At 61.3% G+C, this 57,671-nt stretch carries 51 protein-coding genes (2 of these 51 cut by a window edge); 23 read left to right on the top strand and 28 right to left on the bottom strand.

Annotated elements, in window-relative coordinates:
* From AC07VF_RS12400 to AC07VF_RS12390, 3 genes are all read right to left on the bottom strand, one after another.
* Window positions 1–2,495, bottom strand: the 5' portion of a protein-coding gene (locus tag AC07VF_RS12400; RefSeq protein WP_495009449.1) for a putative bifunctional diguanylate cyclase/phosphodiesterase. 424 nt of this gene lie to the left of the window's left edge; only the first 2,495 of its 2,919 coding nucleotides appear in the window; its start codon is at window positions 2,493–2,495; its stop codon lies beyond the left edge, outside the window.
* 31 nt (window positions 2,496–2,526) lie between these two features.
* Complete coding sequence (locus AC07VF_RS12395) at window positions 2,527–3,375, bottom strand: phosphate/phosphite/phosphonate ABC transporter substrate-binding protein (protein ID WP_495009450.1); 849 nt, start codon at window positions 3,373–3,375, stop codon at window positions 2,527–2,529.
* Between the two features lie 451 nt (window positions 3,376–3,826).
* Window positions 3,827–4,285 (bottom strand): hypothetical protein, encoded by a 459-nt coding sequence (locus AC07VF_RS12390; RefSeq protein ID WP_346625744.1) that lies wholly within the window; start codon window positions 4,283–4,285, stop codon window positions 3,827–3,829.
* 333 nt (window positions 4,286–4,618) lie between these two features.
* On the opposite strand from AC07VF_RS12390, the gene AC07VF_RS12385 reads away from it, so the two are divergent.
* The gene (locus AC07VF_RS12385) at window positions 4,619–5,299 is read left to right on the top strand and encodes a GntR family transcriptional regulator (RefSeq protein WP_495009451.1); all 681 of its coding nucleotides are present in this window, start codon (window positions 4,619–4,621) and stop codon (window positions 5,297–5,299) included.
* Window positions 5,300–5,519: 220 nt separating this feature from the next.
* On the opposite strand, the gene AC07VF_RS12380 is transcribed toward AC07VF_RS12385, so the two are convergent.
* On the bottom strand, window positions 5,520–5,846 hold the full coding sequence (locus tag AC07VF_RS12380; RefSeq protein WP_192172555.1) for an NIPSNAP family protein: 327 nt from the start codon (window positions 5,844–5,846) through the stop codon (window positions 5,520–5,522).
* Window positions 5,847–6,038: 192 nt separating this feature from the next.
* On the opposite strand from AC07VF_RS12380, the gene AC07VF_RS12375 reads away from it, so the two are divergent.
* The 11 genes from AC07VF_RS12375 (at window position 6,039) to AC07VF_RS12325 (ending at window position 16,484) form a co-directional block, all read left to right on the top strand.
* Window positions 6,039–6,920 carry an NAD(P)-dependent oxidoreductase gene (locus AC07VF_RS12375; protein ID WP_495009452.1) on the top strand — a complete coding sequence of 294 codons (882 nt, stop codon included), beginning with the start codon at window positions 6,039–6,041 and terminating at the stop codon, window positions 6,918–6,920.
* 14 nt (window positions 6,921–6,934) lie between these two features.
* Window positions 6,935–8,362 (top strand): aldehyde dehydrogenase family protein, encoded by a 1,428-nt coding sequence (locus tag AC07VF_RS12370; RefSeq protein WP_495009453.1) that lies wholly within the window; start codon window positions 6,935–6,937, stop codon window positions 8,360–8,362.
* A 92-nt stretch (window positions 8,363–8,454) separates the two neighbouring features.
* Window positions 8,455–8,859: a carboxymuconolactone decarboxylase family protein gene (locus AC07VF_RS12365; RefSeq protein WP_463584210.1), complete on the top strand. Its 405-nt coding sequence runs from the start codon at window positions 8,455–8,457 to the stop codon at window positions 8,857–8,859.
* Window positions 8,860–8,908: 49 nt separating this feature from the next.
* On the top strand, window positions 8,909–10,249 hold the full coding sequence (locus AC07VF_RS12360) for an MFS transporter (protein WP_346625748.1): 1,341 nt from the start codon (window positions 8,909–8,911) through the stop codon (window positions 10,247–10,249).
* Between the two features lie 27 nt (window positions 10,250–10,276).
* A complete protein-coding gene (locus AC07VF_RS12355) occupies window positions 10,277–11,200 on the top strand; it encodes an NAD(P)-dependent oxidoreductase (protein ID WP_423574289.1) in 924 nt (307 codons plus the stop codon).
* Window positions 11,197–11,586 carry a cupin domain-containing protein gene (locus AC07VF_RS12350; protein WP_423574290.1) on the top strand — a complete coding sequence of 130 codons (390 nt, stop codon included), beginning with the start codon at window positions 11,197–11,199 and terminating at the stop codon, window positions 11,584–11,586. The genes AC07VF_RS12355 and AC07VF_RS12350 overlap by 4 nt, the downstream gene beginning before the upstream one ends.
* A gap of 148 nt (window positions 11,587–11,734) precedes the next feature.
* On the top strand, window positions 11,735–12,499 hold the full coding sequence (locus tag AC07VF_RS12345; RefSeq protein ID WP_192172562.1) for a carboxymuconolactone decarboxylase family protein: 765 nt from the start codon (window positions 11,735–11,737) through the stop codon (window positions 12,497–12,499).
* 80 nt (window positions 12,500–12,579) lie between these two features.
* Entirely contained in the window at window positions 12,580–13,419 is an 840-nt protein-coding gene (locus AC07VF_RS12340; protein WP_495009454.1) for an N-acyl homoserine lactonase family protein, read from the top strand.
* Window positions 13,416–14,183 (top strand): SDR family NAD(P)-dependent oxidoreductase, encoded by a 768-nt coding sequence (locus AC07VF_RS12335; RefSeq protein WP_495009455.1) that lies wholly within the window; start codon window positions 13,416–13,418, stop codon window positions 14,181–14,183. The genes AC07VF_RS12340 and AC07VF_RS12335 overlap by 4 nt, the downstream gene beginning before the upstream one ends.
* Window positions 14,184–14,244: 61 nt before the next feature.
* The gene (locus AC07VF_RS12330; RefSeq protein WP_192172565.1) at window positions 14,245–15,585 is read left to right on the top strand and encodes an MmgE/PrpD family protein; all 1,341 of its coding nucleotides are present in this window, start codon (window positions 14,245–14,247) and stop codon (window positions 15,583–15,585) included.
* Between the two features lie 17 nt (window positions 15,586–15,602).
* Complete coding sequence (locus AC07VF_RS12325; protein WP_423574294.1) at window positions 15,603–16,484, top strand: NAD(P)-dependent oxidoreductase; 882 nt, start codon at window positions 15,603–15,605, stop codon at window positions 16,482–16,484.
* 218 nt (window positions 16,485–16,702) lie between these two features.
* Here the strand turns inward: AC07VF_RS12325 and AC07VF_RS12320 are convergent, their stop codons facing one another.
* From AC07VF_RS12320 to AC07VF_RS12305, 4 genes are read right to left on the bottom strand one after another with little or no spacing between them, the layout of a single operon-like run.
* Window positions 16,703–16,873: a DUF1289 domain-containing protein gene (locus tag AC07VF_RS12320; RefSeq protein WP_346625750.1), complete on the bottom strand. Its 171-nt coding sequence runs from the start codon at window positions 16,871–16,873 to the stop codon at window positions 16,703–16,705.
* A 2-nt stretch (window positions 16,874–16,875) separates the two neighbouring features.
* Window positions 16,876–17,232, bottom strand: a complete 357-nt coding sequence (locus AC07VF_RS12315; protein ID WP_495009509.1) for a hypothetical protein — start codon at window positions 17,230–17,232, stop codon at window positions 16,876–16,878.
* A gap of 36 nt (window positions 17,233–17,268) precedes the next feature.
* The gene (gene dmeF / locus AC07VF_RS12310) at window positions 17,269–18,198 is read right to left on the bottom strand and encodes a CDF family Co(II)/Ni(II) efflux transporter DmeF (protein WP_495009456.1); all 930 of its coding nucleotides are present in this window, start codon (window positions 18,196–18,198) and stop codon (window positions 17,269–17,271) included.
* 20 nt (window positions 18,199–18,218) lie between these two features.
* Entirely contained in the window at window positions 18,219–18,494 is a 276-nt protein-coding gene (locus AC07VF_RS12305) for a metal/formaldehyde-sensitive transcriptional repressor (RefSeq protein ID WP_495009510.1), read from the bottom strand.
* Window positions 18,495–18,763: 269 nt separating this feature from the next.
* Between AC07VF_RS12305 and AC07VF_RS12300 the strand changes: the two genes are divergently transcribed.
* From AC07VF_RS12300 to AC07VF_RS12285, 4 genes are all read left to right on the top strand, one after another.
* The gene (locus AC07VF_RS12300) at window positions 18,764–19,657 is read left to right on the top strand and encodes an SH3 domain-containing protein (protein ID WP_346629012.1); all 894 of its coding nucleotides are present in this window, start codon (window positions 18,764–18,766) and stop codon (window positions 19,655–19,657) included.
* A complete protein-coding gene (locus AC07VF_RS12295) occupies window positions 19,657–21,570 on the top strand; it encodes a hypothetical protein (protein WP_495009457.1) in 1,914 nt (637 codons plus the stop codon). The genes AC07VF_RS12300 and AC07VF_RS12295 overlap by 1 nt, the downstream gene beginning before the upstream one ends.
* A complete protein-coding gene (locus tag AC07VF_RS12290) occupies window positions 21,567–22,604 on the top strand; it encodes a hypothetical protein (RefSeq protein ID WP_495009458.1) in 1,038 nt (345 codons plus the stop codon). The genes AC07VF_RS12295 and AC07VF_RS12290 overlap by 4 nt, the downstream gene beginning before the upstream one ends.
* A 95-nt stretch (window positions 22,605–22,699) precedes the next feature.
* Complete coding sequence (locus AC07VF_RS12285; RefSeq protein WP_495009459.1) at window positions 22,700–23,014, top strand: DUF6966 domain-containing protein; 315 nt, start codon at window positions 22,700–22,702, stop codon at window positions 23,012–23,014.
* Between the two features lie 99 nt (window positions 23,015–23,113).
* Here AC07VF_RS12285 and AC07VF_RS12280 read toward each other — a convergent pair whose 3' ends face one another.
* The 10 genes from AC07VF_RS12280 to AC07VF_RS12235 form a co-directional block, all read right to left on the bottom strand.
* Window positions 23,114–23,875 carry a YoaK family protein gene (locus AC07VF_RS12280; RefSeq protein ID WP_495009460.1) on the bottom strand — a complete coding sequence of 254 codons (762 nt, stop codon included), beginning with the start codon at window positions 23,873–23,875 and terminating at the stop codon, window positions 23,114–23,116.
* A gap of 99 nt (window positions 23,876–23,974) precedes the next feature.
* Entirely contained in the window at window positions 23,975–24,694 is a 720-nt protein-coding gene (locus AC07VF_RS12275; protein WP_495009461.1) for a Crp/Fnr family transcriptional regulator, read from the bottom strand.
* Between the two features lie 64 nt (window positions 24,695–24,758).
* On the bottom strand, window positions 24,759–33,404 hold the full coding sequence (locus AC07VF_RS12270; protein WP_495009462.1) for a glycoside hydrolase family 94 protein: 8,646 nt from the start codon (window positions 33,402–33,404) through the stop codon (window positions 24,759–24,761).
* Window positions 33,405–33,531: 127 nt separating this feature from the next.
* Complete coding sequence (locus AC07VF_RS12265; RefSeq protein ID WP_282368419.1) at window positions 33,532–34,908, bottom strand: ATP-binding protein; 1,377 nt, start codon at window positions 34,906–34,908, stop codon at window positions 33,532–33,534.
* Window positions 34,905–35,567: a response regulator gene (locus tag AC07VF_RS12260; protein ID WP_133770422.1), complete on the bottom strand. Its 663-nt coding sequence runs from the start codon at window positions 35,565–35,567 to the stop codon at window positions 34,905–34,907. The genes AC07VF_RS12265 and AC07VF_RS12260 overlap by 4 nt, the downstream gene beginning before the upstream one ends.
* 10 nt (window positions 35,568–35,577) lie before the next feature.
* Window positions 35,578–36,219, bottom strand: coding sequence for a tetratricopeptide repeat protein (locus AC07VF_RS12255; RefSeq protein ID WP_346629019.1), 642 nt, complete (start codon window positions 36,217–36,219; stop codon window positions 35,578–35,580).
* Window positions 36,216–37,025 (bottom strand): SDR family oxidoreductase, encoded by an 810-nt coding sequence (locus AC07VF_RS12250; RefSeq protein WP_282368413.1) that lies wholly within the window; start codon window positions 37,023–37,025, stop codon window positions 36,216–36,218. Before AC07VF_RS12250 ends, AC07VF_RS12255 begins: the two co-directional genes overlap by 4 nt.
* Entirely contained in the window at window positions 37,012–37,701 is a 690-nt protein-coding gene (locus AC07VF_RS12245) for an iron-containing redox enzyme family protein (RefSeq protein ID WP_495009463.1), read from the bottom strand. The genes AC07VF_RS12250 and AC07VF_RS12245 overlap by 14 nt, the downstream gene beginning before the upstream one ends.
* A complete protein-coding gene (locus AC07VF_RS12240) occupies window positions 37,698–39,179 on the bottom strand; it encodes an AMP-binding protein (protein ID WP_495009464.1) in 1,482 nt (493 codons plus the stop codon). The genes AC07VF_RS12245 and AC07VF_RS12240 overlap by 4 nt, the downstream gene beginning before the upstream one ends.
* The gene (locus AC07VF_RS12235; RefSeq protein WP_495009465.1) at window positions 39,169–39,891 is read right to left on the bottom strand and encodes a thermostable hemolysin; all 723 of its coding nucleotides are present in this window, start codon (window positions 39,889–39,891) and stop codon (window positions 39,169–39,171) included. The genes AC07VF_RS12240 and AC07VF_RS12235 overlap by 11 nt, the downstream gene beginning before the upstream one ends.
* A gap of 190 nt (window positions 39,892–40,081) precedes the next feature.
* Between AC07VF_RS12235 and AC07VF_RS12230 the strand changes: the two genes are divergently transcribed.
* Window positions 40,082–40,633, top strand: coding sequence for a cytochrome b (locus tag AC07VF_RS12230; RefSeq protein WP_495009466.1), 552 nt, complete (start codon window positions 40,082–40,084; stop codon window positions 40,631–40,633).
* Between the two features lie 16 nt (window positions 40,634–40,649).
* On the opposite strand, the gene AC07VF_RS12225 is transcribed toward AC07VF_RS12230, so the two are convergent.
* The 8 genes from AC07VF_RS12225 to AC07VF_RS12190 all read right to left on the bottom strand — a co-directional run bounded on the left by AC07VF_RS12225 (window position 40,650) and on the right by AC07VF_RS12190 (window position 50,095).
* A complete protein-coding gene (locus tag AC07VF_RS12225) occupies window positions 40,650–42,392 on the bottom strand; it encodes an ABC transporter ATP-binding protein (RefSeq protein ID WP_495009467.1) in 1,743 nt (580 codons plus the stop codon).
* Window positions 42,389–43,336: an acetamidase/formamidase family protein gene (locus tag AC07VF_RS12220; RefSeq protein ID WP_346629024.1), complete on the bottom strand. Its 948-nt coding sequence runs from the start codon at window positions 43,334–43,336 to the stop codon at window positions 42,389–42,391. Before AC07VF_RS12220 ends, AC07VF_RS12225 begins: the two co-directional genes overlap by 4 nt.
* A 78-nt stretch (window positions 43,337–43,414) precedes the next feature.
* The gene (locus AC07VF_RS12215; protein WP_495009468.1) at window positions 43,415–45,022 is read right to left on the bottom strand and encodes an ABC transporter substrate-binding protein; all 1,608 of its coding nucleotides are present in this window, start codon (window positions 45,020–45,022) and stop codon (window positions 43,415–43,417) included.
* A 26-nt stretch (window positions 45,023–45,048) separates the two neighbouring features.
* Complete coding sequence (locus AC07VF_RS12210; protein ID WP_065988863.1) at window positions 45,049–45,975, bottom strand: ABC transporter permease; 927 nt, start codon at window positions 45,973–45,975, stop codon at window positions 45,049–45,051.
* The gene (locus tag AC07VF_RS12205; protein WP_192172587.1) at window positions 45,975–46,823 is read right to left on the bottom strand and encodes an ABC transporter permease; all 849 of its coding nucleotides are present in this window, start codon (window positions 46,821–46,823) and stop codon (window positions 45,975–45,977) included. The genes AC07VF_RS12210 and AC07VF_RS12205 overlap by 1 nt, the downstream gene beginning before the upstream one ends.
* Entirely contained in the window at window positions 46,820–47,404 is a 585-nt protein-coding gene (locus tag AC07VF_RS12200) for an ANTAR domain-containing response regulator (protein ID WP_192172588.1), read from the bottom strand. The genes AC07VF_RS12205 and AC07VF_RS12200 overlap by 4 nt, the downstream gene beginning before the upstream one ends.
* Window positions 47,401–48,561: a transporter substrate-binding protein gene (locus tag AC07VF_RS12195; protein ID WP_495009469.1), complete on the bottom strand. Its 1,161-nt coding sequence runs from the start codon at window positions 48,559–48,561 to the stop codon at window positions 47,401–47,403. Before AC07VF_RS12195 ends, AC07VF_RS12200 begins: the two co-directional genes overlap by 4 nt.
* Before the next feature lie 367 nt (window positions 48,562–48,928).
* Window positions 48,929–50,095, bottom strand: a complete 1,167-nt coding sequence (locus AC07VF_RS12190; protein ID WP_495009470.1) for a DUF2314 domain-containing protein — start codon at window positions 50,093–50,095, stop codon at window positions 48,929–48,931.
* 98 nt (window positions 50,096–50,193) lie between these two features.
* Between AC07VF_RS12190 and gcvA the strand changes: the two genes are divergently transcribed.
* Together gcvA and AC07VF_RS12180 are read left to right on the top strand one after the other, a co-directional pair.
* A complete protein-coding gene (gene gcvA / locus AC07VF_RS12185; RefSeq protein WP_495009471.1) occupies window positions 50,194–51,099 on the top strand; it encodes a transcriptional regulator GcvA in 906 nt (301 codons plus the stop codon).
* Between the two features lie 75 nt (window positions 51,100–51,174).
* Entirely contained in the window at window positions 51,175–52,002 is an 828-nt protein-coding gene (locus tag AC07VF_RS12180) for an EamA family transporter (RefSeq protein WP_495009472.1), read from the top strand.
* A gap of 11 nt (window positions 52,003–52,013) precedes the next feature.
* Here AC07VF_RS12180 and AC07VF_RS12175 read toward each other — a convergent pair whose 3' ends face one another.
* Window positions 52,014–52,295, bottom strand: coding sequence for a hypothetical protein (locus AC07VF_RS12175; protein WP_495009473.1), 282 nt, complete (start codon window positions 52,293–52,295; stop codon window positions 52,014–52,016).
* Between the two features lie 177 nt (window positions 52,296–52,472).
* Window positions 52,473–52,991: an Hcp family type VI secretion system effector gene (locus tag AC07VF_RS12170; protein WP_192172598.1), complete on the bottom strand. Its 519-nt coding sequence runs from the start codon at window positions 52,989–52,991 to the stop codon at window positions 52,473–52,475.
* 679 nt (window positions 52,992–53,670) lie between these two features.
* Here AC07VF_RS12170 and tssA point away from each other — a divergent pair.
* The 4 genes in view from tssA to tssE are tightly spaced (at most 26 nt apart) and all read left to right on the top strand, a layout consistent with a single transcriptional unit that may run on beyond the window.
* Window positions 53,671–55,233, top strand: a complete 1,563-nt coding sequence (gene tssA, locus AC07VF_RS12165; protein WP_495009474.1) for a type VI secretion system protein TssA — start codon at window positions 53,671–53,673, stop codon at window positions 55,231–55,233.
* A 26-nt stretch (window positions 55,234–55,259) separates the two neighbouring features.
* Complete coding sequence (tssB, locus tag AC07VF_RS12160) at window positions 55,260–55,763, top strand: type VI secretion system contractile sheath small subunit (RefSeq protein WP_192172600.1); 504 nt, start codon at window positions 55,260–55,262, stop codon at window positions 55,761–55,763.
* Between the two features lie 25 nt (window positions 55,764–55,788).
* Window positions 55,789–57,264, top strand: a complete 1,476-nt coding sequence (gene tssC, locus AC07VF_RS12155; protein WP_282368390.1) for a type VI secretion system contractile sheath large subunit — start codon at window positions 55,789–55,791, stop codon at window positions 57,262–57,264.
* 13 nt (window positions 57,265–57,277) lie between these two features.
* Window positions 57,278–57,671 carry the 5' portion of a type VI secretion system baseplate subunit TssE gene (gene tssE, locus AC07VF_RS12150; protein ID WP_423574311.1) on the top strand. 26 nt of this gene lie beyond the right edge of the window, so the window shows 394 of its 420 coding nt (coding positions 1–394); it begins with the start codon at window positions 57,278–57,280; the stop codon falls past the right edge of the window.

Raw genomic sequence — 57,671 nt, 5'->3', positions numbered from 1 at the left:
TCGAACTCTAAAAGAGCAGGGTGGATACCGTATTCTTCCAGGATATGCCTGACGATTTTAGCCAGTCCTTTTACCTGAAGCTGCCTGGCTGAAAGGTTGATGGCGATCGGTACCACCCCGAGATTGTTATCTTCCCAACGTTTTAGGGTTTCACAGACTTTGCGGATGACCCATTCGCCCACAGGAATGATCAGGCCGGTGTCTTCAAGCATAGGGATAAAGTCAGCGGGAGACACCAGGCCGAGCTCTGGATGATTCCACCTCAGTAACGCCTCCAAACCACTGATGCTGCCGTCTGTGAGGCTGACCTTGGGCTGGAAATGCAGAATGAACTCGTCGCGATCAAGCGCGCCCCGCAATAGCGTTTCAGTTTGCAAACGCTTGACGGCACTTTCATTCATCTCGGCAGTGTAAAACTTGAAATTATTACGACCGCTCTTTTTTGCATGGTACATGGCGGTATCAGCATGCTTGAGGATGACGCCAGCGTCATCCCCGTCAAAGGGATAATTAGCAATGCCAACACTCGCTGAAACGAATATATCCTGACCGCGAAGATTAAATGGTTTCGCCAAAGCGTCGACAATACGGGTCGCCAGCGATTTTATGGAGCTCTCCGAATAAGCGGCCTGTGTGACAACAATCGAAAATTCATCGCCCCCCAGCCGCGCAACCAGACTGTCGTCATCGATATATTCTTCCAGGCGCCGACTCGCCTGGATGAGCAATTCATCCCCTACGGAATGCCCCATGGTGTCGTTCACGGTTTTGAATCTGTCCAGATCGATGAACATGACGCTTATTGCAGAGGGCGCTGATGCAGTGCGGCTGATTGCAGCGTGCAGGTAATTATTCAGGAACCAGCGATTAGGCAGTTGTGTAAGCGAATCATTTTCGGCCAGATAGGTGAGCCTTTTCTTCGCGTCATCCCGTTCAAGCGCGGCGGCCAACAGGTTTGCCAACGTTTGGAGGTAGCTAACATCTTCACGGGTAAAGGGCTGCCCCGTGGTGGCATAGACTCCGAGCACACCCTTAAAGGCATTCCCGCACGGTATATCGACCTCTATACGGCTTCCAATGCGCTCAGCTTCCACGGTGTCAATCGACAGCAACTTGTACGATGCATCAGGCGTATCGGAAATAATCTCAAGCCCGCCAGAAGAACCCATACCGCTCAAGAATTCATTCGTGTAGCCATTCCGGGCATCAACGCTGGTAAAGCCGGTCTTGGCGTTGAGGATGACTCCGTGACTCACTCGATCAACGACTAACAAAGCGGCCTTACTCATGCTCAACCCTTGCGCGGCCGTCAGTGCGGCCAGTTCACCCAGGGCGCTGACGTTTTCCTCTGTCAGTGCCTGCTGGCCAAACAGGGCGATCAGGTTTTGCCTTCTGGCGTTATCGAGAATCGCATCCTCAAACTCTTTTCGATCCGTAATATCGATGTCGATGCAGATATATTTTTCAACGCCGCCCCTGTCATCGAGAATGGGGATGATGGTGCGCTGGTGCCATTTCTCTTTACCGGCAAGACCGGTAAGCCTGACCTCACCGTTCCACACTCCGCGTTCAGGTGCCCACTGCCACGGCTGAGTGGTTGAAGACATGCCGTTCCAGACTTGATCGATCGTCAACTCTAAAAGCTCGGCCCGGGAACGCTGTGAGCTTGTGACGAATCGTTCGTTGACATAGGTGATGCGACCGGACGGCGAACATTCGCAAACGATTGAAACCTCATCCAGGGCGTTTTTATGCTGCACCAGGGTGTTCATCAACGATTCGATGCGCTGACCAAAGTGATTACGCATGTTCGCCGCAGTACGGTTTACCGCTTTGATTGCCTCCTGTATTTCAACGGGAGCATCTGCGACCAACATAGCCTCTGCTGCCACTTCGCCGGAAGCGATTTCCGCTTCATAGGAGTGAAGCTTGTCCAGCTGGGCAAGCGAACGCTTGATCACCCAGCCCATCAATAACAAACTTGTGAGCAAAAAAAGCACTGCCAGTACCGTAGCTTGCACCACCAGATTACAAAGTTCGGTCGCTATTTTCTCGGCGTTGAATGACAGACGCATCACGCCATAATCTTTCCCACCGATCGTTATCGGACGGTTGACATCGAACAATCGTGCAGCGACCTCGGACTCTATCCATGCGGGGGCTCTGCCAACCGGCGCGCTGGGCGCCTGTAGGCGAATGACGCCACCTGACAGGTCAATAAACATGGCGGATTGGAATGGCGAGCGAGCCAGGGTCTTTTCGAGGGTTCTTTTGATGGTGTCGTAATCGCCGATGACTACGCTTTCCTCCACGGCTTGCGCGGCAACCTCGATCAGCATATTGGCGGTGTCTTGGATTTCCTCGATATGTTGAAGAAGCTGATTTTTATAAAACAGACCCAGGCCGGCCGTAAGGAATACGACTATCAGAATAGACAACATTCCCAATATTTGCGACGTCAGCGATTTTGGCAGCAGGCTTTTAAAGAAAGTCATTAATAGCCTCTCCAGCTAAATGTCAGATTATTTACTTAAGGTTTGCCGGCAAGCTGCTGTAAAAATCACGATAGGAAGCGTAATCCGCTGCCGTCGCAGGAATGAAGGTAATCGGTGCCGGTGCATGAACTAACTCGGTCGCCTCATGAAGAATCTTGCTGCCGTCTTTATCGTACTGCATGTTAAAAAATGCGTTGGCTACCGCATCAAGTTCTTTTTGAGAAATACGAGGGGAGGCCATGAGGGCTAAATCATTGAACGAGGACGAACTCCACAATACGCGGAACGATTGACCTTCTCTCTCCGTGTAGCCGCTGACAAGCTGTGAGTTGACACCCATCGCCTGAGCCTTGCCGCTGAGCAGCTGGCTGAAGGCGCCGTCCATGTTTCCTGCAAATACCGTAGACGTATGTATCCCTTTTTTTACCAGTTCCGAGCTGGTGACTTTGTAAGCAATAAACGCTTCGGGGCCGGGGTACACGACCTCTTTGCCTTCCAGTTCGGAAAGGCTATGGATGGGCGAATCGGCGGGGACCACGATTTGTCCTTCGAGGGCAGGGGCGTCACGGCGGCCAAATACCTTCCAGCCCATTTTGTCGCGCTCAGGGCTGAAGAGATGATTGGTAAATGCAAAATCAACCTCTTGTGCGAGCACATAGCTGGTCGTGTCAGAGGAGGTGCGGCCTAATTTCAGCGTGAGGTTCACGCCGCTTTTTTCGGACACGTACCGTATGATCGGGTTCCAGAAAGTGGCTGAGAGATTAAGGTTGTATTGATTGACAGGCGAGAAACTATAGACTTTAAGATCTTCAGAAGCGGCGATAGTTGAAAGGCCAAACGACAGCGCAATAAGGATAGCTTTGCAGGTCAGACGTAACATTACTTGTTGGCTCAAGATGTATATCAGTTTCTGACTCAAAGGTGATGAGCGTTAATTAAACTCAGCAATCCAATATAATCGGCCGAAGAGGGGAGATCTTAAGCACCGTTTTCTTAAATAATTAGTTAACTGCACTTGGATCCACTGATCCGCTTCTTATCCCTGACCCCATTGACGAAGGCCGTTATCCCGTCCTCGTTTGGAGGGGCGTGCGAAGGTTGGCTCTCAAGGGCTTCAGCGCTGGAGTGGACCCGGTGTTCGGAGGCGTGTTTGATCTGTTCGCCGGGTGAGGCGGCCCTTGACCTTCGGCAGATGCTTGCCAGGTTCCGTACGTAGATTCGCCGAGCGGCGATCAGGCAAGGCAAGAACAGGTGAAGAACGACCTGGGTCCCGTTCGATTTGGGTCAAAGAGGCTTCATCGTCGGCTATCGCTTTTTTGGCCCAGTGCACCTTACGGCGTAGGTAATCCCAGCCGGTGTGCTTCAGCGCTCACATTCATCGGTTTGCCTTTCAGCATCGGCTTATGCCCGAGGAGGGCAATGGCTGGCTCAAGGCTGTCGTCCGAAGGAACCAGCAGGGCTTGAAGGCTTTCAGGATTGATGACTCCCCAGTTGGATAAATCATGACAACCGCTGCCGCCACAGACAGCTTGATAGATGATCCGGCTAGCGTGATTTGCATCGGTGTCGCATTCGCCGCCGATGAAATCCACATTGCTGTACCGCAAGACTGTTGAACGAGTGCCGCGTTCTACCCGGAGAATAACGTCTGCGCCTTCTGTTGATCGCAATGGCCTGGTCGCATCTACCGCAATGGTGACGGTTGCCCCGGCACACTGAAATTGCTCCTGTGCCGACGCTGGCAGAGAAAAGATGGCCGTGAAACTAAAGACGATTGCAATCCGTAGCATGGAAAGATCTCAGGTTATCAATGAGTGGATGCTAGCAGCGGGCTGAGTGCAGAGGCGAGCCGCTTTGAGTAAAAAAGGAGTGACCGCTTGTGGGCCATAACTTCAGCCGCGATGCTAAAGCGCAAGCGACCTGAATGCCTGGCCAATCTGCCGCCACGGCGCATGGCGAACCACCACCGGATCACCTGCTGATTTAAATTCCCCGTTAATTCCTGTAATACAATACGATTGCTTTCGACGGGTCGCATCATGAGGATCGGCCCGCAGGTTCAAAGTGACCCTCGTTCCAGGAGGGTCTCCATCCCGGCATTTACAGGTCATCAGGGATACAGCATGAAAGTACTACGTCAGGCATCGTCCTTGCGGCATCAAGTGCAGGATGCACTGCGCAACGAAATCATCTCGGGGCGTTTCAAACCCGGCGATCGTCTGGTCGAGCAACAGCTGTACACCGCGCTGGACGTTAGCCGCACGTCGTTGCGCGAAGCGTTGCGGCAGCTCGAAGCCGAAGGCCTGGTGGAGCAGGTGCCCCATCGCGGCGCGTATGTCGCTTCGGTGGATGCCAAAGATGCGGTGCAAATCTATGACGTGCGCGGTGCGCTGGAAGTCCTGGCCGTGCGCAACTTCGTTCGTTACGCCACCGACGAAGACGTGGGCGAATTGAGTGAAGTCTTCGACGAATTCGCCGAACAGTCGCGCACCACCAGCGTCGATGGCACCGCCTTGCTGGACATCAAACGACGCTTCTACCACGTCCTCCTCGACATCGAACAAAGCCGCGTCGTCGGCAGCATGCTCGAACAGCTCAACAACCGCGTCAGCCTTCTGCGCGCCTTGTCATTGGGCCGGGAAGGGCGCATGCCTCACACCCTCGCCGAACTCAAGGAAATCGTCCGCAACATCCAGTTGCGCGATGAAGAAAGTGCCTGCGCTGCGGCATTGCTCCACGTCGAGAACGCTTCGAAAAACGTCCTTGAACTGCTGGCAGCGACAGGGGCGCATGCGATCGAGTGACGGTTCGCCGCCGTACGTCGACAGCACGCGATGCGGTGATGTCACGAGTCGCGAGGACAGCACAGGCGCGTGTCAGACGCCTTGTCTGGCAGACCTTCGCCATTCACTGCGGTCTTGCCTCCAGCGGCGCCGACAGGTGTCGCGTCAACCCTGACTGGAGTCCGCTCACGCAGCCGTTACCGCAGCAACGGATATTCAAACGGCCTTCAGCGCTCTCCTTTCATCGCAACGCCGAATACCCCGTCGGCGCCATGAACTGCACCTCGATCCGCTCCACGATAATCGCCTGGGCTTCAGTCGCCGCGCGTTTGGCGATCCACTCGGCGTCCGCCTGAAACGCATTCCACTTCGTCTCGCGCTCGGCCAGGCTCTCCCACTGCAACAGGTACGTCAGCGACTGATTGGTCGCCCCCGTCAGGTTGGTCCAGAAGCCGACCTGCCTGATCCCGTACTTCTCGAAAAATCCCAGCGTCGTGCTGGTGAACCGGTCATGCAATGCAGGCAGACGGCCGGGAGCACAGTGATAGGTGCGCAATTCAACGATCATTTTTCTTCTCCTGTTAGGGCTGCTGACAAAAGTTGCGAGCAGGTGCCGCTGGTAAGAAAACGTAAATTATCCTATTGACCGATTGTATGACAGCCCTATAGTTTTATTTCACCTGCTGGTGAACGTCACGCAGGAAAGGCTGACGCCGCCTCGACGCCATTGACAAGAACATAAAAATCAAAGGGCACGGACATGACGCAACCGCAACGTATCGGCTTCATCGGATTGGGCATGATGGGCGCTCCCATGACGGCCTGCCTGGCCAAAGCCGGCTTTGAACTGTTTCTCGCTGACGCCGACGCCGGCCGTCTGCGTGATGTGCAGGCGACCCTGAACGCCAGCGCGCTCACCGCCGAGAACGCTAAATCCCTCGACATCCTCATCACCATGCTGCCGAACTCGGACATCGTCGAGCGTGTGTTGCTGGGCGAAGACGGCTGGGCCGCGTCCCTGGCGCCGCAGGCGGTGGTCGTCGACATGAGTTCTTCGGAACCCGCGCGTTCCCGTGAACTGGGGCAGCGTCTCAAGACACTCAACCTGCACTACCTCGACGCGCCCGTTTCGGGAGGAGTGAAGCGCGCCGTGGACGGCAGCCTGGCGATTCTGGTGGGGGGCGATGCCGAGGTCCTGCAGCGTGGCCGCCCGGTGCTCGACGCCATGGGCAAGAACATCCTGCACATCGGCGACGCCGGTTCGGGTCATGCGGCCAAGGCGCTGAACAATTTCGTGTCGGCAGCGGGCTTGATGGCCACGGTCGAGGCGCTGCATGTCGCCAAACGCTTCGGCATTGACCCCGGCGTCATGGTCGACGTGCTCAATGCCTCGAGCGGCGGCAGTAACACCTCGCTGAACAAGGCCAGGCAATTCATGCTTAGCGGCACCTTTGGCTCGGGCTTTTCGATGCAACTGATGAACAAGGACCTGAAAATCGCCAAGGGGCTTTCGGACGCGCTGGATTACCCGATGATCTTCGGCCAGAGCGCGATCAAGGTCTGGAACGACGTGGCGCAGGATGCCACGCCTGCCACGGACCACACCGAGATGTACCGCATGCTGGCCAGGGAAGGCGAGTGAAGGAGTCCGATGCCATGTCAAACGCTGACAGGTTTTACATCGACGGGCGCTGGGTCGAACCGGCGTCGCCCTCGTGGTTCGACGTCATTGATCCGGCCACCGAAACCGTGGTCGAGCGCCTGGCGTTGGGCGATGCCACCGATGTTGACCGGGCCGTGGCTGCCGCTCGCAAAGCGCTGCCGGGTTACGCCCGGACGTCCGTCGCCGAGCGCATCGCGCTGCTGCAGCGCATCGTCTCGATCTACGAGCGTCGTCAAGAAGAATTCGCTCAGGCGATGCGCGTCGAGATGGGCGCACCCATCACGTTTTCCCGCAAATTTCAGGTGCCGCGCGGTTGGCTGCACCTCAATCAACTGATCGATGTGCTGCAACGCTTTCAGTTCGAAGAAAGTCGGGGCACTACCTTGATCCGGCATGAACCCGTGGGTGTCTGCGGCCTGATCACCCCGTGGAACTGGCCGATCAACCAGATCGTGGTCAAGGTCGGACCTGCCCTTGCGGCGGGTTGCACCATGGTCCTCAAGCCCAGCGAATATTCACCGCTGAGCAGCCTGCTGTTTGCGCAAGTGCTGGACGAGGCGGGCGTGCCACCGGGTGTGTTCAATCTGGTCAACGGCGACGGGCCGGGAGTGGGCGCCGCATTGTCGGCACACCCGGACATCGACATGCTGTCGTTCACCGGCTCGACCCGCGCGGGCGTGCTGGTGGCTAGATCGGCCGCCGATACGGTCAAGCGCGTGGCGCAGGAACTGGGCGGCAAGTCGGCGAACATCCTGCTGGACGACGTTGACCTGCAGGATGCCGTGACCCGCGGTGTCGCCGCCTGTTTCACCAACAGCGGTCAGTCGTGCTCGATCCCGACGCGCATGCTGATCCCGCGCCACCTGATGGACGACGCCATCCAGATTGCCAAGGCTGCCGCCGAAGGCTATAGCGTGGGGCCCACGACGGATGAAAACACCCAGCTCGGCCCGCTGGTCAACCGGGCGCAATGGCGTCGGGTGCAAGCAATGATTCAAAGCGGTATCGACGAAGGTGCGCAATTGGTGACGGGTGGGGTTGGACTGCCGCCGGGCATTGAGAAGGGCTACTACGCCAGACCGACCGTGTTTGCCAACGTGGCGCCGGACATGACCATTGCTCAGGAAGAAATCTTCGGGCCCGTGCTGTCGATGATTACCTACGACAGCGAAGCGCACGCGCTTGCCATCGCCAACGGCACCCACTACGGCCTGGCGGCGTACGTGCAATCGGCCGATCAACAGCGTGCGCGTCAGGTTGCCCGCCAGTTACAGGCCGGCAGCGTGCATGTGAATTACCCGCCAGCCGATTTCGCCGCGCCGTTCGGGGGCGTGAAGCGCTCCGGTAATGGCCGCGAATGGGGCGAGTACGGCTTGCGCGAGTACCTGGAAGTCAAGTCTGTGGTGGGCTACGGCAACTGAGCTGGCCAACCGCTTCGCCGCACGGCTGAAAAAAATTTGCCCGTTTCAACTGTATGACAATCAGTCGATCGTACGAAAAAGGTGAGAAGAACATGAGTGACAACGCGAACCACACTGAACGCTTCAACCAGGGCTTCAATAACCGCAAGGAAGTGCTCGGCGACCGCCATGTCGAGAAATCCTGGGCGGCGGCCGACGACTTCAACCGGCCCATGCAGAAAATGGTCACGGAGGTCTGCTGGGGCGAGATCTGGGGCGACCCGACGCTCTCGTTCAAGACCCGCAGCATCATCAACATCGCGATGCTGACTGCCATGAGCCAGCACCATGAACTGGGCATTCACGTACGCGGCGCCTTGCGCAATGGTGTGACCCGGGAAGAAATCCGCGCCGTGCTGATGCAGGCGGCGGTGTACTGCGGCGCGCCACTGGGCTTGGCGGCCTTCCGTGTGGCGTCCGAGGCGATCAAGGCCTACGAGGCCGAAACCGCCAGCTGATCGTTCCACCTCCATGCTTGCGTCCGACAATAACTATAAGGAAAACGTCATGAGCACCTACGCCCCAGCCAGATCGGCGGCTGAAACCGAACAGTCGATCGAGCATAAGAGGAGGAACGCCATCAAGGGCGCGTTTTTCTCCGAATACATCGACATGTTCGACATCTACTTGCCGGTGGTGGTGTTGTCCCCGGTGTTGTTCTATTTCCAGCCCGCGCAGCTGTCGCCCGGCATGGCGGCGATTCTGGCCTCGCTGGTGTTCATCACCACGCTGCTGGGCCGCCCCATCGGCGCCTTGCTGTTCGGCATGATCGCTGACAAGACCGGGCGGCGCATGGCGTCGATCTACTCGGTATCCGGCTTCGGCGTGGTCACGCTTCTGATCGCGTTGCTGCCCGGTTATGAAAGCATCGGCATCGCGTCGTACTGGCTGCTGGTGCTGCTGCGTTTCGTCGACGGTATTTTTCTCGGCGGCGGTTACACCGGCGCGATGCCGCTGGCGATCGAGTATTCGAAAAAGCACCAACGCGGGTTCGTGGGCGGCTTGATTATCGCCGGCTTCCCGTTGGCCTACGTCACCATCAACCTAGTGGCGATGCTGATGTTCATGCTGTTCCCCCTCGATGGGCCCGGCTCGCCTTACGTGCAATGGGGCTGGCGCATTCCGTTCGTGATCGGTGCCGTGCTGGCGGGCATGTTGGCGCTGTACTACGTCTACGCGGTGTCGGAATCGGAAATCTGGGAAAGCGAAGCGGGCAACAAACCCCGCGAGAAGCTGCCGCTCACCGATCTGCTGCGGGGCAAAAGCGGGCGCAACCTGCTGCAAGTGTTGCTGATGATGACCGGCTTCTGGCTGACCCAGAACATCATCACCATCTTTCTGCCCACCGGCTTGCTGCGCAACACCTTGCACCTCTCGGGCATGGAGGTCACCGGGACGCTGCTGATCGCCTATTCGGTGCTGTTCTTCAGTTATATCGCGTCCGGCATGATCGGGCAGAAGATCGGCCGTCGGCGCTTCTTCATCATTCTCGGGCCGATCATCGCCACGCTGGGCGCCGCGATCATGTACGTCCTGGCCAACGTTCAGGGGCTCACGTTGCCGGTGATCATCACGCTGGTCTGCGTGCTCTCGGTGCTGGTGACCGCGCCATGGGGCGTGATCGTGACCTACATCAACGAGCGTTTCGTGACCGACGTGCGCGCCACCGGCTTCGGTGTCGGTTTCAGCCTGTCAGTGATCATCCCGTCGTTCTACGCCTTCTACATGGCCTGGCTGGGCGAATTCATGCCGTTCACCGTTACGCCGGCCGTGCTGCTGGTGATTGGCGGCGTGATCGCGACCATCGGCGCCTACATGGGGCCGGAAACCAAAGACGTGGATTTCTAGAATTCTCTGCACGTGAGGAGAGCTGTCGTGAATAGCAAAACCGTGGGTTTCATCGGTCTGGGCAACATGGGCGGGCGCATGACGCGCTGCCTGGTGAATGCCGGGCTGAGCGTGCTCGGGTATGACACCGACGCCGAGCGGGTCAAGGCCGCTGGCGCGCAGGTGGCCGGATCGGTCGCCGACGTGGCGGCCGAGGCCGGCGTCGTGCTGCTGTCGCTGCCAGACAGCAAGGTGGTCGAGGCCGTCGTCGAAGGGCCGAACGGACTCCTGGAGCATTGTCGCGAGGGGCAGGTGGTCGTTGATTTGAGCACTGCGGCGGCGAGTTCGACGATGCGTTTGCACGGGCTGTTTGCCGAGCGCGGCGTGCAGTACGTCGACGCCGGGATTTCCGGTGGCGCGGCAGCAGCGGAGAAGGGCGCGCTGACCTTGATGGTCGGTGGCGACAGCGCGACCGTGGACACCCTGGCGTGGGTGTTCAAGCCGATCGCCAGCAAGGTGTTCCTGATGGGCGAAAGCGGTGCCGGCCACACCACCAAACTGCTGAACAACTTCCTCAACGCCGTCAGCCTGGCGGCCACGGCGGAGGTGATGGTTGCCGGCAAGAAGGCGGGCCTCGACCTGCATCGCTTGCTCGACGTGTTGAACAGCAGCAGTGGGGTGAATTTCGCCACGCTCAACCGCTTCCCGCACATCGTCGATGGCAATTACCTTGAAGGCGGCCTGACCGGCAAATTGATGACCAAGGACGTGGTGCTGTACCTGGATCGCGTCCGCGAACTGGGGGTCGCCTCGCTCAATGCATCGGGTCCGCTGGCGAGCTTCGGCCTGCAAACGGCGCTCGGCTACGGCGACCTGATCAGCAACCGCGTGGTAGACGCCATCGGCGACCTGTCCGGTGGGGTACGCCTGCACGAATCGGCCATAGAGAACAAGAAAGGAGACAAGGCATGAAAGTTTTTCACGGCGCTGTCGAAGGCGCGATTTCCGAACAGCGTGGCGCGACGTTCACCGGCGTGGTCTGGGCCGACCCGGTCATGCCCACCACGGATGGGGTGACCATCAACAACGTTTCGTTCTACCCCGGCGCGCGCACCTACTGGCATTACCACGAACAGGGGCAGGTGCTGTACGTGACGTCGGGCAGCGGCTGGATCTGTCTGGAAGGCAGCGAGCCACAGCCCATCCGCCAGGGCGACACCGTGTGGATCGGCCCCAATGAGCGGCACTGGCACGGCGCCAATACCACGAACTTCATGGTCCACACCGCCACGTCCATCGGCAAGACCGTGTGGCAGGAATCGGTGGCAGATGTGGATTATCTGCGTGGGGCGGATTGAGCCTGAACGCCGTCATCCCCTGTCAGAGCGAATTCATTTGCGAATCGATAGGGCAGACGACAAAGGCCTGTCGGATGTTCCGGCCCATCGTGAATGAATTGGCGCCCGCAGGTCATGCAACGCTCTTCAATGTTCAGCGAGGAACACCATGAGCCTCACCGAAAAACAACAACAGGCCAAAGCCGCGTTTGAACGTCACGGGACCTGGAATGCCGGCTGGGACAGCCTGCTGCGTCTGGACCCCGGTTTTGTCGAAGCCTACGCCGGTTTCGCCTCAGTGCCCTGGCAGAAGAATCACCTGCCGCACAAGGTCAAGTCGTTCGTCGCCCTCGTCGCCAGTGCCAACGCCACACACCTGTTCCAACCCGGCATTCAGGAACACATCCATGCGGCCATTCAGCACGGCGCGACCCGCGAGGAACTGACCGAGGTGCTGGAACTGATCAGCACGGTCGGCATTCACGCCTCCAACGTCGGGGTGCCGGTGTTGCTGGAAGTGCTGGAAGAAGAGGGCATGCGCAACGGCCCGGCACCCCTGGATGCGCGCCGCGAAGCCCTCAAGGCGAGCTTCATCGAAAACCGGGGCTATTGGCATCCGTCCTGGGAGGGCCTGCTGGAACTGGACCCGGAGATGTTCGAAACCTACGTCGAATTTTCCTCGGTGCCATGGCGCACCGGCGTGCTGGAGCCCAAGGTCAAGGAGCTGATGTATTGCGCCTTCGACGCTGCCGCCACGCACCTCTATGTGCCGGGCCTCAAGCTGCACATGCGCAACGCGCTGCGTTACGGCGCGACCAGGGAAGAGATCATGGAAATGCTGGAGATCGTCAGTGTCATCGGCATCCATGGCGCGCAGCTGGCAGCGCCGTTGCTGGAGCAGGCTCTGGAGGCGGCGCCCAATAATCCTCGATAACGCTGCGTCCCGACTCCTCTAACAATAACGACGCCGCAAGCCATCAGGCCCTGAACACAGACCTTATCTGGAGTTTCCCCATGAACACGCCATCGACCGTCAGACCGGACTGGACCGACCCCGAAGTGATTGTGGTGCGGTACGGCACCCGGCAGACCACCAAAAGCGAGTGCTATTACAACTTCGGCGCTTACCGCGAACCGGACGCGGCGATGACCATGGACTATTTTTTCTGGATCTTCCGCAGCGCCGAGCAGACCATCGTCATCGACACCGGTTTCAGCCCGGAAGCAGCAATCGCCCGTAAACGGCAACCCGTGGTCGCGCCTGCAGATGCATTGGCTCGCCTCGGCATCGACCCCAAAGAGGTCAAATTGCTGGTACTGACTCACGCCCATTACGACCACGCCGGGAACCTGGGCCTGTACCCCAACGCGAAAATCGTCATGTCGCGCAAAGAGTTCGAATTCTGGGGCACCGACATGGGCAAGCGCCCGCAGTACGGCCACCACATCGACCCGCTGGACATCGAACGCATTCAGGCGCTGCATCGCGAAGGCCGCATCACACTGCTCGACACGCCGCAGAACACGCTGATTCCGGGCCTTGAGCTGTACGAACTCGGCGGCCATACGCCGGGACAGATGGCCGTGGTGGTGGAAATGCCTGAAGGCCCGGTGATCCTCGCCTCGGACGCTATTCACTATTACGACGAACTGGAGCAGGACCGGCCGTTCGCGGTGCTTGACAGCCTGGCGGACATGTACCGGGGCTACGAGCGCATTCGCGAATGGTTGCAGCGCCCCGGTGCGGTGGTGATTCCTGGCCATGACCCTGACGTGATGAATCGCTTCGCGCCCGTTGACGCGAGCGATCCCTCGTTCGCGGTGCGTATCGACGCTCACGGAGCCGGGGTATGAATGGGCGCACGGCACTGGTGACCGGGTCGTCGGACGGCCTCGGGCTGGCAATGGGCAAAGGCCTGGCCGCAGCAGGGTATGACGTGGTCCTGCACGGTCTGGCCGCGCCTGACGCGGTGCGCCAGGCCCGTGAGAATCTGATGCGCGCCCACGATGTGCAGGTGCGTTATGTGCAGGCGGACCTGTCCACGCCAGCGGGCGTCGAGGCGTTGATCGCATCGGCAGGGCGGGTTGACGTGCTGGTGAACAACGCGGTGATCCGGCATTTCGCCCCCCTGGATGAGTTTCCCCTCGCGCGCTGGGATCAGGCCTTGGCGGTGAATGTCACGGCGGCGTTTCTGGCGATTCAGCGGGTGTTGCCGGGAATGCGTGAACGGCGGTGGGGGCGGATTTTCAATCTGTCGTCGGCCTACGGATCGCGGGCCATCGCCAACCGCATCGATTACGTGACCACCAAGACCGCGCTGTTGGGCCTGACCCGCGCCGTGGCGGTGGAAACCCAGGGGCAGGGCATTACGTGCAACGCAGTGTGCCCTGGCTCGGTGCTGACACCCAACATCGAAAGCCGACTGACCGCGCTGATGGCCGAAAAACAGCTCGACCGGCAGGCCGCGACCGTGGAATTCCTGCAAGGCAAACAGGCCACCGGGCGCTTCATCGAGGCCAGTCACGTGGCCGATCTGATCGTCTACCTGTGCAGCGAATCGGCCAGCTCGATCACCGGCGCGACGTTGCCGGTGGATGATGGGTGGATGGCGGGGTGAGCCATGCACCAAAAGCACCCGCAGTGGTGACAGCGTCAGACCTTAAGAAAATGGATACCCCATGACTCAAACCCTAAGCCATCAACTCGCGCAGTTCATCGAACGCGCGACCTGGTCGGACATTCCCGCCCACGTACGACATGAAGCCCATCGCGCGCTGGTCAACTATTTCGCGGTGTCCCTCGCAGGCTGCAGCGACCCGGACGTCGTCAGGGCCGCGACACTGTTTTCGCGCTTCAACGGGGGTGGCGAAGCTCACTTGATTGGCCGCGCTGAGGTCATGGACATGCTCAGCGCGGCGTCGCTGAACGCCATGAGCGCCAACGTCTTCGACTACGACGACACGCACATTCCAACGATCCTGCACCCCACGGCGCCGGTGGCTGCGGCGCTGTTCGCTTTGGCGGAAACCCGCGTGATCAGCGGCGAGCAGCTGCTGCTGGCGTTCGTGCTGGGCGTCGACGTCGAGTGCCGCATCGCCATGGCCATTTCCCCCGAACATTACCGGCGTGGTTGGCACATCACCGCGACCTGCGGCGTCTTCGGCGCGGCCGCCGCTGTCGGCAAGGTCCTGGGCCTTGATGCCCGGCAACTGGTGTGGGCGTTTGGCAATGCCAGCGCACAGGCCAGCGGGCTGGTGGAAACCCTCGGCAGCGCCGCGAAGAGCATCGGCGTCGGCAACGCCGCGCGCAATGGCCTGCTCTCGGCCTTGCTGGCAAAAGAGGGGTTCGCCGGGCCAGACCAGCCGCTGGAGGGGGAGCGGGGGTTTCTGAACGTCTTCGGCGAGCAGCCACGGCTGGACGAAATAAGCGCAGGGCTGGGCGAGCGCTGGGCCTTGTCGGCCAACACCTACAAGCCCTATCCATGTGGCGTGGTGCTCAACCCGGTGATTCAGGCTTGTCTCGAATTGGGGCGGGATCGCAGCTGGGCGCTCGAGGACATTCAGCGCATCGAACTCACGGGGCATCCTTTATTGCGCCAACGCACGGACCGGCCCGACATACGCCTTGGCCGGGAATCCCAGGTCAGCGCGCAACATGCCGTGGCCGTCAGCCTGGCGACGGGCAGGGCGGGGCTGGCCGAATTCAGCGACGCAGCGGTCAGCGATCAACGGGTGCGCGCGCTTTACGGGCGGTTGCAGTTCGTGGATGACGCCGATTACCCGGTGGAGTCGGCACAGGTGCGCATCGTCTTCCACTCAGGCTCGGTCCTCACCCGAAACCTCGACGTTTCCCTCGGCAGCCTCGATGCGCCGCTCAGTGACCATTTTCTCGAAAACAAACTGCGCGATCTCACCGCCTATGGCCGTTCGGGGTGCGAGCCGCAACCGTTGATCGACGCGTTGTGGAAACTGGAACATTCAACCGATGCCGGTGCGCTGATGCGTCTGGCGAGTCTCTGACAGGCAGGAAATCCATCATGAGCAATCACCTACTGGGCTTCATCGGCGTCGGCGTCATGGGTCGGCCGATGGCGCGCCGGCTTCTGGAGCAGGGCCACTCGCTGGTCATCTACGACAAGGATCAAGGCGCGCTGGATGAACTCGGCGCGTTGGGTGCGCGAGTCGCGGGCAGCGTACGGGAAGTGGCCGACAGCGCCGAAATCGTCTTCACCAGCCTGCCGAGTCCGGCCATTTTCAAAGCCGTGGCGCTGGGCGCGGACGGGATCGTCGAGGGCAACAGGGTGCGCATTCTGGTGGACCTTTCCACCGTCGGTTCCCGGGCCGAGCAGGAAGTCGCCCAAGGGCTGTCGGCGAAAGGCATCGACACCGTTGACGCGCCTGTCAGCGGCGGCGCAGCGGGCGCAGAAAAGGGCACGCTGGCGCTGATGGTGGCGGGCAAACCGGCGGCAGTCGAGCGAGTGCGTGCGTTGTTCGACGTGTTCGGCAAGGTGTTCATCGTTGGCGAACAGCCCGGGCAGGGGCAGTTGCTCAAGCTGCTCAACAACATGCTCTCGACCACCGCGTTCGCCATCACCAGCGAAGCCTTCGTCGCAGGCGTGAAAGGCGGGCTGGACCCCGAAGTCATGATGGCGGTGATCAACGCGGGCAGCGGCAAGAACGGCGCGACGATGGACAAATTTCCCAAACACGTCCTGCCCGGTACGTTCGACTTTGGCTTCCCGATTTCAAGCGTGTGCAAGGACATCGGATTGGCCGTCGAGGAATGCCAGGCGCTGGGCGTGCCGATGTGGCTGGGCAACGCGGCGCGTCAACTGTGGAACGTAGCCGCGCAACAGGACGGCGGCGGACGTGACCTCACCGATCTGGTGCGCACCGTGGAAGGCTGGTCGAATCGTTGAGACCTCAGCAACCGGTATGGAGCGCCTCGGTCTGGGGCCATCAGGGTCATCGCTCCCAGGCATCGCCGGTGGCGGAGAAGGGCGATGGCCTGATTCTGCAGGACGCCTGATTTTGTTGGCTTGCTCCAGGGTAAAACCTTTTGATGGGCCGTTCATGGCCCAGCTACTTGCACGCTGGACCCACGGCGGCCATTCAGGAGGAACGACCCTCCCCATGCCTATTTCAACGCTTTCAAACGCGCGCTCGCTCTTTGCACGGCCGCCATCTTTTCAGGGCGCTTCATGCGTTTCCACTTTCTGATGTCTTCCTTGGTCCGGCCACAACTCACACACAGATCACCCCTGAGCTGGCACACAGCGATGCACGGGTTTTCGATTTCCTTCGCCATCGTCAGTGATCCTTAGCCAGTCGCTTCTGCCAGTTGCCACGGTGAGTGCGCTGGCATTCTTCCTCAGAGTCGAAGCGGACATTGCGATCTGACAGCTTCAGATCGATGCCGGCTTCATTCAACGCAATGGCCGTCAGCTCAAAAAGGCGAGCCTTCGCTTCAACCTGGGCGAGCTTGCTGTCCGCGAGCGTTTCGAACACCCAGATCACCTTCAGGGTTTCAGCCAACGCCTCCAGGTCAGCGAGGTGGGTCAGCCAGGTGAAGCCTTTAATTTCACCTTTTGCGGTTTCGCACGCGTCGGTCAGCGTCGCAATTAACCGACGTTCGATTCGCGCCTGTTCACGTTTGCCGGGTGGCATCGCAATTTCCTTTTGATGAGGGGCAGAGGTGCTCAATCAGCCCGGTCGAAATTCGACCGTCAGGTGCCTGACTTCATGGACTGGCTGGAGGCGTTCTCGAATGGTGTCGGCGTTCGCAGTGGCCGCGCCGAGGACGCTGACGATGGCCGCATGGGCTTGGGGTCCAACCCGCCACACGTGCAAGTCGGTGATGGTGGCATCCCCCGGTTCTTCAACCCGCTGGCGGATCTCCTCGGCAACGTGCGCGTCAGTCTGATCGAGCAACACGCCTGCGGTGACTTTCATCAAGGTCCATGCCCACCGCGCGATAACGATGGCGCCGACGATGCCCATGGCCGGGTCCAGCCACACCCAGCCCAGGTAGCGACCGGCGAGCAGGGCAGCGATGGCCAGCACTGAAGTCAGCGCGTCTGCGAGGACGTGGACATAGGCCGATTTCAAATTGTTGTCGTTGCCATGATGGGCATGGTTATGGCCGTGATCATCATGATGATGGTCATGATCGTGTCCGTGACTGTGCCCGTGGCCCAGCAACAGGGCGCTAACGATGTTGACCATCAACCCGGCAATCGCGATGAGGGTAGCGGTGCCGAACTGAACGTCCGTTGGCTGCAAGAGGCGCATGACGGACTCGATGCCGATCCCCAGGGAAACCATACCGAGGATCAGCGCCGACGCAAACCCGCCCAGATCTCCAACCTTTCCTGTGCCGAAGCTGTAACGCTGGCTGGAAGCGTTACGCTTGGCGTACCCATAGGCGGCCGCGGCGATGCCCAATGCACCGGCATGGGTGGCCATGTGAAAACCATCGGCCAGCAACGCCATCGAGCCCGTGACATACCCGGCGGTGATTTCACCCACCATCATCACAACGGTTAGTGCCACGACCCACAGTGTGCGCCTGGCATTTTCATCGTGGGCTGAGCCGAGGAACACGTGGTCGTGGGCGTAGTTGCTGCTGTTCATGGGTGAGCGCCGTGATGTGTTCACTTGGAATAACGACGAATGGCTTCAAGAAGCTCTTCGACACCTTTGTTGCGCTCGGCTTCGCTGAGACCCGGATCCGCAATATGCGCGCGGGCGTGGTCTTCAATGATCTCCTCCATCAAGCCGTTGATGGCCCCGCGAGTGGCGGCGACAAGGTGCAGTGTCCTGGCGCAGTCGAGATCCGACTCCAATGCCCGTTCGACGGCCTGGAGTTGTCCGGCGATGCGCTTAACACGCTTGAGAAGATCGTTTTTGTTTGCTGCGATATGACCCATCGGATTCACCCCTGCCAAGACGGAATGCAGCATAGGGGTACCCCCTATCCCTATGCAAGGCTCGTTTGGAAGCGGAGCGTTGGCTGGCTGTTGCTCCAGTCGCAGCCCGCTGTTCTTCCCCCGAACCGCCTGTCAGCCATAAAAACGGTTGTGACTCTTTTGGAATTTGTGTGTAATCCGCGCACTTCTTCAGGGATGAAGGCCAATCAACGATTTCACCGTGCTAACTCATCCCTGCATATCTCTCCTTCACCTCAGAGGACTGTGCGATGGGTTTGGCAAAAAAGGCCACTGCTGCATTGCTCGTGTTGAGCATTGGTTTTTCATCCGGTTGCGCCACGTCGGGTCCCGACTGGGCTAACAAGGAAAACATTGGCACCGTAATCGGCGGCGCCGCTGGTGTGCTGATCGGCAGCCGCATCGGCGGCGGAGGCGGGCGAACCGCAGCGATGTTGATCGGCGGCCTGGCTGGCGCATTGCTGGGCAAAACCATCGGCGCGAAAATGGATGAAACCGACCGTCTCGCCCTCGCTGCACAAACCCAGCAAGTCCTCAACAGAAACCAGGACGGCCAGGCCGCTACCTGGCAGTCCAATCACAGCGGCAGCAGCGCGCAGATCACCCCGGTGAGTACCGAAACGCAGTCGCGGCAGGTGGCGGTAAAGCGCCTGCCGAAGATTCAGCCGGTCACCGACATGACCGTGATCAATAAACCCTACCGCACCATCAAGTCGGCCAACCTGCGCAGCGCGCCGGACAGCAGCGCCGACAAAGTGGGTGGGTTACCCCCGAGTTCGACGTTCACCGCCTTGGGCCGCACCCACAATGACTGGATCATGGTCGGCCGCCGTGGCGTCACCGTAGGCTATGTGTATGCCCCTCTGGTGGAGGCCGTTGCGCCCAAACCCATGGCGGTTGCCAGCAGTGCTGCCACACAAGGCTCCGCCGACAACGCCACTGACCTGGACAACCTCGACGTTGCCAGCGCTGCCAAGCAAGGCGTGGACCTTGACGCCATCGATGCCAAACCGGTGGAAGACAAACTGACCGCGCAGACGACGTGCCGCACGATTACCTACGACGTCAAAGCCAAGGACAGTCAGGCTGAGAAGCAAACCGTCAAGGCCTGCCAGGCGGGTGACGGCGCTTGGGAACTGATTTGATGAACAGCGTAAGCAAACTGTTGCCACTGACCCTGTTGGCGCTTGCCGTGTGCCCGAATGCCCATGCTGCTGCCTACCGGCTGGCCTTTTCCAAAGGCGAGAACGTCGAAGTCTTCGTGGACCATGCCGACAATCAGCCGTGGTGCACGAACCCGCTGGCGCTGCGTTTTGCCTTCGCCGGCAAGCCGGACAACGATGCCGTCGCGCGCCTGCTGCCCAAACTCGGCGGCCTGCTGGCCAGCCAGTGCCCAAGTGCTGCCACGGTGAACTGGAAAAGCTACAACGCCCAAGGCCAGATCGTTGCCAATGGGGTGGCTGCCAAGGCGGAAGAATGGTCCAGCCATGTCGTCGTGGCTGACATGCCGGCCGCGCCAGCAGCCGAGGTTGCCGCTGCGCCTGTCTCCGAGCCAAACCCGGCCCCGGTGCCGCCCGTTCCTGCACCCGTTGCTGCTGTGGCCCCAGTCCAGCGGCCAGTTCCTGCACCGGCTCTGACGGAAGATCGAGTTCCATCCCCGGCTCCTGCACCCGTTGTGGCTGCAGATCCAGTCCCACCGCCTGTGCCCGCCGCCGCAGCTCCACAACCGTCTGAATCGGCGCCGGTTCCGCCGTCCCCTGCGCCCAAAGCCATCATTCCCGTGACGCCGGCTTTTGCGGTATCCGGCTGGACGCCGCCTTCCGAGGCCGACGCGATCAAGGCTGCCACCTTTTTCCTGGAACTCAAAGACCAGAACGGTTGCCTGTTTCGTACCACCTACAAGCCAGACGGTGACACCCGCTTCGTGAGTGCAAAATCCACCGGTGTCACCTGCGGTTCCGATGGCTACGCTGCAGGTGAGGGGGCAGTGGTGGTGCTACGGGCAGACGGGGTGAAGCTGAAGGAATATGAAGGCAGTTTTCATCGAGGCATCCCGTTCAACAAACAAGCGCCGCAGCTTCCTATCGTAGGCTTTGATGACCAGAAAAACGCCCTGATGCTGCTCACCAGTGACCCGGCCAGTGGCATACATTATCTGCTGCGAGCGTCTTACAGCTGGAGTGGCTATTGGGATACGCGCAGTCCGGCGCTGGTGGCCGTGACCGAAAACCAGGAGCTTTTCCGCCAGCTTGAAACCATTAAGACCACGGTATTCACCGCCCTGAGCGCTCTGGACCAAGTCCAGCCGAAAACTCCGAACGTCAACTTCATCGCCGTTCGAGACGTGCCGCAGGGCCTTGTGAAGAATGACCGTGACAGCTGGCTGTATGAATCCAATATCAACCGGAACTGGGGCACCAAAAGCTGGCAGTTCAACCCGCAAAGTGCCAACAACTATCTGTTTATGCATGAAGCGCAGGTCGCCGAGCAGAAGCGTGCTGCCGACCGTCAGCGCCAGTACGAAGAGCAGAACAAACGTGAGCAGGCCGGCTACCAGGCCCAGACCCAGCTCCAGCAGTTTGCCCAGCTGAAAACCGAAAGCAGCAACGCTAAATACATCCAGTCTCGCCTGCTGACCGACGTCAGCTATGCGCCCACTTCCGGGGGCGGCTATGCGCGGCTGGTGGCCGGGGGCAAAGCTGCTTATAGCCAGATCGTGCACATTGTCGGCAAGACGGATGGACGCTGGGAAACCGATTACCCCTATGAGTCGCAACTGGATGTGGTCGGCCCCAACCTTAAGCCTGAGAAGGGCTGGTTCCTGGCCAAAGGCGAGGTCACTCTGGACCCGGTCAAGCGAGACAGCGAAGACCTGCCGCTGACCTTGGTAGCGGTGACTTACCTGCAAGCCTGCGCCGAAGACGGCTGCACCGATTTACGTGATCCGCTGAAAATCATGCGCATGCAGTTGGGCGACGACAGCTGGACGCCCGACGCGGCGCGCCAGGTATTCAAACAGGCCTGGCCTGACCGGAACATTCAGGGGGATGTGCAATGATCCAGAAAAAACTGCTTGTCCCTGCTGCGGCTGTGGCGATACTCGCTGCGGGCTACTTTGGCTTGTGTGCCTATGCCGGCAAACAGGCCCAGAAGCGCCTCGATGACTTTGTGTATGACAACCATCTCAATGGGACTGTCAGTTGGGCCTCGGTGAGCTCCTCGCCCCTTGGCGGCAAGGTCGTGATCAAAGGCGTCGAGTTTGGCGAGGGCAAGGCGGGCGGTCTGCGCGCCGATAAAGTCATCGTGACCGACCGGATCAACAACGACAGCCGAAGTCGTGTGCGCATCGAAGCCAGCGGCATACAGGCTTCCAGCAGCTCGCTGCAAAGTCTGCAGGACCTGGGCGGAATGGCTGGCTTGATAGGGATGGGCGGTGGCTCAAGGGGCATGAATAATTTTGGCCCGTTATTAAGCAGCGGCCGCAACGAGCTCAAACCGTTCGACCTCACGCTGTTTCTGGACCTGGATGACGACGCCACCCGCGCTACGGGTGAGACCTTTGTGGACATGCCAGACCTGTTCACCTTCAGTGCCAGCTACCGCATGGATAACGTCAAGGACCTTCACCGTACGATCAATGACTTGCAGCGCGGCGGCGAGATGGCCGTCTACGGGTTGCTCGGCGGTGCAGCGCAAGGCGTGCAAGCCGCATTCGCCCGAGCTGAATTAAGCGAATTGAACGTCAGTTTCAAGGACAAGGGCATGGTCAAACGCAGCGCATTGCTCGAACAACGCTACGCCACGCCCTTGGACCCGACTGCCGGCAGTGCCGACAAACAGCGCCAGGCCTGGTTCGAGAAAAGCCTCGATAACTGGCAGAAAAGTTGTGAAAGCGGGATGCGGGAAAAAGCCCCGATGCTCAGTGATGGCTGCGAGCTGATGGTCAAACTGTTCAAAGGCAAAAACGACGGGATCCAGCTGAGCGTCGACCCCAAAGACCCGGTCCGGGTCATGGACCTGATGAGTCTGTTTGGCGGCGGCAATAGCAGGCAGGTGCTGGAGCGGCTGAATCCGGAGGTGAGCTCGCTGTAGGTTCGGCGGGACTGACACTATTTTATTTAGTCAGGATGAGGAGGCGTACTCCGCCCACTTCCCGAAACTTGTTAAAAACTTGGGTGCCGGGCCAAATGGGACAGCAAACAGAAGAGCTGATCGAGGTACTTGAGCAACTGATCGAGCTACTTGAAAGCGACGGAGATAAGCATTGGAGCCGGTGGATGCGTAAGGCACGAGCCATGCTCATCGACTCCGATTATTCCGGGATTGCCTACCTGCGGTCGGCCTATGGAGGCATGGGTTCGTTCAACGATCTGATGCTTGGACAGAAGGTTGACGGGGTTGGTTATTCCTGGACACCACGGCATGTGGAGATGAACGATAAACTTGAAGCGTTGCGCAACAGAGCGGCCCAGCTCGCCATTGAAATAAAGCGGTCTTTGTAGAGTCTGTTATCAACCGTTCGAGTGGGGCGAGATCAGCCTACCCGTCCCTATTGAGTACCCCGCGCAGCATCGCTATTGCTGTTCCGGCCAAAACCAGAATCATGCGCGCAACGCACGGCGGACATACCGACGCACATCGTCCAGCGCAGGCACAATGGCCAGCGTTCCGAGGACCAGCGAGAGCGGCACGGTCGCGATGTACCCGACGTGTTTAAACCCGTACGCACCCGCCACCCCGCCGGCGAAAAAGCTCAAGGCCAAGACGGTCAATATGTTCAGGCGCGCACGATTGGCCAGCACGCGCGGTTGCCCGGGCGGTGTGGCGCCATTCCAGTAAAAGAGTTTGCCCAGCTCAATGCCGATGTCGGTGACGATGCCGGTGATGTGCGTGGTTCTGATTTCGGCTTTGGAAACCTTGGTGATGAGGGCATTTTGCAGGCCCATGATGAAGCACAGCAGCATCACGGTCAGCGACACGATCATGCCGTCCAGCGCCGACAGCGTGGCGCCCAGAAAGCCGAAGCAGATCAGCAAAAAAGCTTCTAACAGCAGCGGTAGCGCAAACGCGCTGTGCAGGCGTTTGCGACGGGAGTAGTTGACCATGATGGCTGAACAGGCCGCCCCTGCCATGAAGGACAGCAGGGCGCTGCCCCCGCGCACGACCAGTTCGTACGCACCCAACACCGCGTTGTCGGCCATGGACGAGACGATCCCGGTCATGTGTGAGGTGTACTGCTGAACCGCCAGAAAGCCCCCGGCATTGATGGCCCCGGCCACAAAAGCCAGGGCGAAGCCAAGGTGCCGGTTAGCGGCGGGGGTGCGTCTTCTGCCGGTCAGGCTGCGGATGTATCTGATCGCCATCAAAGGGTCCCGTGGATGCTGAAGTTCCTGAGGCCGTTTTTATCCGATCTGTGCAATCACCGTATCGAGCCTTCAAGACCCTAATGATGACCCGATCACTCACGTTTGTCGGGTGTAGCTCAGCAAGCGGTCGGACTCGGCCTTCACCACTGAATAACATTCGCAGCTCAACTGTTCCAGTCGCGAGCGGTCAAGGACCTTGATCTGGCCCCGGCTGTATTCGATGATGCCTTGGCGCTGCAGTTTGCCCGCTGCCTCGGTCACGCCTTCTCTGCGAACACCCAGCATGTTGGCCATGAGTTCCTGGGTCATGGTCAGCTGATTGCCTGCCAGCCGATCCAGCGACAACAGCAACCAGCGGCACAACTGCTGATCGATCGAATGGTGCCGATTGCACAAGCCGGTCTGTGACATTTGCGCAATCAAGGCCTGGGTGTAGCGCAGCATGAGCAGCAACAGGTCGCCGTGACGATCGAACTCTTCCTTGAGTTTATGGCCGGCCAGCCGGAACGCTCCCCCGGCGCTCTGAACAACCGCGCGGCTGGACGTGCTCTCGCCGCCCATGAACACCGCGATCCCGACAAGCCCTTCGTTGCCGACCACGGCGATCTCTGCCGAGGCGCCGCTTTCGGTGACCTGCAGCAGGGACACGATCGAGTCGGTGGGAAAGTACACATGACGCAAGGTGTCGCCGGGCTCATACAACACCTCGCCCAATACCAGATCCACCCATTCCATGTGCGGCGCCAGCCGACTGAATTCTTCATCGGCCAGCGCAGCCAGCAAGTGATTGTCGATCGGCTGCGGCGCGGTGCACATACGGGAACTCCGGAAGAGGGGACGACCAACAGAGAGTACTCCAGCGCGGCGCCGGCACTGGAGGTCAATCATCGGCCGCCTTCGCGAATTCCACTGCCGCTGACGCTGCGGGCCGCGAGCCGCCGCACTCAATGCGCACCCGGCGTTCCACGCCATCATTCACCAGCGTCAGTGTGTCCCCCTCGACCGGCTCGCCATCCAGAGTCATCGAGTTGCCCTGGGCATCGCCGCGGACCACCTCGAAGTGATACTGCGTGCCTGCAAAGCGATAACTCAGGGAAAACCCGGGCCAGTCCGCCGGCATCAGAGGGTTCAGCTGCAGCAGATTGCCGGTGCGTTGAAGCCCCAGCAGCGACTCGACGCCCAATCGGTACATCCAGCCAGCGGAGCCGGTGTACCACGTCCAGCCGCCCCGTCCTGCATGGGGCGCAACGCCGTAGACATCGGCAGCCATCACATAGGGTTCGACTTTATAGGTGTCGATCCTGGCGCTGTTGAGAGGGTCGGCCGGGTTGATCATGTGCAACAGCTCCCAGGCTTTGGTCGTGTCGCCCAGCTGTGCAAAGGCCATTGCCGCCCAGACTGCCGCGTGGGTGTACTGCCCACCGTTCTCGCGCACGCCCGGCACGTAGCCTTTGATGTAGCCCGGGTCTTGCAGGCCTTTGTCGAACGGGGGATCAAGCAGCAGGACCGCGCGGATGTCCGGTTTGACCAGATACTGATCCACCGCCTGCATCGCCTGATGCTGGCGGGCGGGTGATCCGGCGCCGGACAACACCGACCAGCTCTGGGCGATGGAATCCAGCCGACACTCATCGTTGACGGAGGAGCCCAGCGGCTGCCCGTCGTCAAACCAGCCGCGGCGATACCACGCGCCGTCCCAGGCAGAGGCATCCAGGTTGTCACGCAGCTGCTTCGCCTGTTCGCCGCAGCGTGCGGCGAATTCGCTGTCGCCGTGACGCTCGGCCAGTCGCGCGAAGCGCTCGAGCACCTGACAACCGAAAAAGCCCAGCCAGACGCTTTCACCCCGGCCGAGATAGCCCACACGATTCATGCCGTCGTTCCAGTCGCCACTGCCCATCAGCGGCAGACCGTGTTCGCCACGGCTGAGGCTGTGCTCGATGGCGCGGACACAGTGCCGATACAGCGGCTCCTGCAGCGGCGATACTCCGGGCAAGTCGTAATAGGATTCCTCACCCGGACCCAGCGCACGCCCATCAAGGTAGCCGGCGGGTTCGTCCAGCACGGACAGATCATCGGTGACCTCGACGTAACGGCTGGTGGCGGCCACGAGCCACAGGAAATCGTCGGAGCAGGCCGTGCGCACGCCTCGATTGAGGGGCGGGTGCCACCAGTGTTGAACGTCGCCCTCGGCGTATTGATGATTCGCGCACAGCAACAGATGCGCCCGCGCGGCCGCCGGATCGGCATGAATCATCGCCATGCTGTCTTGCAGCTGATCGCGAAAGCCGATGGCGCCGCCCGACTGGTAATAGCCGCTGCGGGCAAGGAACCGGCAGGCGATCACTTGATACATCAACCAGCCGTTGAGCATCACGTCCAGCGCCGGCACGGGCGTCTTCACCTGAACCACGGAAAGCACCGAGCGCCAGTGATCCTTCACTTTCTGCAACTCCGCCGCCGCCACCTGCACGCCTTTGTAGCGTTGCACCAACTGGGTGGCCGCCTGGGGATTTTTCTCCGCTCCCAGCCGCAAGATCACTTCCGTGCCCTGGCCGTGTGCGAGCGCCACCGTCACCTGTATCGCGGCGCACGGGTCCAGACCGCCACCGGTTTTTCCGGACAGCCCCTTATGCCGCATCGCGGCGGGAGACTGCAGGCTGCCGCAACGTCCGATGAACTCGGTACGGTCCGCCGTGACACTGTGATCGACGGAGTCGGTATCGAAAAACGCCACACGCTCGCTGAATTCCACCGACCAGGCGTTGCGCGCAAACAATGCGCCGCTGGCAGGGTCCGAATGGGTGACCACGTGCATGGCGGATTTACTGCGCAGATCGCCCAGCACCCACTCCACATAGCCCGTCACCGTCAGGTTGCGCTCACGCCCCGACACATTGCGCAGCACCAGCCTGGAGAACTTGATCGGTGCGTCCAGCGCCACGTAAACCCAGAGTTCGCTCTGAATGCCGTCTTCCTCGTGCTCGAACACGGTGTAACCAAAGCCGTGGCGCGTTCGGTAAGCGCCAGTGCCCGAGGCAGGTTGGGGGGTGGCTGACCAGAAATGCCCGGTGTCTTCATCCCGCAGGTAAATGACCTCGCCGACGGGGTCGCTCACCGGGTCGTTGTGCCAGGGCGTCAGGCGGTATTCGTGGGCATTTTCGGCCCAGGTGTAGGCACTGCCGGACTCCGAGACCACTGTGCCCATCTGGGCATTGGCAATCACGTTGGCCCAAGGCGCTGGTGTGGGATGGGAGGCCGGTGCGTTGATGATGTACTCACGCCCATCCTGGCTGAATCCACCGTAGGCGTTGCTCAATGGCAGCGACATGGGCAACGGCGCAAGGGCCTTCGATGGCACTGGCATATAAAGGCGGGTCGCTACAAACGGCGCGTGCACCCGGACCACGCGGCGGCGCTGAACCTGTTCGGCAAGCGTCCCCAGTCCTTCGGAAAACACCAGGCGCGCAGCCGACAGGATCAGCGTGCGGTCCTCGTTCGACATCTGCTGCGCCATGCGCACGAATAGGCCGCCCGGCCGGTCCACCAGCGTGGCTTCGCTGCCGGAAGTGACCAGTCCCATGATCGCGTCCTGCAGTTGCTGGCGATAACCCACCTGATCTTCGTTCCAGATCAACAGATCCGTCAGCAGGCCTTTCTGGCGCCAGTAGGCGTGGGCCTGAATCATCTTCTGGACCAGCTCGATATTCTCGAGGCTTCTGACCTGCAACAGCACGATGGGAAGGTCGCCTGAAATCGACTGCCCCCACAGGCCTTGCTGATTGCGCAGGTTGGCCGCCAGCACGGTGCTGTCGGCGCGCAAGCCTGCGTTGGCGTAAATCAGTGACGAGGCCATCTGCTCAAACAAACGGGCATCGGCGGGGGAAACGTTGAGCTGACGCAGCAGCACCTGACTGTGGGTCCATGACAGATCGAAAACCCGATCCGCCAGGTGCCGATCCCGGTATTTGTTGATCAGCGAGAGGCAGTCGTCGCGACTGTCCGCGACGCCCGTGACCAAATCGATGGTGCCTTGCTGCCCGGGCTGCAAAGTGATCCGGCAACGGATGGCGACAATCGGGTCCAGGACCGGGCCGGCGCTGCCCGACAGTTGCTCGCAGTCCGGGTCCAGCGCTGCCGGCGACTGGGTGCTGCGGCCGCGACCGATGAAGCGCGCGCGGTCGGTCTCGTAGGAAATGGCCTGAATATCCACCCCGTGAGCCGCGAGCAGGTGGCACATCCATGGCGTGTGCTCATCGCTGGCGCGGGGCCGACGACTGCAAACGATGGCTTGCAGTGGCAGCAGCAGCTCGGTCTGCACGAACAACTTGCTGAACGCCGGGTGCATGGCGTCCGTTTCCGGCGAAGCCAGCACCACTTCCGCGTAGGTGGTGATCTCCAGCGTCCTCGCAGATTCCCCTCGGTTGGTCACGTGCAGGCGGCGCAGTTCGATGTTGTCTTCAGGGGAAACGACGATTTCCATATGGGTGTCGAAACCCAGTTCCCGGGTGCGAAACTCGGCACGGGCATCGCTGAAAATAGCCTCGTGGCTCTCGGCCCGGTGCAAGGTCGGCTGAAAGGCGGTCGACCAGACGGCGCCGGTGGCAACGTCCCTCAAGTAGCAGAACGTGCCCCAGTGATCGCGAGTGTTGTCTTCCTGCCAGCGGGTGGCGGCCATGTTTTCCAGGCGGCTGTAACCGCCGCCTGCGCTGCTGAGCATGACGTGGTACTTGCCGTTGGACAGCAATTGCACCGCCGGGCGCTTGAGCCCCGGGTTGGCGAACACCCTGAGGTCATTCTCCTGGCCGGCGCCTGTATCCCCGGCGGCCGGCTGCTGGGCGGTTTGCAGGTAAGGCGCTGCCACTTTGGGCACCCGCTCTTGCAATAGCAGCAGGGCCGACTGCAGGGCAGGGTCGGATTCAAACCGCCGTTGCATGGGCTGATTGAGTAACACACTGGCCAAGGCCAGCAGACTCATGCCCTGATGGTGGGCCATGAAGGACTGCACCCAGGCATAACGCTGGCCCCTTGGCAGACGCGCTTCGGTGTAATCAATCGCTTCGTAGAATCCGTAGCGCCCGCAGGCGCCTTTGCGGGCAAGACGCTGCAGGTTTTTGCAGGCCGCCTCGGCGTCCACCATCAAGGCCAGCACGCTGGCGTAAGGCGCAACAACCACGTCGTCGCCCAGCCCGCGCTTGAGGCCCAGGGCCTGCACGCCGAACGCCCGGTACTGATAATTGAAATGCGCATCCAGCGTGTAATAACCCGATTCCGATACCCCCCACGGAATGCCCAGGCGTTTCCCGTGTTCGATCTGCACGGCCACCGCCGCCCGGCAGGTCTGGTCAAGCAGGCTGCCGTCGTAATTGGGCATGACCAGCATGGGCATCAGGTATTCGAACATCGAGCCGGACCAGGACATCAAGGTCGGTACGCCGGCGCAGTCACCGAGCAGTCGCCCGAGGGTGAACCATGCCCGCTGCGGAATCTGCCCCTGAGCGATGACCACGAAGTTGGTCAGGCGTACTTCCGACGCCAGCAGGTCGTAATAGCCGGTGTCCAAGCGACGCTCGTCGGCGTTGTAGCCGATCACGAACAAGTCGCGCTTGTGGTCATAAAGCAGGGAGAAGTCCATCTGCGCCAGATTGCCCGTCTGCAGGATCAGGCGATCGATCCGGGCGATGGCGTCGAGGGCGGCCTGGCGGACCGCGTCTATGCGCGGGTGATCCTCCGCAGCCCAGTCAGCTTCATCCAGTGTGGACAGCTCCCGCAGCGTGCGGCCACGTGAGTGTCGACCGATCGAAGGCGTGGGCAGTCGATAACGTTCGAGGGCCGCGATCCAGTCATCACACTGGGCGAGCAACGCGGTTTGCCAATATGCGCTGTGTTCGGTGCTGCCCGCCGGCATGGCCGCCACCCGAGCACGGACGGTCTGTAACGCCGTCAACAGCGCACCGGTTTCATCGATTCCTGCGGACTCTTCGAGCAAGGGATAGAGCGCGGTCAAGGTGTCAGCGGTGTCCGTCGTTTCAAGCAGCGTGTCCAGCGTGATGCGCAGCCCCTTGAGCATGGCAGCATCGAACACCGCGGCGTCGGGCAGCTGGATCAAACCCGCACGCAGGGTCAGCAGGTGCCCGGCCAGGTTGCCGCTGTCAACGGTGGAGATGTATTGAGGGCGCAGGGGCTTGAGGGTCTGCGTGTCATACCAGTTGTAAAAATGCTGCTGGTAACGCTCCAGGCTGTCCATGGTGTCCAGCGAGGCGGACAAGCGCTGCAGCAGTCGGTCGGTGCTGAGATAGCCGAAGTCGTGGGCCGCCAGATGCGCAAGCAAGGCCATGCCCATGTTGGTCGGAGAGGTCCGGTGGGCGATCACCGATTTCGGCTCTTCCTGAATATTGTCAGGGGGCAGCCAGTTATCCTGCGGGCCGACGAGTTCGTCGAAGAACGCCCACGTCCGCCGCGAGAGCACCTGCAGGAAGCGCAATGCTTCCACCGAGGGCTCGAACACGGCATTTTCCGGCATCGCGCTCAGGCGCCAGGCGATCCAGGGGCCGGCAGCCCAGGCGAGCAGGAACGGCATGGCGATCGCCAGCGCGAGCGGGTCAGTCAGCAAGCCGGCGAATCCGCAGAGGGCGAGCAGAGGGCCGATCCACATCTCGCGGTAGAGCGCCGGCAGCGGGTTTTGCGTGTTGCGCTCGACTTCGCGGGAGGGTTGCCATTGCAGCAAAAGGCGGCGGCTGAACAGGATGCGCCAGAGCGAGCGCGCAATGGCACCCACGCTGTAATACATCTCGAACGGCAACCATGCCACGGTGGCAGCGATCTGGGCGAGGTCTTGCCCCAGACTCCGGCACAGCGCGGCCAGGTATTGCCGATAAGGCACGTTCAACGGCGGTTGCAACCCATCGGTCAGGGTCCTGAGCAGCGGTTGCATGACCAGCAGGCCGACCACCGCCAAGGTCCAGGCCAGCGGTTCACTGCTGGCGAACCAACCCCAGGCCAGCATCAGCAACACGGCGGCCGGCTCCAGGCTGCGGCGCAGGTTGTCGAGGATTTTCCAGCGGGCCATGACGTCGAGACGGTTGCGTGCCCATTCGCCGCGCGTATTCAGGGTCCAGGGCAGGATCCAGGGGATCAGTTGCCAGTCGCCGCGAATCCAGCGATGACGTCGTTTGACGTCCACGCTGTAGCGAGACGGGTATTGCTCGTACAACTGCACGTCGCTGAGCAGGCCCGACCGGGCGTAGCAGCCCTCGATCAAATCGTGACTGAGGACCTGGTTGTCCGGCAGACAGCCCTCCAGTGCACAGGTGAACGCGTCGACATCGTAGATGCCCTTGCCAATGAAGGAACCCTGCTTGAACAGGTCCTGATAAATGTCCGAGACCGCCCGGGTGTAGGGATCAACGCCGCCGCCACTGCCGAACAGGCGCGAATAGATCGAGCGTGGGGTGCTGGTCAGGCTGATGCCGACCTGGGGTTGCAACAGCGCGTACCCGGAAATGACACGCTCACGGCTTGCATCAAACACCGGGCGGTTCAGCGGGTGCATCATCGCGGCCACACACTGGCGGGCCACCTCGCCCGGCAGCAGGGTGTCGGTGTCAAGGGTCAGCACATAACGCACCGTACCAAGGGCCGAGGTGTCACCCACGATCGTGGTGAAACGGTCTTCGCCCGCGCCACGCAGCCACGCGTTGAGGTCGGTCAGCTTGCCGCGTTTGCGCTCGTGGCCCATCCACGCGCGTTCACTGGCGCTCCAGCGGCGAGGGCGGTGAAACAGGAAAAACCGCGCCGGCAATTCGTCCGCATACTTGCCGTTGAGCCGATTGATTGCCTCTGCTGCATAGGCGAGCAGGTCTGCATCCGGCGCCTGCACCTCAGTCGGTGAATCGAGGAAATCGGTCAGCAGCGCGAAGAAAAGATTGCTGTCGCGATTGGCCAGGAACCTGACCTCCAGGCCTTCCACCAATTCGTCGACGTCCGGGCGAGAACCGATCAGCGTCGGAACGGCGACCAGCGTGCGCGCCTCATCGGGAATCCCGTCGGCGTAATCCATCTTCGGCAGCATGGCGGGCAGCAGGCTGAACGTGACCAGCCAGTTGATGAGGCTGAAGGCCAGGCGACTGGTCATGACCAGGCAAGGCACTGCCAGTGCGATGAGCGCGAGATCAGGCAGTCCGTCACGGTGTGCCGAGGACAGCAGCGGCAGCGCAAAAATAATCGTCAGGGCACCGGCGGGGGCCAGGTAAAACGTCAGCGGTGAGCTTTGCAGCAGGCGTTTCCAGCGTTCGTGAAAGGGCACACGGGCGCCGAGGTTTTCTTCAAGAACGCCGATTCCGGGGCCCACCAGAAAAAAACCGATATGGCGGACGAGATCATCTCCGGCTGAAGCGTCCCGGTGTTCCCGGGACAGCGCCACAACGGTCTGCGCGACGGACATCTCAGTGCGTCCACTGCGCCGGGCCAGCCGTTCGATGACGTGGCGATAGCTGTCGCGGGTGGCGAAGTCCATGCGCGGATAGACCTCGGCCGGGTCCTGTTGGAGGGTCTGCTCCACATGGCTCATGGCTTCGACAAACTCACGCCAGGGGGTCGCTGACAGCAGGCGCAGGCTGGCGATGCTATTGCTGATGGACATCTGATCCGCAGACTGCTGCTGCGCATCGAATTGCACCTGCCGCTCGATACTCGAACCGGTCTCGGCGAGCAACTGCTCGATCCAGTTGAGCGGCAGCGCCAGGGCAGCGCTTTGACCCTGCAGCCGGCGGGCGAACTCGGCCACGAATGCAGCGGTCATGGGCGGGGAAGAATGGGCCATGTCAGCGACGCTCAGCACCACGCTTTTCACATCGTGCTCGGACACCTCGATGAGCCGCTCGGCCCAGTCATCGGCCAGATTACGATCGTCCCAGTTGGCCATGACCCGTGAGGCCACCCGCCGCAGGTTCTCGATCAAGGCCAGCCGCAGCATGATCGGAATGGCCCACAACTCGCCCAGCGTCAGCGGCATGACCGTCTGATAAGAGACGACGAAGCGCTTGAGGCTCAATTCGTCAAAGCGGCCATCACCGTGGGAAATCGTCTCCAGGGCAATGTCATAAACCCTCGGCAGGCCGCTGGAAGGCCCATTGCACAGGCGCGGCAACTCACGGCTGTAACCCTTGGGCAGGTGGGACCGTGCGGTGCGGATGTGATCTTCGATGAGGAAAAAATTATCGAGCAGCCACTCGGCGGCAGGGGTCATACGGCGCTCGGACGCCTGGGCTTGAGTCAACGCACTGCAGCTCTCCTTGAGCAATGCCTCGTTGTCATCCAGCCTGCCCAGCAGAAAGTCCCGCGTGGTGACTGCGCCGAGCTGATGTTGGTTGGCCAGGGCAATGCCGTGGCTGGCCATCTGGTCGGCGTTGAACAGTTCGGCGCGCAGCAGCCGTTCGTAGGCGAACGCAAGCTTCGGATGGGTCCCGGCGCGACCCGCCAGCCTGACCCGGGAGATCGCCTGTTTGGTGCGTGTCCATGTGCTCGTCATTAGTTTCCCTTAAATGACTTGCACTCCGGCGGACGCAGCGTGTTGGGCGGTGTGCACAGCGGAGCGCCGGCACCGATGTGCCCTGGTGAACGAAGCGTTCAAGCCACGACAGTGTGAGTACGCTTTCTCAGGGCTGTCTGTTCGCTGGCGCACATAGCGTCGCGCGCAGGCCTTTTGCTGCCCGGTTCTCCAGCGTGATTTCACCGCCGAGGCGTCGTGCAATCGATTGCACGATGGTCAGCCCCAGCCCGGCCCCCTGATCGTTGCCGCGACTGTAGAACCGCTCGAAAAGACGCTCCCGTTCGGCTTCGTCAATGCCGGGTCCCTCGTCCGCCACGCTGAGCTGGAAATAGCCATTGCTCACCCCCAGGGTGACGACCACCTGACCGTTCAAGGGCGAAAAATTGACCGCATTGGTGACCAGGTTTTGCAGGGCAATGTCGATGGCGGCGAAATCGGTTCTTACCATCAGGGAAGGTTCATCGCAGTCGAACACCAACTCCAGCCCCCGGCTCAATACCCACGGCGTCATTTGCACCAGGCTCTCGCGTACGGCCGCGACGATATCGGCGTTGCGGGTGAGAACGGCCCCTGCACCGGGTTCCAGCCGGGCGACGGTCAGCAACTGATTGACCAGCCGTGTCGTGCGGTCGACGCCGACGATGAGGTAACTCAGGGACTGGTCGCGCTGTGCCTCATCGTGTGCCTCCAGCACGTTTTGCGCATGCACACGCAGCACCGCCAGCGGGGTGCGCATTTCATGCGCGGCGTCGGCGATGAAGCGCCGTTCGCGGCTCAGCACCTCCTGAATCTGTCCAAGCAATCTGTTCAGGGCCGCTTGCATGGGCTCCAGCTCGCTGGGCAGCGGGGCCAGTTGCAAGGGTTCGAGGGAGCCCGGATGACGACCGCGCAGCGTGGCGGCCAGATCGGCCAGCGGCTTGAGTCCCCAGCCAATGGCCAGCCAGATCGCGCCCATCAGCAGCAGGCTGCCGATCAGATTGGGGATCACCGTGTGGCGAACGATGCGGTTGACCAGGTCCGAGCGCACGTCGTCGCGCTCGCCGACCCATATCAGCAGGTCGTGTTGCTCGTCCCTGAGCACGAAGGTGCGCCACTCATGTTTGCCCAGATCATTGATGTCGCTGAAGCCGTTGTACTGCGGCGCACGGGTCAGGCTCGGCGCGCTGGGGGTGTGCACCAGCAGCCGGCCTTGAAGGTCCCAGACCTGAAAGGCGATTTTGCTCTCGTAGGGGTGGCCGTCGATTCGGGGTTCGGCCTGAGCCAGGGCCTCATTGAACGCCTGGTATAACTGCGCGTGCTCCTGCCGCGCCAGAGGCATGCGCATCACGCCCTGCAGCAACCGGGCATTGGTGGCGAGCTGGGCATCGTAGACTTCGGCGATTTCGTGGTTGCTGTCATGGAGGTTGACCAGCGTCAGGATCAACAGCCCGATCAGCACCAGTCCGAGGATCAGGGTCAGCGTGCGGCGGCGGATCGACGTCACGGGCGATCCTCCACCAGGTAGCCGACGCCGCGCACGGTGCGGATCAGCTCGCTGGAGAACTTCTTGCGCAGGTGATGGATGTGCACTTCGAGGGTGTTGCTCTCTGCTTCTTCGTTCCAGCCGTACAGCAACTGCATCAAGCGTTCGCGGGTCATCACCCGGCCCGGTGGCGAGAGCAGTTCGTACAACAGCTGGTATTCCTTGGGGGTGAGGGCGACGGGTTCGTTCTTGTAACTGACTTGCTGGGTGGCCGGGTCCAGGCGGATGCCCGCGTGCTCGATCGTGACCCGCGCGCGCCCGGCACTGCGCCGCAACAGCGCCCGCAGGCGGGCCTTGAGTTCTGACAGGTCGAAGGGCTTTATCAAGTAGTCGTCGGCCCCCGCGTCGAGGCCGGCAATCCGGTCCTCGGTGGCGTCCCGTGCCGTCAGGATCAGCACCGGCAGCGCCGAGCCGCTTTCCCGCAGGCGCCGCAACACCGCCAGGCCGTCCAGCCTGGGCAATCCGAGATCGAGAATGGCCAGGTCGAAGACTTCGCTCAACAAGGCATGGAGGGCGCTGGCGCCATCTTTCACCCAGTCCACCGTGTAGCCTTCGCGACTCAACGCCTGATGAATGCCCTCGCCGAGGGCAACATCGTCTTCAACCAGCAGCAAACGCATGAATGCTCCGTCATTTCAGTTTCTTGTTTACGTCCACCAGCAATAGCTGGATATCTTTACGGCGTCCACTGTCCGCCACTTCGCGGCCGGGGCGGGGTGCGGCGAGCAAAGCCTTTTCCAGCGCTTCCTTCGCCTGAGCGTAGTGGCCCTGGCGGTAGAGATGATCGCCCCAGAAATAAAGCGGATCGATGCCGTCAGGATTGAGCTTCAGCGCCTGCTCCAGCAGTCCTTGTGCCTTATCCGGGTCGCCGAACCCGATCGGCCATCCCGGCACGCGATCATAAAGCGCTGCCAGGCTGGCGTAGGCGGAGCCTTGCAAGGCATTGGGGTCCAGCGTCATGGCTTTTTCGAGATCGGCTTTCGCGGTTTTCACCTTGGTCAACGCACCGAGCCCGCCCTGGGCACCGGCCCAACTGCTGGTGACAATGCCCGACCAGATCCATGCCTCGGCGACGGCGGGACGCTGCTGGGTAAAAGCGGAGGACTTGGCGGCCAACTGTTCGAATGCAGCAACGCGCTGATCGTCCGGCAACTGGTATTGAATTCGCGCCCACTCCTGCTGAATCCCGGTCAGGCGTTGCTGGTCAGGGGCATCCAGTGCCCACACGGGCAGGGCGAGTGTGGCGAGCAGTACGACGAGTAGACGTTTCATGGTTTGGTGCTCTTGTCGAAGGGGGCGCTGCTGAGTCGGCGAATGAGGGGCAAGTGCTTGCGCAGCCCACGGTCCACCACGGCGGGCAGCAGGCTGTTGAGGCGGACGAAGAACTGTTCTGGCCAGCCCATATAAAGCTCGCGCTGATTACCCACGATCGCACGGACAACGGCGGCGGCGACCGTCTGCGGATCGTCCTCGGCGGTTTTCAGTGCAGAGTTGAGCGCGCGCGCGGCGGGACTGTTCATCGTCGTGCGGGTGGCGCGCGGGGCGACGTACAACACGCCGACCCGCGTATCCGCCAGCTCACGGCGCAGGGCTTCGGAAAACCCCCGCAGCGCAAACTTGCTCGCGCAATACGTGGCGTAACCGGCATAGCCGATCGAGCCATAGGTCGAACCGACGTTCACCACCATGGCGCGGCTGGCCTGGCGCAGCAGCGGTAATAACAGGCTGGTGAGCTGAATCGGCGCGTTCAGGTTGATGTCGAGCATCGAATCGATCTCGGGCCCAGGCAACTGTTCCAGCATGGCGAAATGATTGATGCCGGCGGCGTTGATCAGCAGGTTGACCCCTTCCATCGCCTGCGCGGTCATCAGTACGTGCTGACGACCTTCGGCGGTGGTCAGATCGGCCTTCACCCAGTGCAACAGATGCGGGTACTGCTGTTGCAATGGCAACAGCGGCTCCTGATGACGGCAGACGGCGAGCACTTCGGCGCCATGGCTGCACAGCGCCTGGGCAATGGCCATGCCGATGCCGCCACTGGCCCCGGTCAGGACGACGCGGGTTTCAGACAGACGCATGGGCGAGTTCCTTCACGGGTTCGGCGTGTACGAGGGGCAACTGACGGAACATCTCGGTGTACAAGCCGTATACCACTTTCGAGGCCTTGATCACGGCCGCCTGATCCTCCGGATCTTCGAGACGGTCCATCAGCGCGCGGTAGGTCTCCATGTGGCCGACATCGAGGCTGCCATGGGAACTCAGGTAACTGAACGCAGTGGCCGGGAGTGCCAGGCGCTGCTGAATGCTGCCGGCGGCATGGGTCGCCAGGGCGATGCTGGTGCCTTCCAGCACGTTGACCATGCCGAACAGTCCCACCGGGTTGCCCCGCGCGATGAGATCGTAGAGGTACGCGACCATGAGCTCGATGGGCAGACCGGGCGTGCCGTCACGCACGGCATCGGCGTCGCCACCGCAGGCGCGCAGGTCGTTGAGGATCCACTGCTCGTGGCCGTATTCGTCCTCAATGTACTCGCAGACCGCGCCACGCAGCCATTCCAGCCGGGCAGGCAGGCGCGCGCCACAGGCCATCATCAATGGCACGGTGTGCCGCACGTGGTAGTAGGCCTGGGTCAGGAAGGCGCGATAGCTCTCCAGCGAGACCTCACCGTGCAGCGCCTCATGGATGACGGGCAGATTGAACAAGGTCTCGCGCTCGGTGCGGGTGGCGTCTTGCAGGGTTTCGAAAAAACTCATGATTGAAGGTCCTTTGCTCGCGTGGGCTCAGTGAACAGATGTCGATAATTCGCCAGAATGGCGTCGCGCCGGGGTCGGCCGTTGGCGGTGGCCATGCCGTTGGCGGTGGTGAAAGGCTGATCGAGACGCGTCCAGTTGTGGACGCGTGCGTAGTCGGGCAGCGCCTGGTTGGCCTGGGCGACAGCGCTGTGTATTTGCGCGTCGGTGGTGTCCGGGCGCAGTGGCCACAGCAGCGCATGATTGCGAGGCAGGGCTTCGCCGTAGACAAACGCCTGAGCGATCCGACCGCGTTGGGTCAGTTCGGCCTCGACCCACTCAGGGTTGACGTTGCGACCATAGCTGGTCACGAACTGATGCTTCTTGCGGCCGTGAAGGTAGAGATAGCCGTTGGCGTCGAATTCGCCGAGATCACCGCTCGGCCACCACTCGGGTGTGGGTTCCGCGTCGCCGAGATAGCCCAGCATCCGCGACCCGCCAATCAGGACCTCGCCGTCTTCGGCCAGGCGTATCTGCACATGGGGCAAGGGTTTGCCGACGCTGCCGGGATGGTGGACGTCGGGGCGGTTGAGGGCCACGACCGACGCGCACTCCGACAGGCCGTAGCCTTCGTACACCGGAATGCCGAGGGCTTCGGCGCGCAGCAAGAGTTCATGGGTGACCTTGGCGCCGCCCACTGCGATGAAACGCAACGCTGCCGGGTTAAACGCGTTCATCTCGCAAGCGCTGACCAGCAGCAGCAACAGCTGTGGGACCAGGATCATGCTGTGGGGCTGGCGCACCGCCAACGTCGACAGCAGGCGCGGCAACTCCACGCCACTCGCCCCTTGTATGCCCAGGGTTCGCTGACTCGGCAGACTCAGCATGGCCCCGGCGTAAAGCGCGGCGTAGCAGCCAACGTTTTCAAGCAGGATCGCCAGAGGCAAGAGTGAAAGGTGGTGGGCGGGCTGGCGAGATTCGCTGGCGCGCTGCAGCTCGAATGCCACGGCGAGTACGCTTGCGGCGTCCAGGCAGACACCTTTGGGGGTGCCGGTCGTGCCAGACGTAAAGGTGAGCTTTGCCGTCCCGACGGGCAGGGGCGACGGCTGACGGTTCACGCGCCGCCAGAATCCCTCCTCATGACGGAATGCCGAGGGCGCGAGTTCACTAAAGTAGCTGTCGTCAGCAATGACCACGTCGGCCTGACTCTGCTCCAGGCAATGACGGCGCTGGGCGGCGCTGAAGAACGGCGGCAGCGTCACACAGGCCAGGCCTGCGAACAGAATCGCCAGGTCCCAGATCAGCAGGTCCGGGCCATTCTCAAGGGCGAGGGCCACGACCCGGGCGTCCAGGTCCTTGAGCCTTTCCTGACGCAGATTAATTTCTGCGTCCAGCTCGGCATAGCTCAATTTCAGGTCATCGCCCCACAGTGCACACGCATCGGGCTGCGCGGCGGCGAGGTCAGTGATGCGCTGGCGGAAGCCGGTCAGTTCAGGCGACATGGCAGCTGTCCTCCAGTGTCAGGGGTAATCCGAAGCGTTCAAACACGCCGCTGCTGCTCAAGTGCAGGAAGCCTGCGCGGATGTCTCCCACGTGCACGCTGGGTTGAGAATCGTAGTAATTGCCCCACGCGTGCCTGTCGTCACCCAGGCGCAGAGGGTCGGCAACGCAAAGCGTGAGGGGGCGCAGGCCGAGGCGATTGAAGCTGTTCACCAGTCCGGCGTTGCCGGTGAACGCCACCCATTCCAGGCCGCTCATGGCGAGCAGCCAGGTCACAGTGATGATGCTCAGTCGCGCGCTGCCCAGGTTGCTGGCGGCGAGGTTGCCCACTTCGACGATGCCCTGACGGTCCACTGGCCTGCCGGCGCTGGCTTCGATCATCTGCTCGACAGGCTGATCCAGATAGTTCTCCAGGAACAGCGTTCCGGAGGTCGCCACCCGCACGCCGGCCACGGCGCAGAGGGTGCCTGTGTTGTCGTGGAGTCCAAACAGCTCCGGCATGAAGCTACGGATCTCGGCGTTGTGGGCCTGGCGAAAGCGATGCTGGATGAACGTCTCGTAGGCGTCGCGCAGTGGCTCCTGAGTCAAGGCACGATTGAGCGTGAGGGGCGGTGATTGCGCAGTGCCGAATCCCATAGGCAGGCAATCCAGAGGCAGCGCACCGGACGGCATTGAGTGCTGTGGTAATCGGTTATTCCAGTCCAGACCCTGCATGGGTGTGGCTCCTCCCCAGTGGTGATGGGGTGGAGTATCGGTGTCGATTCTTAACGAAGTCTGAAGGTAGAGAAATTCATCTGGCCTGGCGTTTTCGCAACCTGCGCGACGTCTTCAGACTGCCTTAAGACAGTGGCCTCAAGGTGCGCGGAAATCAGCAACATCCTCCCACTCAGCGAGCGCCCCCAACATGATCTCAACCCCACACCGATACGCCAGACTGTCGATGTCCCTGCACTGGTTGATGCTGGCGTTGTTCGTCGGCGTTTACGCCTGTATCGAGCTTAAGGGGTTCGCCCCTCGAGGAAGCACGTTGCGCTCGCTGTTGTCAGGCATGCACGGCATGTTCGGTCTGTCGATATTTGCACTGGTCTGGCTGCGTTTGCTGGGCAGGCTGATGTACCAGGCGCCACCCATCACGCCGGCCCCTCGTACCTGGCAGCTCGGAATGGCCCACCTCCTTCATGGGCTGCTGTACGCACTGATGATCGCGACACCGGTGCTGGCCTGGCTGATGCTGGCGGCGGGTAGCAAGCCGATGCCGTACTTCGGCTTCTTCCTGCCCGCGCCCGTGTCCGTCGACCCTGAGTTGGCCAGACAAATCAAAGGCTGGCACGAGTGGGCCGGGAATCTGGGCTATTGGTTGATCGGCGTACACGCGGCAGCGGGGCTCTTTCATCATTACCTTGTCCGCGACAACACCCTGCGCCGCATGCTGCCGTGGACGGGCGAAAAGCGTTAAGCGGTCACTGCTGTTATCACTCCACCGCGACCCAGTGATCTGCCGCCACCGCCGAAAACCGCTGCACCGGCGCGACGAAGTCCTTTGTCTTGATCGGATCGGGCCGTTCCAGCTCCTTGAGCAAGCTCTTGAAATCCCGGCGCCGGCCCACTTCCGGCACCGGCACTGCCGCCAGCAAACGTCGGGTGTAAGGATGCTGCGGGTTGTGCAGCACCTGATCACGGGCGCCGATTTCGACGATGCGGCCGCCATACATCACTGCCACGCGGTGACAGATGCGTTCGACCACGGCCATGTCGTGGGAGATGAACAGGTAGCTGAGGCCATGCTCGGCGCGCAGCCGTTCCAGCAGCTCCAGCACCTGGGCCTGAACCGAGACGTCCAGCGCCGAAACCGATTCGTCCGCGATGATGACTTTGGGGTTCAGTGCCAATGCCCGGGCGATGCAGATCCGCTGGCGTTGCCCGCCGGAAAACTGATGGGGGTAGCGTTCAAGGGTGTCCCGTGGCAGGTCGACCTGCTGCAGCAGCTGCGCCACACGCTCGCGCCGCTGGAGTTCGGGCATCTTGTCGTGAATCAGCAGCGGCTCGCCCACCAGATCGAACACGGTCTTGCGCGGATTGAGCGCCGCATACGGGTCCTGGAACACCATCTGCACGTCGCGGCGCACCCGCTGCAACGCGTCACCCTGCAAACCGTTGAGTTCCTGCCCGAGCAATTTGACGCTGCCCTGGTAGCTGAGCATGTTCATCAGGGCTTTGCCGGTGGTGGATTTGCCGCACCCGCTTTCGCCGACCAGCCCCAGGGTTTCGCCCTGACGCAGCTCGAAACTCACGCCCTCGACCGCATGCACCGTGCGCGGCGTTTCGAACCAGCCGTGGCGCAGAGGAAAGCGCACGCTAAGGTCCTTGACGGCGAGCACCACCGGCTGTTCCTTCATGACATCAGGCGGCGGCGCGCTGCCCAGTACCGGCACCGCGGCCAATAATTTGCGCGTGTAAGGCGCTTGCGCGTCGGTGAACACCTGGTGCAACGATCCGCGCTCTTCCATGCGGCCCTGATTCATCACCACCACTTCATCGGCCATTTCGGCGACCACGCCCATGTCGTGGGTGATGAGTAAAAGGCTGGTCGCGAACTGCTGCTGCAACTCGCGCATCAGCTCAAGAATCTGCGCCTGAATCGTCACATCGAGCGCGGTGGTGGGCTCGTCGGCGATGAGGATTTCCGGCTGACAGAGCATCGCCATGGCGATCATCACCCGCTGGCGCATGCCGCCCGATAACTCATGGGGGTACTGGGTCAGGCGTTTGTCGACCTGGGGCATGCGCACGGCGTCGAGCATGGCCCGGCAGCGCTGGTGAATCTCGCTGCGACTCAACGCCTCATGCCGGCGCAGGGTTTCCGCCAGTTGTTGGCCGACGGTCAGCAGCGGGTTCAGCGACGTCATCGGTTCCTGAAAGATCATGCCGATGCGCTTGCCGCGCAGGCGTTGCAGCTCTCGCTCCGGCAGACTCAGCAGGTCGCGGTTGTCGAACAGGATCGCGCCACCGGGAACACTGGCCGCCTTGGGCAACAGGCCCATGATCGCCAGGGACGACAGCGATTTGCCGCTGCCGGATTCGCCGGCGATGCACAGGGTGCGGCGGGGATAGAGGGCGAAACTCAACTCATCGACCACCCGACGCCGTGACGCGCCGCCACCGACGTCGATGCTCAACCGCTCCACCGACAGACTCGGCTGCTCGGCTGGCTTCACTGGAACACCACTTTCGGAAAATAGAACGACACCACCCAGTTCGGCAGGTCGACGATTTCGCTGATGCGCAGATCGCCGCACACCGAGCACAGCATATAGGCCTGCTCCGCCGGCATGCGGTGCTCGCGGCACAGCCAGTCGATGGTGTTGGCGACGGCTTGGCGGGCGGCTTGCATCAGGTCCGGGCCGATGCCGGTGAAGGCTTCGTAGCCGGCGCTGTCCAGGTGCCCCGTCACTGGGCCTGGGGTGCTGAAACGCGGCGTGGCCAAGGGCGTTTGCTTGATCAGGTCGAGCTTGACCACCACGTCCATGGCGCTCTCGATGGCGGTGCCGCAGACCTCGCCATCGCCTTGGGCCGCGTGGGTATCGCCGATGGAAAACAGCGCGCCGGCGACTTCCACCGGCAGGTACAAGATGCTGCCGGCCGCCAGGTCGCGGATGTCCAGATTGCCGCCGACCCGACGCGGCGGCACGATGGAATGCAGCCCGGCTTCGGCCGGCGCCACGCCGACGGTGCCGGCGAACGGCTTGAGCGGCACTTTGGCGAAATCACCGAAGGCGGCGGGGGCGAGGGTCTGCGTGTCGTAGTGCCACAGCGCTAACGCAGGCGCCTGAAACTGATCGGCGAGCAGGCCGAAGCCGGGGATGTTGGCGGTCCAGCCGAAGCCGCCGGGCTTGAAGCTGTCCAGGGTGATTTTCAGGATGTCACCGGGTTCGGCACCCTCGACGTAGATCGGTCCGGTGACCGGATTGATCTGGTCGAAGGGCATGACGCTGACGTCGGCCACTTGCGATTGCGCAGTGAAATAGCCGTTGGACGAATCCCGGCAGTTCATCTGCAGGGTGGTGCCGGGCGCCACGCGCTCGACCGGGGTAAAGCTGCGGTCCCAGCCGAAGTGGCTGCTGACGCTGTGAATGGTCTTGACCAGGCAGTTCTGGCACATGGGTGCGGTCCTCGTTGCTAAGGGGCAAGGCGTGATGGCCTGTGACCCGGCGTTTACCGGGAGCAGGCCAGCGCGACATCACTTCACCCAGATGTAGTCATAGTTGACCGGCACGTGGACCGGGTCGACGTACAGCGCGTCGTCGCCGCCCATGCGCTTGGAACGCACGGTGAAGCGTTGCTCGTTGAAGATCGGCACCCACGGCGCATCGGCCATGGCGTCGGTGAAGATCTTCTTCCAGGCCTCGGTGCGCTCGGCCTGTTGTTCCGGGCGGGCCATGGCGTCGGCTTTGGCGGCGCGTTCATCCAGCGCCTTGTTGCAGTACAACGACCAGTTCCAGCCGCCTTCCACCGCGCCGGTGCAACCGAGAATCGGGCCGTAGAAGTTCGACGGATCCGGGAAGTCGGCGATCCAGGCCATGCCGCCGGACCACACCATCGGCGCCTGATCTTTGGAGCTGCCGGCGGCAATCACGTTGGCCTGGGCCAGGGATTTGATCTGCACGCGGATGCCGACCTTGGCCAGGTCCTGTTGGATCGACTGGGCGATGCGCGGCTGCGGGTCGGTGTTCATCACGTACAGCTCGGTGTCGAAACCCTTGGCCAGACCGGCGTCGGCCAGCAGCTTTTTTGCACCTTCGACGTCGTAGGGCAGGCCCTTGTACTGGGTGTCATAACCGGGCATCGCCGGCGGCAGCGGTTGGTTCGCCGGCACTGCGCGCCCGTTGATGATGCGCACGATGCGTTCCTTGCTGATGGCCATGTTGATGGCCTGGCGCACCTTGAGATTGTCGAACGGCGGCAGGGTGGTTTTCAGCGTCACGTAGCCGGTCTGCAACTGATTGCCGGTGACCAGCAATTGTTTGGAGGCCGGGTCGTTCTTGAACTGCAGGAACTGCGCGGGTGGCACGCCGTCGCCGGCAATGTCCACTTCGCCCTTGTTCAGGCGCAGCAGCGCAACGGTCGGGTCCTGGCCGATTTCGAAGGTGATCTTGTCGACGTAGGGCAGGCCCTTCTGGAAGTAATTCGGGTTCTTCACCAGTTCGAGCTTCTGCCCCAGTTTCCACTCGGCCAGGCTGAACGCGCCGCTGCCCACCGGGTGTTTGCCGAAGTCGGCGCCCCATTGCTCCACCGCTTCCTTGGGCACCACCGAGGCGAAGTTGATGGCCATGATGTGCAGGAAGGTCGCGTTCGGTGCGCTCAGCGTGATGGTCAGGTGTTGGTCGTCGACCACCTTGATGCCGCTGAGGGTGGTGGTCTTGCCGCCGGTTACGTCTTCATAACCGACAATGGAGCTGAAGAAACCGGCGCCCGGGCTCTGGGTTTTCGGGTTGACGGTGCGCTCCAGGGAGTACTTGACGTCATTGGCGACCAGCTCACGGCCGTTCTGGAATTTCACGCCCTTGACCAGGGTGAAGCTGTAGACCAGCCCGTCCGGGGAAATGCTGTAGTCCTCGGCGAGGCTTTTCACCAGCTCGGTGGTGCCGGGTTTGTAGTCCATCAGGCGGCCGAACAGGCTTTTGATCATCGACCAGTTCTGCCAGTCGTAGCCAATCGCCGGGTCCAGCGTCGCGACATCGTTCTGGTAGGTCACCACCACATCGCCGCCGCTTTTCGGCGAGTCGGCCCACAGTGGCGTGGTAAACAGCGTGGCCGCCACGGCCAGGGTCAGCGCGTTGATCTTCATTGTTGTGCCCCGTTGTGTTGATGGATTCAGTGCTGCTTGATGTCGATACGCGGGTCCACCAGCGGGATCACCAGATCCGCCAGCAGGTTGCCCAGCACGATGGCCACCGCCGACAGCGTGGTGACGCCGACGATGACCGGGATGTCGACTTGCTGGATCGACTGCCAGGCGAGCTGACCGATGCCCGGCCAGCCGAACACCGACTCGACCACCACCAGCCCGCCCATGAACACGCCGATGTCGATGCCGATCATCGGGATCACCGGCACGATCGCGTTGGGCAGCACGTGCACGAACACGATCCGCGCCCGGCTCAGGCCCTTGGCCCGTGCCGTGCGGATGAAATCCTGATGCAGCACTTCGATCATCGAAGAGCGGACCATGCGCGAATACCAGCCACTGCCGAGCAGCCCGAGGGTCAGCGCCGGCAGCATCAAATGGCTGGCGCCGCCATAGCCGCCCAGGGGGAACCAGCCCAGTTGCACGGCGAAGAAGTACAGAAACAGCATGGCGGCGATGAACTGCGGCGCCGACACGCCGACGAAGGAAAACGCCATGAGCAGTTTGTCGGCGAAGCTGTCGCGTTTGAGCGCCGCGAGCATGCCCAGGCTGATGCCGATCAACAGCTCGAAGCCGATGCCGGCTGCCATCAGTTCTAGTGAAGGCCGCAGTCGCGCGCCGATCAGTTCACTTACCGCGGTGCGCTGGATGTAGGAGCGACCAAGGTCGCCGTGGAGCAGGTTGCCCAGGTAACTCAGGTATTGCTGATAGAAGGGCAGGTCCAGCCCCAGTTGCGCCCGAATCGCCGCGACCACTTCAGGGGTCGCGCTGCGCCCGGCGATTTGCCGCGCCGGGTCGGCAGGCAGCAGGAACAGCAACAGGTAGGTGATGAAGGTCACGCCGAGCAGAATCAGCAGCGCGTAACCGACCCGGCGGCAAATGAACGGCAGCATCAGCGACGCCCCTTGAGTGTGGGGTCGAGTTCGTCGCGCAGGGCGTCGCCGACCAGGTTGAACGCCAGAGACAAGAGGATGATCGCCGCGCCCGGAATGAATACCAGCCAAGGCGCGGAGGTGAAGTACGTCTGGCTCTCGAAAATGATGTTGCCCCAGCTCGGCGTCGGTGGCTGCACGCCCACGCCCAGGTACGACAAGGTGGCTTCCAGCAAAACGGTGGTGGAAATGCCCAGCGTCGCCCACACCAGAATGGTCGGCAGCAGATGGGGCAACAGATGGGAGAACAGGATGCGCAGGGAACTGGCGCCGAGGGTGCGCTCTACGGCGACGAAATCCCGCGCACTCAGCGCCACGGTTTCCGCGTAAATCACCCGGGCGATCTGCACCCAGTTGACCATCGCGATGACCATGGCAACGATCCACACGCTGGGCTGGAAAATCGCCGACAGGGCAATCGCCAGCAGCAGGGCGGGGAAGGCCATCATCAAGTCGGTCAGGCGCATCAACGCGCTGCCGAGCCAGCCGCGCACAAAGCCGGCGGTCAGGCCCACAAGTGTGCCGATCAGCACCGCCAGCCCGTTGGCCAGCACGCCAATGAACAGCGAGGTGCGCGCGCCGAAAATCAACCGCGACAGCAGGTCACGGCCGAGCAGATCGGTGCCCATCCAGTACGGCGTCGCCGGGGCCATCGGTGCGCCTTCCAGGGTCAGGCCTTCGACGAATTGCTCGTCCGGGTCGAAGGGGCTTATCCACGGGGCCAGCGCCGCGAGCAGCACCACGGTGACGATAAACAGCAGCGAAACCGCCACGGCCGGTCGACGCAACAGGGCCTTGAGGGTGTTCATGCGCGGTCCTCGTCCCGCGCCGCGAGGAGGTCGACGCACAGCGTTTCGATCGGCCGGTTGAGCTGCATCGACAGACTGCGCAAACGCTCGTAAGCCGTCGCCTCATTGATGCGCTGGGTCACCATCAAGCGCGCCAGGGCCTGGGCCATGAGCGGACGCAGTGCCAGGCGCTGTTGCAAATCGTTGAGCCGTTCGGCATCGGCGCGCTGCCGCTCGCGCAATCCCACCGCCATCATCAGCGTGGTGTACACCGAGCCCTGGCTGATGGGTTTGTTGAGCAATGCCGTGGCGCCAAGCTGCAGCGCCCGCTGGATCTGCGACAGGGTTTCGTGGGCCGTCAGCGCAACGATGGGAATGCTGGCCGCATTCAGCGCCTCAACGGCGAGGGGGCTGGCGAAATGTTCGATTTCAAGGATCGCCGCGAAACAGCCTTGGGTGTCACACGGTCCATCGTGATCCAGCGCTTGCGAGTGGATACCCAGGCGTTGAAGGCTCTTGCCCAGATTGGCCTGACTGCGTTCATCGCAGTCGATCAGCAGCAAGTGACCCTGGTCGAAAGCAGGAAAGGCGCGTGTGTTCATTTGACGATCCTCAAGCGCGGTGCCGGGGTGGCGTGTCGGTCGACCCCATCGGCGTGTACATCCGTAACAGTGAGATAAGGGTCGGCGGCAATGGGGTGAGGCGCCGACTGCACAACCTGGAAGCGTCCATCGCGCAGTTCAGCGATATGACTGGCCAGCGCGCTGTGATGATTGCGCGCCGACAGACTGACGGTGCCGAGCACGCTGGCAACCGGGTGGCCGTAGAGGTGCTCGCAAATCGCCTTGGGCGACGCATCCTTGCTGGCGTGCAAAGCGTCGGCGAACACCCGTAGCGACGTGTAGGCGCTGGTGTAGTAATGCGAGCAGGTGCGCGGGCCATGGCGCTGCTGGCCCTCGCAGAACGCCGGGTCAAGCGTTTCAAAAAACGGCCCGCAGGACAGCAGCCGCAGCGCCTGCATCGGGCCGACCCCATCGAGCTCCGCTTCGGTCAGGTTGCAGCTGAGCACCGGCAGGCGCAGACCTTGGCGCTCACAGGCCCGATCCAGCTGCTGCAGAAACCCGTAGGACGATTCCCCCACCAGGTTGTTGAGCACGAACGCGGGCGGATCCTGAATCAGCCCTTCGATCAGCGTGTCGAAGCCAGTCGCGCCCAGGTGCCAGTACTTTTCCCCGAGCACTTCAGCGCCGTTGGCTTCCAGCACCTCCCGGGCAATGCGGTTGCTTTCCCAGCCCCAGACGTAGTTGGAGCCGAGCAGAAACGCCCGCCGACCGAACTGGCTCAGGGCGTAGCGCAGCAACGGCAACAGCGTCTGGTTCGGGCATCCGCCGAGGTACAAGACGTTCTCGCTGCTTTCGTAGCCTTCGTACGGGCTCGAATACCAGAGCAGCGCACCGTGCTGGTCCAGGTCCGGGATGATTTCCTTGCGGCTCGCCGACAGCGTGGTGCCGAAGATGTGCCGGACGCCCGCACCCAGCAGCTGCGCGACGCCACTGCTGTAGGCGGCCGGATCGCCTTGGGGGTCCACGCAAATGGCCTCCAGTTGCACGCGGCGCCGGGTGTCGGCGTTGACTTCGGCCAGCGCGTCCTGCAAACCGAGCAAGGCGCTGCGGCCCATGCGTCGGTAGGTGCCTTCGGTCGAGAGCAGGAAGCCGACGTAAACGGTGGGGCGCAGGTCGGGAGTCAAAAAGTTCGGCATGAACAGCATCCATAAAAAAAGCCCGATCAACCCGGTAGGGGTCGATCAGGCTTCGATACCTGGCGCATTCGAGGCGCGTATGTAGACGAGACTTAAGGACCAGGGTCCGGCTTGCCGTTTGTTTTGACCATGAAATAAGCGTGCCAAGTAAATTCCGCCCGTATTGATGGCCTTCGCTGGCAGTGGTCTGCACAGCATTGCTCCGCAGTGGGGCGCTCGGTGATGAAGAGCCTCAAAGGGGAGCAGGGCGGATGCGGTGTGGCACCTGACGCCTTCCCGGCTGAAGCCGGTCCTATATCCCGGCCAGACCCGGACCCGTAGAAAGGGCGTGCAGCCTGCTCAGGCGTTCAATCGAGCTTTCATGAAATCAATGAACGCGCGCAGTTTCCGTGAGACGTGGGTACGGCTCCGCTCGATGTCTCAGGCGGTATGGTTTTTTAGGTGTCGGTCGCGCCACGTCACTACCGACCGCTTTCGGGGTGCGCAGGCGCAATCGGTAGTACCAGGGGCCCATGCCCGCCAAGCCGAAACCGAGTATCAGCAACGCAGCCGCATAGTTGATCGGGCCCGGGATCTGGTTGCTAAGACCGGCGGCCGCCGCGCGTACGGGTTCGATCACCAAGTAATAAAGCCATGCGAGCGCCGCCGCAATCAGCGCCAGGGCGATTGGCCAGACAGGAAAACCTCCGGACTCGACCGGACCCTGGTAGTCGGTGTCCTTTCCCTCAAGCAGATCCACGATTCGGGGCCATCCTGCGGCGCGTGCCAGTGCCAACGAGGTCTGGCCGTTGCAGTTGGATGTGAGCGGATCTGCACCGTGGCGCAGCAGTGCACGAACCACCGTGTCATTGCCCGCCAGCACTTCGCGGTGCAGGAGCAGCCATCCGCCGGCGTCCGGTTCCCGGATCACTTCCGGATGCTGGCGCAACCCTTCTTCGACCTTGTCGCGCATGTTCAGCGCCATCGGGTGCTCGCTACGTTCCAGGGCGGCCAGGGTCTGTCGATCTTGCGCACGGTCCAGATTCCGGGACAGCAGTCGCGGCGTCTGGCCTTCTTCAACGGGCACCACTTCAACGCTGCCGGCTTTTCCGAAATCCAGGCCCCAGGCCCGGTCATGGGCGTCGCGCTCCTCGGTGGACATCCCGCTGCGCAGCGCATCGACCGTGAAGCCGCCGTAGACATGCCCGCCGCGGACGTACATCCAGTCGTTGAGGGCCGCCAGCGGCAGCGTCACCGGGTCGGACGCCTTCAGTGAGGTGAACCAGCGAGGTTCATTCATCAGCACACCGCTGATGGACTCCCCGTCAAACTCGATGTCGGTGACCCACATGTTTTCGACGGCAGGGATGTCGGGGTCGTCGGCGTCCAGCACGAAGGACATCTTGACCGCTGCCATGTCGAGGCTTTTGACGATTCTGCGTGCCTCCCAAAACAGCTCGCGCCAAAAGAACTTGAAGGTGGCCTGGGCGCTGGCGACCGCCGCCTTGAGTTCGTCGCTCTCGCCTTTCACGCTGTAGATGATCTGTCCGGTCATAAGTGAGTCGTTCCCTCTGTCAATCTGCATAATGATCTACCATGAGCCATCATTCATGGTGTGGGCGGCTTCGTTCATACCCGTTGAGGCCCGATGAGATGAGAGACCTGCCACCCACCGCCACCTTGCGCGCCTTCGAAGTCGCCACCCGTCACGGGACGTTTACCTCCGCGTCCGAGGAGCTGCACGTTACCCAAAGTGCGGTCAGTCACCAATTAAAACATCTGGAAGACATCTGGGGCGTGCAGCTGTTTCAGCGCGGCAAGACGTTGAGCCTGACGCCGGCGGGTGCGGCCCTGGCGCCGATCGTGCGGACGTTTTTCATGAACCTGGAGGCCACGCTTGCGGACCTTCGTGAAGAGAACGGCCGCGTCAGGCTCAAGGTCAGTACGACCTATTCCTACGCGCTGAAATGGCTGTTGCCGCGCTTGCCCACTCTGTCCCAGTTGCACCCGGAAATCCTCGTCACGCTGGACAGCACAGACACTGCCATCAAGTTTGCCAGCGGCGATCCCGACGTCGCGATCCGTCTGGGTGGCGGTAACTACCCCGCGCTGCACTCGGAATTTTTGTTCAGGGAACACATTTTTCCCGTGGCGAGCCCTGACTTGCTCAAGCGCTTCGGCATGCCCCGGGAGCCGGCCGAGTTGTTGCGTTACCCGCTGTTGGCCCGGGACGGTTCCGACCTGGTGCCAAAATGGGAAGTCTGGTTCCAGAACATCGGCCTGGGCGTGACTTCGCTGAAGGAAAGCGTGCGTTTTCCCGACACCAACATGACCGTGGAGGCGGCTTTGTTGGGGCAGGGCATCGCCCTCGTTCGCAGTGGACACGTAGAGAAAGAGGTGCGCGACGGCAGTTTGATCAGGTTGTTCGACGTGCCGTTTCCCTCGCCGGTGGCCTACTACTTCGTCTGCCCGAAAGGGGTCGAAACCCAGCCACACGTGGCCAGTTTTCGCGATTGGCTGCTCGATGAGTCGACAGCGGCGGGGAAGACCTACGGCTGAGGCATGAGTATTTACTCATGGCTGGATGAAGAAACGTCGCTTTTGTTTCCCGGCGTCGACTGACTAATATCGGGCATGCCTACTTACATCATCCTGCTAATCCTCTTCGCCGCTTTGCTGCACGCCAGCTGGAATGCCTTGCTGCGCGGCGGTGGCGACAAACTCTGGTCGATGACCGTCATGTGCGTCGCGGTGGCCATCGTCAGCATTGCCGGGGCGCTGTTCATGGACGCCCCGGCGCCGGAGAGCTGGCCTTACGCGGTGCTCTCGGCGCTGCTGCATATCGGCTACAACCTGTTTCTGGTGCGCACGTACCGCAGCGGCGACCTCGGGCAAACCTATCCGATCTCACGGGGTTCATCACCGGTGCTGATCACGCTGTGTGCGTCGATATTTGCGGGGGAGGTGGTCGAGACCGGCGCGATGATCGGCATTGCACTGGTGTCAGCGGGGATTATTTCTCTTGCGTTCAAGGGCCGGAAACTGGACATGACCAGCCTCCCTTATGCGCTGGGCACCGGGTGTTTCATCGCGGCCTATAGCGTGACGGACGGCATCGGTGGGCGTCTGTCCGGCGCGCCGATGGCGTACACCGCCTGGATGTGCGCCCTGTGGGGCGTAACGATGCCGATCACTTATATCTGTCTGCGGGACGCACGCAGTCTGTTGACGGTCCGGCCCGGTTTGGTTGCCGCGTTGGGGGGAGGTGTGGTTTCGCTGCTCGCTTACGGCATCGTCATTTACGCGATGACCCTCGCGCCCATGGGAGCGGTGTCGGCCCTGCGTGAAACCAGCGTGCTGTTTGCCGCCTTGCTCGGGTATCTGTTTTTGGGCGAGTCGCTGACCGTGCGCAAGATCCTTGCGTGCGTGGTCATTGCGGCCGGCACGATCATCATCGGCTGAGCGGCGCCCGCTTAGTTGCGCAGCTTCGGTTTGACCGTCTTCAACCGGGCAATGGCGAGGTTGTGCAGGTATTGGCGTACGGCGTCGTGATGCTCGACGCTGACGTGATAGCTGTCCAGCAGTCCCAGCAAATACCCCTCGGCCATGGCGTGGTAACGCGACACGCTTTCCCGAGTGTCACTGGTATTGAGCCGGGCAATCAGCTCGCCGATCCGGGCGTAGTGCTCATGTGAGAACCAGTCCTGCTGAGGCGCAGAGCCTGCGTCATCGGTCAGGGGCGTGTGCAGATTCATTGAGCCTCCAGGCAAGCACAGCGATCGCGGGCTGAAAGGACGCGGGACGGTTGTGCAGCCTGACCCCACGAACATGGGTTGGACAGCACATCTGCCGCAAAATCCGCTAGCCCGCGCCGCAAAGGCTCAGAAATCCCGGCCAGCATCGCTGGCTGGCATTTCAACGGTCAGCTGAACTTAGCCAACAACCGGGGAGCGCCAGTCATCGGAGCCCGAAGTGCCGCAAACTTCGTGGGTCCAGGTGATCTTGCGGTAGGTGAACTCCACGTCTTCCAGATGGGTGAAGTGGGCGTTCGACGGGTCCTGACAGTTATGCATGTAGTCCTTGATGTCGACGATAATCGCGTCCTCGAGTTTGGTGGTGTAGTAATGCTCCTGTGTGCCCGCTGCCGAGGTGCGATACCACTGGATGGTGATTTCGGTCAGGCGTTCGCCCGAGGTCAACGCTGCCAGCAACAGGGGCGAAGACTTGTCGAACACCTTGGTGATCTTGACCGGCTTGTGAACACGCTGACCGGTTGGCTGCCCCGACTGTGGGTCGCGCGGAATGATCATTTCATGTTGAAACCCTTGCACCATGACCTGATCTTCATGACCTTCCTGGAACGTGTTGCCGACCGAGTCTGCGGTGAACGCGCCCGCGGTGATCAGGCCCTGTTTGGTGCCTGTTATGGACATATATGCTGGTGTCGCCATGAAAATGCTCCTTGCCTCATAAATTAAAATGCCCGCCAGCGAATTTGCCTAGCGGGCGAAGTGTTATTTCAAGCATCGTGCCAACTAAGGGTTGGTTCATATTAAACATCGGTCTGGTGGGTGTTTAACGGTTCACTGCCGTCTATCGAATGACTTTGTGGCGTAAATCTGCGCAAGAAGTTGCGCAGTGCTGCGCAACTTCTTGCTCACTTACCTGCAGGGTCCGCTCTATAAGGGCTGGCCAGTATCATTCAGTGATTTATCGGTGGAGAAGTGCGCAGTTTTTTGCGCATGGAGGCCTCACGCCATTGCTCGGCGCGGATGATTGCAGACTGTCTGAGGAAGAACGCGCCCCCCTTGCACCTGTTGCATGATCGCGATTTCCCGGTCCTGAACGCTGGACAGGATATTTCCCGCCGCCTGAGCAACGAGAAAAAGAAGATGAATGAAAGAAGTTACCCTGAGTCTCGTATATTCGAAGAAACTTCCTACAACATGAGTGGGGTTATCGCGTTTATAGAGGGCTTGATAGTGTTATTCGCGCTGAGTATTATTCCCGGCCTCTGAAGGGTAGATGTTTTGTTACATGTCGGCCGCACAACTAGTCCTTATTCTAATTCCGTTAGGCCCGCCAATTTAATTGTCTAAATTCGGCGCGGTTTTACACTGAAGATCTCGAATGTCTTATTCAACTCCACTGTCCGATCATTATCTTGAAAGTGCTCAAGCCTCTATCTCCACAGAGAGCTTCGCGGGCGAAGACGTTCGTTTTTCAAATGAATACGAGGCGCTGGAAAGCGAGGTCAATAAAGCTCAATCCATGCACGAAACGGTTCAGATCGACTGGCAGAAGGTGCGTGAACAAAGTGAGCACCTGCTTCGCACCCAATCCAAAGATCTTCGCGTCGCGGCCTGGCTTGCGTGGGCCTTGTATCAGCGCGAATCCTTCCAGGGGCTGTTGGCAGGACTAGGGCTACTTCACCATCTCTGCATGTGCCACTGGGTCGAAGTACATCCCGTCAAGATTCGCACCCGCTCCGCAGCCATCGGCTGGCTCCTTCCCCGCCTTGAGCACGTGCTTTTTGATCACGTCGCAATCAAGGCGCAGTTACCGCTGTTCAGTCGCCTCGTCGAGATACTTGAAGACCTTGATGCGGTGTTTACCCAGCACATGGGCGACGACGCACCTTTGCTGTTGCCGATCTCCCGGCGTTTGAAAAATATGGCCCAACGGGTAACTGACAACCTGCCCGACGCCGGTGTCGTTGGGGGCGCTGACGCGCCAGCCAAGCCGCCTCCTGCACAGTCATTCCTCTCACCGATGCTGATTGACAGCGAGAAAGACGCGCACAAGTCACTGCGACTTCAGCAGGACAGCGCGCGCTCGTTGTGTGCCTGGTGGCTCAAGCAAAAAACCAGCGACCTGCGCGCGTTGCGCCTGAACCGAACATTGCTGTGGCTGCCAATCGAGGCATTGCCAGAGCGCAACTCAGAGCACATCACCGCGCTGCGCGGGCTTCCGGCAGACAAGCTCAAGTGCTACCGAGACCAATACGATCAGGGCAATTACGCCGATCTGCTGGTCGAGCTGGAGGCGAGTCTGGCAAAGGCGCCGTTCTGGTTCGATGGCCAGCGAATGGCGTGGGAGTGTCTGCACGCGCTGAACGCCGAGCTGGCAATGCGCGAGGTGGAAATTCAATTCGCGCTCTTGATTCAGCGGCTGCCGGAGGTCATCGAGCTTCGTTTTCACGACGGCGTCCCGTTTGCCGATCCAGCGACTCGCGCCTGGATCAGTGCCACCGTCATGCCTCGGCTGCAGGCCGCCAGTGCGCCTCGCAGAGTCGAAACCGCCGATAACCAGCCAGCCTGGGAGTCCGCCCTGGAAAGCGCGGTCTCGGTGTTGCGCGATAAAGGCCTCAAAGCTGCTGTACAGCTGCTCAAGCAAGGCCTGCAAAGCGCTCAGGGCGGGCGTGCACGATTTTTCTGGCAATTCGCCCTGGCACGGTTGTGCTTCACCGCCAGGAAATACGAACTCGCCAGGACCCAACTCGAAACCCTCGACTTGACGCTGGAGGACTCAGGCATCAATGCCTGGGAGCCTGATCTTGCGCTGGAAGTGCTGGCGCTCTTGCACAGCTGTTTCGAATTGCTGCCTCAGGTTCCCGGGGCCCGGGAGCGCAAGGAAGAGGTTTATCGCAGGCTCTGCCACCTCGACCTCGAAGTCGTACTTGAACAGGCCTAAGGGCCCTAATTACCAGGAGAACGGCCATGGCCAAAGAAGGATCGGTAGCCCCCAAGGAACGCATCAATGTCACGTTCAAACCCGCTACGGGCGGGGCGCAGGAAGAGATTGAGCTGCCGCTGAAGCTGCTCGCAATCGGTGATTACACCCTGCGCAAAGACGAGCGAAAAGTCGAAGAGCGCAAGCCGATCAGCATCGACAAGATGACGTTCGACGAGGTACTGGCCAAGCAGGCCCTGAGCCTCACGCTGAGCGTGCCAAACCGTCTGCAAGAGGATGAAGGCAATGAAGAGCTGGCGGTGCAACTGCACGTCAAATCGATGAAGGACTTCAATCCCGCCTCGCTGGTGGACCAGGTACCCGAACTGAAAAAACTCATGGAACTGCGCGACGCCCTGGTGGCGCTCAAAGGGCCGCTGGGTAACGCGCCCGCTTTCCGCAAGGCCATTGAAAGCGTCCTCGCCGATGACGAGTCACGCGGTCGCGTGCTCGGCGAGCTGGGTTTGAATGCCGCCGCCCAGGACACCTGAGTCCACCCGCCAAGGAGCCAACACCATGAGTACCACACCATCGCAGCAGCACAGCAGAGAGTCCGGCGAGTTCAGCATTCTCGACAGCATCATCGCCGAAACCCGTTTGCCTCGAGATGAGGATGCCTATGGCATCGCCAAGCGCGGCGTGTCGGCGTTTATCGAAGAGTTGCTTAAACCGCAAAACGCGGGTGAGCCGGTCAAGAAGGCAATGGTTGACCGCATGATTGCCGAGATCGATGCCAAGCTCGGCCGCCAGATGGATGAAATTCTGCACCACCCGGCCTTCCAGTCTCTGGAGTCGTCATGGCGTGGGTTGCAGTTGCTGGTCGAACGGACCGACTTCCGCGAGAACATCAAGATAGAAATCCTCAACGTGTCCAAAGAGGACCTGCTTGAAGATTTTGAAGATTCACCTGAAGTCATGCAGGCCGGCCTCTACAAACATATCTACACCGCCGAGTACGGTCAGTTCGGTGGGCAGCCTGTGGGGGCGATCATCGCCAACTACTTCATGTCCCCAAGCTCGCCGGACGTGAAACTGATGCAGTACGTTTCCAGCGTCGCCTGCATGTCCCACGCGCCGTTCATCGCCGCCGCCGGTCCCAGGTTCTTTGGCCTGGAAAGCTTCACCGGCCTGCCAGACCTGAAAGATCTGAAGGATCATTTCGAGGGCCCGCAGTTCGCCAAATGGCAAAGCTTCCGTCAGTCGGAAGACGCTCGTTACGTGGGCCTGACGGTGCCGCGCTTCCTGCTGCGCAACCCGTACGACCCGGAAGAGAACCCGGTCAAGTCGTTCGTCTACAAGGAAACCGTTGCCAATAGCCATGAGCACTATCTGTGGGGCAACACGGCGTACGCCTTCGGTACGAAGCTGACTGACAGCTTCGCCAAATTCCGCTGGTGCCCGAACATCATCGGCCCGCAGAGCGGTGGTGCAGTCGAGGATTTACCGTTGCACCACTTCGAAAGCATGGGTGAAATCGAAACCAAGATCCCTACCGAGGTACTGGTCAGCGATCGGCGTGAATACGAGCTGGCGGAGGAGGGGTTCATCTCCCTGACGATGCGCAAGGGCTCGGACAACGCGGCGTTCTTCTCCGCAAGCTCAGTACAAAAGCCGAAGTTTTTCGGCACCAGCGCGGAAGGCAAGGCCGCGGAGCTGAACTACAAACTCGGCACCCAGCTGCCGTACATGATGATCGTCAACCGCCTTGCTCACTATTTGAAAGTCCTGCAACGGGAGCAACTGGGCTCCTGGAAAGAACGCACCGACCTCGAACTGGAACTGAACAAGTGGATACGCCAGTACGTTGCCGACCAGGAAAATCCAAGCGCCGAAGTCCGTGGGCGTCGTCCTCTGCGTGCCGCGCAGATCACCGTCAGTGACGTAGAGGGAGAGCCCGGTTGGTATCGCGTCAGCCTGAACGTGCGCCCGCATTTCAAATACATGGGCGCCGACTTCACCCTGTCGCTGGTGGGCAAGCTGGACAAAGAGTGAAGGGCTTGAAGACATGACTGGATACGGCAGCCTCTTCGAACGCCTGTGTGGCGATGCAGAAAAGCGCGTGAGCTGGAGCCGCGAAGACGCTGCGACGGCGTCGGTGGCTGCCCATCTCGCCAAGATGCTCAGTACCCGGGCGGGCAGCGTACAAACGCTTTCCGATTACGGGCTGCCGGATCTCAATGACATGCGCTTGAGCCTTCATGACGCGTTGACGAAAGCGCGGCTCGCTATCGAGGTCTTCATCGAAACCTACGAGCCACGCCTGAGCAGTGTCCAGGTCATCGCGCTGCCCCATGACAACGATCAGCTTCGGCTCGCCTTCAGTATTGAAGGGTTGCTGGAGGTGGAGGGTTTCAAGCGTCGGGTCTCGTTCGCCGCACGCCTGGAGGGTGGCGGTCAGG

The organism is Pseudomonas sp. GW821-FHT02H06, assembly GCF_059421525.1.
This window is presented reverse-complemented; position numbering and strand designations above follow the sequence as displayed.

Coding starts and splice junctions, on each gene's coding strand:
- AC07VF_RS12370 (WP_495009453.1), top strand. CDS start 6,935: ATGTCAAACGCTGACAGGTTTTACATCGACGGGCGCTGGGTCGAACCG.
- AC07VF_RS12365 (WP_463584210.1), top strand. CDS start 8,455: ATGAGTGACAACGCGAACCACACTGAACGCTTCAACCAGGGCTTCAAT.
- AC07VF_RS12360 (WP_346625748.1), top strand. CDS start 8,909: ATGAGCACCTACGCCCCAGCCAGATCGGCGGCTGAAACCGAACAGTCG.
- AC07VF_RS12295 (WP_495009457.1), top strand. CDS start 19,657: ATGAACAGCGTAAGCAAACTGTTGCCACTGACCCTGTTGGCGCTTGCC.
- AC07VF_RS12205 (WP_192172587.1), bottom strand. CDS start 46,823: ATGAACACCCTCAAGGCCCTGTTGCGTCGACCGGCCGTGGCGGTTTCG.
- AC07VF_RS12250 (WP_282368413.1), bottom strand. CDS start 37,025: ATGCGTCTGTCTGAAACCCGCGTCGTCCTGACCGGGGCCAGTGGCGGC.
- AC07VF_RS12345 (WP_192172562.1), top strand. CDS start 11,735: ATGAGCCTCACCGAAAAACAACAACAGGCCAAAGCCGCGTTTGAACGT.
- AC07VF_RS12315 (WP_495009509.1), bottom strand. CDS start 17,232: ATGCCACCCGGCAAACGTGAACAGGCGCGAATCGAACGTCGGTTAATT.
- dmeF (WP_495009456.1), bottom strand. CDS start 18,198: ATGAACAGCAGCAACTACGCCCACGACCACGTGTTCCTCGGCTCAGCC.
- AC07VF_RS12175 (WP_495009473.1), bottom strand. CDS start 52,295: ATGAATCTGCACACGCCCCTGACCGATGACGCAGGCTCTGCGCCTCAG.
- AC07VF_RS12275 (WP_495009461.1), bottom strand. CDS start 24,694: ATGTGCACCGCGCCGCAGCCGATCGACAATCACTTGCTGGCTGCGCTG.
- AC07VF_RS12325 (WP_423574294.1), top strand. CDS start 15,603: ATGAGCAATCACCTACTGGGCTTCATCGGCGTCGGCGTCATGGGTCGG.
- AC07VF_RS12270 (WP_495009462.1), bottom strand. CDS start 33,404: ATGACGAGCACATGGACACGCACCAAACAGGCGATCTCCCGGGTCAGG.
- AC07VF_RS12390 (WP_346625744.1), bottom strand. CDS start 4,285: ATGCTACGGATTGCAATCGTCTTTAGTTTCACGGCCATCTTTTCTCTG.
- AC07VF_RS12240 (WP_495009464.1), bottom strand. CDS start 39,179: ATGTCGCCTGAACTGACCGGCTTCCGCCAGCGCATCACTGACCTCGCC.
- AC07VF_RS12200 (WP_192172588.1), bottom strand. CDS start 47,404: ATGAACACACGCGCCTTTCCTGCTTTCGACCAGGGTCACTTGCTGCTG.
- AC07VF_RS12230 (WP_495009466.1), top strand. CDS start 40,082: ATGATCTCAACCCCACACCGATACGCCAGACTGTCGATGTCCCTGCAC.
- AC07VF_RS12285 (WP_495009459.1), top strand. CDS start 22,700: ATGGGACAGCAAACAGAAGAGCTGATCGAGGTACTTGAGCAACTGATC.
- tssC (WP_282368390.1), top strand. CDS start 55,789: ATGAGTACCACACCATCGCAGCAGCACAGCAGAGAGTCCGGCGAGTTC.
- AC07VF_RS12330 (WP_192172565.1), top strand. CDS start 14,245: ATGACTCAAACCCTAAGCCATCAACTCGCGCAGTTCATCGAACGCGCG.
- AC07VF_RS12395 (WP_495009450.1), bottom strand. CDS start 3,375: ATGTTACGTCTGACCTGCAAAGCTATCCTTATTGCGCTGTCGTTTGGC.
- AC07VF_RS12255 (WP_346629019.1), bottom strand. CDS start 36,219: ATGAAACGTCTACTCGTCGTACTGCTCGCCACACTCGCCCTGCCCGTG.
- AC07VF_RS12350 (WP_423574290.1), top strand. CDS start 11,197: ATGAAAGTTTTTCACGGCGCTGTCGAAGGCGCGATTTCCGAACAGCGT.
- tssA (WP_495009474.1), top strand. CDS start 53,671: ATGTCTTATTCAACTCCACTGTCCGATCATTATCTTGAAAGTGCTCAA.
- AC07VF_RS12385 (WP_495009451.1), top strand. CDS start 4,619: ATGAAAGTACTACGTCAGGCATCGTCCTTGCGGCATCAAGTGCAGGAT.
- AC07VF_RS12320 (WP_346625750.1), bottom strand. CDS start 16,873: ATGGCGAAGGAAATCGAAAACCCGTGCATCGCTGTGTGCCAGCTCAGG.
- AC07VF_RS12180 (WP_495009472.1), top strand. CDS start 51,175: ATGCCTACTTACATCATCCTGCTAATCCTCTTCGCCGCTTTGCTGCAC.
- AC07VF_RS12280 (WP_495009460.1), bottom strand. CDS start 23,875: ATGGCGATCAGATACATCCGCAGCCTGACCGGCAGAAGACGCACCCCC.
- AC07VF_RS12300 (WP_346629012.1), top strand. CDS start 18,764: ATGGGTTTGGCAAAAAAGGCCACTGCTGCATTGCTCGTGTTGAGCATT.
- AC07VF_RS12190 (WP_495009470.1), bottom strand. CDS start 50,095: ATGACCGGACAGATCATCTACAGCGTGAAAGGCGAGAGCGACGAACTC.
- AC07VF_RS12235 (WP_495009465.1), bottom strand. CDS start 39,891: ATGCAGGGTCTGGACTGGAATAACCGATTACCACAGCACTCAATGCCG.
- AC07VF_RS12335 (WP_495009455.1), top strand. CDS start 13,416: ATGAATGGGCGCACGGCACTGGTGACCGGGTCGTCGGACGGCCTCGGG.
- AC07VF_RS12260 (WP_133770422.1), bottom strand. CDS start 35,567: ATGCGTTTGCTGCTGGTTGAAGACGATGTTGCCCTCGGCGAGGGCATT.
- AC07VF_RS12215 (WP_495009468.1), bottom strand. CDS start 45,022: ATGAAGATCAACGCGCTGACCCTGGCCGTGGCGGCCACGCTGTTTACC.
- AC07VF_RS12340 (WP_495009454.1), top strand. CDS start 12,580: ATGAACACGCCATCGACCGTCAGACCGGACTGGACCGACCCCGAAGTG.
- AC07VF_RS12195 (WP_495009469.1), bottom strand. CDS start 48,561: ATGCCGAACTTTTTGACTCCCGACCTGCGCCCCACCGTTTACGTCGGC.
- AC07VF_RS12220 (WP_346629024.1), bottom strand. CDS start 43,336: ATGTGCCAGAACTGCCTGGTCAAGACCATTCACAGCGTCAGCAGCCAC.
- AC07VF_RS12170 (WP_192172598.1), bottom strand. CDS start 52,991: ATGGCGACACCAGCATATATGTCCATAACAGGCACCAAACAGGGCCTG.
- AC07VF_RS12305 (WP_495009510.1), bottom strand. CDS start 18,494: ATGGGTCATATCGCAGCAAACAAAAACGATCTTCTCAAGCGTGTTAAG.
- AC07VF_RS12375 (WP_495009452.1), top strand. CDS start 6,039: ATGACGCAACCGCAACGTATCGGCTTCATCGGATTGGGCATGATGGGC.
- AC07VF_RS12245 (WP_495009463.1), bottom strand. CDS start 37,701: ATGAGTTTTTTCGAAACCCTGCAAGACGCCACCCGCACCGAGCGCGAG.
- AC07VF_RS12380 (WP_192172555.1), bottom strand. CDS start 5,846: ATGATCGTTGAATTGCGCACCTATCACTGTGCTCCCGGCCGTCTGCCT.
- tssB (WP_192172600.1), top strand. CDS start 55,260: ATGGCCAAAGAAGGATCGGTAGCCCCCAAGGAACGCATCAATGTCACG.
- AC07VF_RS12210 (WP_065988863.1), bottom strand. CDS start 45,975: ATGCTGCCGTTCATTTGCCGCCGGGTCGGTTACGCGCTGCTGATTCTG.
- AC07VF_RS12290 (WP_495009458.1), top strand. CDS start 21,567: ATGATCCAGAAAAAACTGCTTGTCCCTGCTGCGGCTGTGGCGATACTC.
- gcvA (WP_495009471.1), top strand. CDS start 50,194: ATGAGAGACCTGCCACCCACCGCCACCTTGCGCGCCTTCGAAGTCGCC.